29 protein-coding genes and 2 pseudogenes are annotated in these 51,272 nt (G+C 72.3%); 18 read left to right on the top strand and 13 right to left on the bottom strand.

All coding sequences use genetic code 11. From position 1 onward, the window contains the following. Positions 1 to 141: 141 nt before the first annotated feature. A complete protein-coding gene (locus tag DY218_RS18025; protein WP_128557084.1) occupies positions 142 to 1,737 on the bottom strand; it encodes a serine/threonine-protein kinase in 1,596 nt (531 codons plus the stop codon). Positions 1,738 to 1,917: 180 nt separating this feature from the next. On the opposite strand from DY218_RS18025, the pseudogene DY218_RS35880 reads away from it, so the two are divergent. The 7 genes and pseudogenes from DY218_RS35880 to DY218_RS17985 all read left to right on the top strand — a co-directional run. Continuing rightward, positions 1,918 to 2,739: pseudogene (locus tag DY218_RS35880) on the top strand (FHA domain-containing protein); the annotation flags it as partial. A gap of 2,181 nt (positions 2,740 to 4,920) precedes the next feature. After that, positions 4,921 to 7,842: an FtsK/SpoIIIE domain-containing protein gene (locus DY218_RS34590; RefSeq protein ID WP_407703649.1), complete on the top strand. Its 2,922-nt coding sequence runs from the start codon at positions 4,921 to 4,923 to the stop codon at positions 7,840 to 7,842. A gap of 383 nt (positions 7,843 to 8,225) precedes the next feature. After that, the gene (locus DY218_RS18005; RefSeq protein ID WP_128557083.1) at positions 8,226 to 9,587 is read left to right on the top strand and encodes an ABC transporter substrate-binding protein; all 1,362 of its coding nucleotides are present in this window, start codon (positions 8,226 to 8,228) and stop codon (positions 9,585 to 9,587) included. 70 nt (positions 9,588 to 9,657) lie between these two features. Further along, positions 9,658 to 10,941 (top strand): carbohydrate ABC transporter permease, encoded by a 1,284-nt coding sequence (locus DY218_RS18000; protein WP_128557082.1) that lies wholly within the window; start codon positions 9,658 to 9,660, stop codon positions 10,939 to 10,941. Then, positions 10,938 to 11,858 (top strand): carbohydrate ABC transporter permease, encoded by a 921-nt coding sequence (locus tag DY218_RS17995; protein ID WP_128557081.1) that lies wholly within the window; start codon positions 10,938 to 10,940, stop codon positions 11,856 to 11,858. Before DY218_RS18000 ends, DY218_RS17995 begins: the two co-directional genes overlap by 4 nt. Before the next feature lie 144 nt (positions 11,859 to 12,002). Continuing rightward, entirely contained in the window at positions 12,003 to 14,291 is a 2,289-nt protein-coding gene (locus tag DY218_RS17990; protein ID WP_128557080.1) for a bifunctional glycosyltransferase/CDP-glycerol:glycerophosphate glycerophosphotransferase, read from the top strand. Positions 14,292 to 14,315: 24 nt separating this feature from the next. After that, positions 14,316 to 15,257: a class I SAM-dependent methyltransferase gene (locus DY218_RS17985; protein ID WP_128557079.1), complete on the top strand. Its 942-nt coding sequence runs from the start codon at positions 14,316 to 14,318 to the stop codon at positions 15,255 to 15,257. Between the two features lie 81 nt (positions 15,258 to 15,338). Here DY218_RS17985 and DY218_RS17980 read toward each other — a convergent pair whose 3' ends face one another. From DY218_RS17980 to DY218_RS17960, 5 genes are all read right to left on the bottom strand, one after another. Continuing rightward, positions 15,339 to 16,526 carry a glycosyltransferase gene (locus DY218_RS17980; protein WP_233521672.1) on the bottom strand — a complete coding sequence of 396 codons (1,188 nt, stop codon included), beginning with the start codon at positions 16,524 to 16,526 and terminating at the stop codon, positions 15,339 to 15,341. Continuing rightward, positions 16,523 to 19,399: a bifunctional glycosyltransferase/CDP-glycerol:glycerophosphate glycerophosphotransferase gene (locus DY218_RS17975; protein WP_128557078.1), complete on the bottom strand. Its 2,877-nt coding sequence runs from the start codon at positions 19,397 to 19,399 to the stop codon at positions 16,523 to 16,525. The genes DY218_RS17980 and DY218_RS17975 overlap by 4 nt, the downstream gene beginning before the upstream one ends. Continuing rightward, entirely contained in the window at positions 19,396 to 23,367 is a 3,972-nt protein-coding gene (locus tag DY218_RS17970) for a bifunctional glycosyltransferase/CDP-glycerol:glycerophosphate glycerophosphotransferase (protein WP_128557077.1), read from the bottom strand. The genes DY218_RS17975 and DY218_RS17970 overlap by 4 nt, the downstream gene beginning before the upstream one ends. Positions 23,368 to 23,619: 252 nt before the next feature. After that, on the bottom strand, positions 23,620 to 24,456 hold the full coding sequence (locus DY218_RS17965; RefSeq protein ID WP_128557076.1) for a TylF/MycF/NovP-related O-methyltransferase: 837 nt from the start codon (positions 24,454 to 24,456) through the stop codon (positions 23,620 to 23,622). Between the two features lie 55 nt (positions 24,457 to 24,511). Further along, positions 24,512 to 25,348, bottom strand: coding sequence for a methyltransferase domain-containing protein (locus tag DY218_RS17960; RefSeq protein WP_128557075.1), 837 nt, complete (start codon positions 25,346 to 25,348; stop codon positions 24,512 to 24,514). 233 nt (positions 25,349 to 25,581) lie between these two features. On the opposite strand from DY218_RS17960, the pseudogene DY218_RS35225 reads away from it, so the two are divergent. From DY218_RS35225 to galE, 6 genes and pseudogenes are all read left to right on the top strand, one after another. Next, a pseudogene (locus DY218_RS35225) lies at positions 25,582 to 26,575 on the top strand (glycosyltransferase family 2 protein); the annotation flags it as partial. 1 nt (position 26,576) lies between these two features. After that, on the top strand, positions 26,577 to 29,189 hold a 2,613-nt coding region (locus DY218_RS17955; RefSeq protein WP_233521671.1), incomplete at its 5' end, for a CDP-glycerol glycerophosphotransferase family protein. Continuing rightward, positions 29,186 to 30,805 carry a hypothetical protein gene (locus DY218_RS17950; RefSeq protein ID WP_128557074.1) on the top strand — a complete coding sequence of 540 codons (1,620 nt, stop codon included), beginning with the start codon at positions 29,186 to 29,188 and terminating at the stop codon, positions 30,803 to 30,805. The genes DY218_RS17955 and DY218_RS17950, both read left to right, overlap by 4 nt. Beyond that, the gene (locus tag DY218_RS17945) at positions 30,802 to 32,154 is read left to right on the top strand and encodes a glycosyltransferase 87 family protein (RefSeq protein WP_407703648.1); all 1,353 of its coding nucleotides are present in this window, start codon (positions 30,802 to 30,804) and stop codon (positions 32,152 to 32,154) included. The genes DY218_RS17950 and DY218_RS17945 overlap by 4 nt, the downstream gene beginning before the upstream one ends. A 104-nt stretch (positions 32,155 to 32,258) precedes the next feature. Next, on the top strand, positions 32,259 to 33,941 hold the full coding sequence (locus tag DY218_RS17940) for a glycosyltransferase family 2 protein (RefSeq protein ID WP_233521674.1): 1,683 nt from the start codon (positions 32,259 to 32,261) through the stop codon (positions 33,939 to 33,941). Positions 33,942 to 34,141: 200 nt separating this feature from the next. Continuing rightward, positions 34,142 to 35,122, top strand: coding sequence for a UDP-glucose 4-epimerase GalE (galE, locus tag DY218_RS17935; RefSeq protein WP_128557072.1), 981 nt, complete (start codon positions 34,142 to 34,144; stop codon positions 35,120 to 35,122). 60 nt (positions 35,123 to 35,182) lie between these two features. Here the strand turns inward: galE and DY218_RS17930 are convergent, their stop codons facing one another. After that, complete coding sequence (locus tag DY218_RS17930) at positions 35,183 to 35,833, bottom strand: TetR/AcrR family transcriptional regulator (protein WP_128557071.1); 651 nt, start codon at positions 35,831 to 35,833, stop codon at positions 35,183 to 35,185. A 157-nt stretch (positions 35,834 to 35,990) separates the two neighbouring features. Between DY218_RS17930 and DY218_RS17925 the strand changes: the two genes are divergently transcribed. Both DY218_RS17925 and DY218_RS17920 read left to right on the top strand, forming a co-directional pair. Continuing rightward, complete coding sequence (locus DY218_RS17925; RefSeq protein ID WP_128557070.1) at positions 35,991 to 36,920, top strand: ABC transporter permease; 930 nt, start codon at positions 35,991 to 35,993, stop codon at positions 36,918 to 36,920. After that, a complete protein-coding gene (locus DY218_RS17920; RefSeq protein ID WP_233521670.1) occupies positions 36,913 to 37,725 on the top strand; it encodes an ABC transporter ATP-binding protein in 813 nt (270 codons plus the stop codon). The genes DY218_RS17925 and DY218_RS17920 overlap by 8 nt, the downstream gene beginning before the upstream one ends. Positions 37,726 to 37,788: 63 nt before the next feature. On the opposite strand, the gene DY218_RS17915 is transcribed toward DY218_RS17920, so the two are convergent. The 3 genes from DY218_RS17915 to DY218_RS17905 form a co-directional block, all read right to left on the bottom strand. Next, positions 37,789 to 38,922 carry a glycosyltransferase gene (locus DY218_RS17915; RefSeq protein ID WP_128557069.1) on the bottom strand — a complete coding sequence of 378 codons (1,134 nt, stop codon included), beginning with the start codon at positions 38,920 to 38,922 and terminating at the stop codon, positions 37,789 to 37,791. Further along, on the bottom strand, positions 38,919 to 41,807 hold the full coding sequence (locus tag DY218_RS17910; RefSeq protein ID WP_128557068.1) for a bifunctional glycosyltransferase/CDP-glycerol:glycerophosphate glycerophosphotransferase: 2,889 nt from the start codon (positions 41,805 to 41,807) through the stop codon (positions 38,919 to 38,921). Before DY218_RS17910 ends, DY218_RS17915 begins: the two co-directional genes overlap by 4 nt. Positions 41,808 to 41,966: 159 nt before the next feature. After that, a complete protein-coding gene (locus DY218_RS17905; RefSeq protein ID WP_128557067.1) occupies positions 41,967 to 46,910 on the bottom strand; it encodes an NAD-glutamate dehydrogenase in 4,944 nt (1,647 codons plus the stop codon). A 495-nt stretch (positions 46,911 to 47,405) separates the two neighbouring features. On the opposite strand from DY218_RS17905, the gene DY218_RS17900 reads away from it, so the two are divergent. Continuing rightward, the gene (locus DY218_RS17900; RefSeq protein ID WP_128557066.1) at positions 47,406 to 47,972 is read left to right on the top strand and encodes a DJ-1/PfpI family protein; all 567 of its coding nucleotides are present in this window, start codon (positions 47,406 to 47,408) and stop codon (positions 47,970 to 47,972) included. A 53-nt stretch (positions 47,973 to 48,025) separates the two neighbouring features. Here the strand turns inward: DY218_RS17900 and DY218_RS17895 are convergent, their stop codons facing one another. Beyond that, positions 48,026 to 48,688 (bottom strand): HAD family hydrolase, encoded by a 663-nt coding sequence (locus DY218_RS17895; protein ID WP_128557065.1) that lies wholly within the window; start codon positions 48,686 to 48,688, stop codon positions 48,026 to 48,028. A 66-nt stretch (positions 48,689 to 48,754) separates the two neighbouring features. Then, positions 48,755 to 49,261, bottom strand: a complete 507-nt coding sequence (locus DY218_RS17890) for a DUF6912 family protein (RefSeq protein ID WP_128557064.1) — start codon at positions 49,259 to 49,261, stop codon at positions 48,755 to 48,757. A 311-nt stretch (positions 49,262 to 49,572) separates the two neighbouring features. Between DY218_RS17890 and DY218_RS17885 the strand changes: the two genes are divergently transcribed. Beyond that, the gene (locus DY218_RS17885) at positions 49,573 to 50,055 is read left to right on the top strand and encodes an Rv3235 family protein (protein ID WP_233521669.1); all 483 of its coding nucleotides are present in this window, start codon (positions 49,573 to 49,575) and stop codon (positions 50,053 to 50,055) included. 58 nt (positions 50,056 to 50,113) lie between these two features. Beyond that, positions 50,114 to 50,776, top strand: coding sequence for a hypothetical protein (locus tag DY218_RS17880; RefSeq protein ID WP_128557063.1), 663 nt, complete (start codon positions 50,114 to 50,116; stop codon positions 50,774 to 50,776). 25 nt (positions 50,777 to 50,801) lie between these two features. Here the strand turns inward: DY218_RS17880 and DY218_RS17875 are convergent, their stop codons facing one another. After that, positions 50,802 to 51,203: a VOC family protein gene (locus tag DY218_RS17875; protein ID WP_128557062.1), complete on the bottom strand. Its 402-nt coding sequence runs from the start codon at positions 51,201 to 51,203 to the stop codon at positions 50,802 to 50,804. Positions 51,204 to 51,272: the final 69 nt, after the last annotated feature.

Raw genomic sequence — 51,272 nt, 5'->3', positions numbered from 1 at the left:
GGTACGCCGTCGGTGCGCGCCAGTACGCGTGAAGGCCGGTCCCGTACCCGGGATGCGGGTACGGGACCGGCCTTCACATCACTGCGCCGCTACGCGCGCGTGGACTGCCGGTCAGATTGCCTACGCGCGCGTGGACTCCGGTCAGGCGTTGCTGTCGCCGCCGAGATCGCCGATCCAGTCGGTCACCGTGGACATCCAGTCCGTCAGCTGGTCCCAGTAGCCCTTGCTGGTGTCCAGCCAGTCCTGCAGCGGGCTCAGCTCCCAGATCAGCCAGCCCGCGACGAACAGGATGATCACCGTGAACAGACAGCCCTTGAGGCAGCCGAGTCCCGGGATGCGCATCGGGTTGGCGCTGCGGCGGCGCGGCTCACGCGGCGGTCGCGGCTGCTGCGGCGGCGGGGCGTAGCGCTGCGGCTGGGGCTGCTGCGGTGGCGGGGGTGCGTACCGCTGCGGGTGCTGTTGCGGCGCGTACTGCTGGTGCGGGGGCGGCTGTGGGGGCTGCTGCGGCTGGTTGCGCGCGACCTGGCGCTGTGGGCGGCGCCGGCGCAGCGGGTCCTGGTCGGGGTCCAGGTACTGGACCTGCGTCTGCTCGTTGCGGTCGCGGGCCGCGCGCATCTGGTTCTGCCAGGGGTGCGGTCCGTCGGGCTGCTGCGGGGCCTCGTCGGGCCGCTGCGGCACCGGGGGCATCACGGAGGTCGGGTCGCCCGCGCCGGCGGGGCCGGTGTGCGGCATGACGTTCGTCGCCGCGTTCGGGTCGGGGGCGGCCGCGTTGCTCGGCAGGACCTGGGTGGGGTCGGCGTCCGGCGTGGCCGGTACGGGTGCGGGGGCCGGGTCCGGCGCGAGCAGGGCGCCCACGCCCGCTGCCGCGGCGATCTGTGCCGGGGTCGCGTGCACGCCGACGCCCTCGGCGACGGCGCGCAGGCCGCGGGCCAGGTTCTCGGCGCTGGGGCGTTCGTCGGGGTTCTTGCGCAGGCAGCGCTCTATGACCGTCCACAGCGGTTCCGGGATGTTCCCGGGCCGCTGGGGCTCCTCGCTCAGGTGCCGGTGCAGCACCTCGAGGGCGGTGCCGCCGGCGAACGGCGGGCGGCCGGTGACCAGCTCGTAGAGCAGGATGCCCGCGCCGTAGATGTCGACCGCGGACGTCTGCGGGCGGCCCTCGGCGGACTCCGGTGCGACGTACGCGGGCGTACCGACGAATTCATGGGTGCGGGTCAGGCCCGGGGAGTCCGCGAGGCGTGCGATGCCGAAGTCGGTGAGCATCGGGTGCATGCCGTCGGCGGTCTCGCGCACCAGGACGTTGGCCGGCTTCAGGTCGCGGTGCACGACGCCGTCCGCGTGGCTCGCGGCCAGGGCGTCGGCGATCTGCGCGGTGAGCAGGGCCGCGGCGACCGGGGTCATCGGGCCGTTCTCCCTGATGTACCGGTGCAGGTCCGGGCCTTCGATGAGGTCCATGACGAGGGCGAGCAGATCGCCCTCGACCACCAGGTCGCGGGTGCGGACGATGTTCGGGTGGGTGAGCCGGAGCAGCACGGAGCGCTCGCGCAGGAAGCGCATCACGACGTCCGCGTCGTTGGCCAGCTCCTCCTTGAGGACCTTGATCGCGACGGTCTCGCCGGGCTGGCCCGGAACGGCGGCCTCGGAGCCCGCGGTCTCCCGCTGACGGGCCCGCCAGACGGTGCCCGTGGCGCCGCGTCCGAGCGGCTCCTCGAGGAGATACTTGCTGCCTACCGGCCGCACGTCATGCGCTCCCTGTCGATCTGGTGATGCGTCGATCCGCTGATTCGGTGTCCCCGGCCGGGCCGCCTGTGGGCGGCCGTCGGATCCAGGTGTTTCCGACCCACTGTAGTGCGGGTGCCCGGGGCCTCGTCCCGGGCGATCCGGCACCGCCCCGCGGCGCGGTCCGCATCGGTGTTCGGTATGCGTGTTCGGTATCCGTGTCCGGTGGAAGACGCGCAGTCCCGACGGTTGGTTGCGTACGTGGGAATCGGCGTTCCGTATCTCCCGCGATCTCCGCGCGGCGGTCCGAACAGGCGCTGTACTGGCGGTTTTTGGAGCACTTTTGCGGGCAGAGCCGACCAATCAAGATCACTTGGCGTCGGGTGGCGGGCGTGTTGTCAGTGGCAGGTGCGAGGATGCTTCACAGCACGGAGCCATGCCGTGTGCGGTGGGGGGCATCACATGGACGTCCTCGGCCGGGCACCCGCGCAGAAGGGACCGCTGACGGCGATGCAGATCCGGCTGACCGTCCTCGGGCCGCACAGCGGCCGGACCCCGCAGTCCACGCGCGGACGTGACGTGCTCGTCACCGCGCCCGCGGGCAGCGCGCTGTCCGCGGTGGCCTCGGCCCTCGCCGCCTCCGCCGGAGCGCCGGACGGCCCGGTGGTGCTCTTCTCGGGTACGGACCGGCTCGACCCGGCGACGTGCCTGCTGGGCGAGCCGCCGCTGGTGGACGGCGCGGTCCTGGCCCTGCAGTCCCCCGTGGAGCCGGCCCCTTCGGCGACGGGTGACTCCGCCCGCCTGCACGTGATCGCCGGCCCGGACGCGGGCGGGGTGCATCTGCTGCACGGCGGCCGGATCACCATCGGCCGCTCGGCCGACGCGGACGTGCCGCTCGACGACCCGGACGTGTCCCGGCTGCACTGCGAGGTGACGGTCACGGCGGATGGCCACGTCTCGGTCGCCGACCTGAATTCGACCAACGGCACGACGGTGGACGGCGCCCCGGTCACCGACCGTCCGGTCCGTTTCGCCGCCGGCGCCCTGTTGCGGGTCGGCGAGTCGACCCTGCGCCTCGGCACGGCCGCGGACGAGTCGGCGCCGCTGCCCACGGCCGCGGACGGCGAAGGACATGTGCGCGTGGGGGGCGACGCGGCGCTGGCGCCTGCGTCCGGTCGCCCTCTGGGCGGCGGTGCGGCGGCGCCTTCGAGGCGTCGGGTCTCGGCCGGGATGCGGTCCGGCCGGGTGGCCGAAGGTGACGGTGATGCGGCCTCGGGCCGCACGCGCGCGGAGGCCGGCGACGGACTGTCGTCCGGGAGCCGACGAGAGGGCGATGGCCGGAGCTCCGCCCGATACGGCAGCGGCGGCGAGGTACCGGGACAAGGCACGGCCGGGCCGGCGGACGCCGGCGACGGGCCGCCGGCAGGACACGCACGCCACCCGGCGCCGGAATCCGGCGGGCCCGGCACCGGTCACGATCCGGCTGCCCGGCACACGGGCGCACCCGGCGGTCCGCCCGGCGAGCCGCATCTCACCACATACGACCCGGCCCGGGAGACCAGCAGGGAGACCAGCTGGACGACGCCCCCGCCCACCACCGGCGACACGGCCCCGACAGGACCGTCGCACCGAACCGGAGACACCGACCCCCCAGCGACGGGAGACGGCGGAGCCGACAGCGGCACCACGTACAACACCGGACACCACCCGACTGCCCGGCACACCGGCGATGGGGCACCTGGGGGACACGCACGACGGACCGGCGGCGCGGACGGTCGGGCATCTACGGACGGGCGCGGTGCTGCTCGGCTAGCGGGCGGTTCTAGTGCGCCGGCCGGGACCCACGACGGGGACCGGGCGGGACGCGCCGGCCCGGCGCAGAGGCGCGGCAGCGGCGGCAGTGGGTACGGCGCCGGGCACGAGGCGGAATGGCCGGGCGACAGGGTGACAGGGCCGGGGAGCCCTGTCGGCGGACGCGCGGCAGGGCGTGAGGGCCGGAGCGGCGACGCAGGATCCGTCGAGGGCGGCGACAGCGCAGACAGGCGCGGCGCTGCTCGGCAGGCGCCGGCCGGGGCGCACGACGGGGACCAGGAGGGGCGCGCGGGCCTGGACGGGTACGAATCGGCGGACGGGCCGGCACGCGCGCGTAGGAGTGGCGGTGTGGGCAGCGCGGCGGGTTCGGCGTACGGGGACGCGAATCCGGTCGCCGGAGGGACTCGCGGTGCGGCAGGGGTCGTGGAGGGTGAGGTCCACGAGGGCGGGCGGACGGACCGCAGGCAGGGCCCCGGGGCGACAGCGACATCCGGTGCCGGTGTCGGCGCAGGCGAGGATCCGCAAGGACGCGCGCGTCCGGGCGAGGCGGGGGAAGCCGGTTTCCCCGGGAGCGGGGGAACCGGAGCGAGGGCCGGAGGGCCTGGCGCGTTCGGGGCGGAGCAAGGCGTTCCGGGTGAGGGGCGGTCGGGGGTGCCGCGGGCGCGGGCGGCCGGGGAGTTCGGCGGTCGTGCGGTGCCGGGCGGCGATGGCGATTCGGCCGGTCCGGATGCCGGCTCGGCCGGTGGGCGTGCCGGGTGGCGAGGTCGTGAGGCCGGGGGCAACGGCGTCGGTGTCGACGGCCGCGGCGCCGGTGACGGGTTGCGCAATTCCGGTGCGTCCGGCGGCCGGGAGGAGGCAACGGCCGGGGCGCACGCGCGCGTGGGGAGCGCGGCGGACGGCCCGTTGACGGACCCCTCGACGACTCCGCGTACCGGATCGGAGCGCGAGTGGACCGGAAGCGGCGGCAGTGGCGAAGAGCCCCGCTCTCCGGAGACGGGCGCGACGGGACCCGGAGCGGGCAGTGAGGTGCGAGAGCGGGCCGGGGCTCCGCGCGGAGCCACGAGGGCCTCGGGGTCGGCCGGCTACTCGGTCGGCGCGGACCGCGGGGCAGGCGGCGACAGGGAGTACGGCGGAGAGTACGACCGCAGCGGTCAAGAGCATCGCCGGACGGACGGCCCCGGCGCGCGGACGGGCGACGACCGTCCGCACACCACCGGCCGTCGGGGCTCCGATGCCCCGGCCCCTCGTACTCCGGGCCACCCGCACCAGGCGCCATCCACGGATGCGTCCGCAGCGGCGACGCCGACCACGGCCCAAGGCACGCCTCACACGCCCGCGTCAGCACCGGCACGGGCTGCGGGCGGCAGTCCTGGATACGCGGACGACGGTCCCGTGGACGAGGACGGCCCCGTAGACAGCGACAGGGCCATCCGCCGGACCGCCGACAGCGGCTTCACCGGCGGTCGCACCACCGGGGGCGACCCGGCCACCGACGGGCACCCGGCGGGCAGTTGGCCCACCGAAGGACAAGCCTCGGCGAACACCGCACCCACCGAGAACCGCCCCTCCGGCAGCCGCACCCCGTACGCACCGGGCCCGCAAGCAGCGGCCCCCCAAGCACCCACCCCGGACGCACCGTCGGCGGCCCCCTCATACCCGCCGCACGGCTACCCGCCGCACGGCTACCCCACCGCCCAGTCCCCCGCGGAGTCCGCACCGGGCCGACAAAGGCAGGCCGAGGCGACCGGTGGCCGAGGACCGCTGCCGGCTCCGGACGGAGCGACCGTGAGCGGGCTCGGCGGTGGCACAGGGTTCGGCGCCCCCGGCGACGACACCGCGAGCGGTGCGGACCAGGACGCGGCAGGGGCCCCGGACCGCGCCTCGCGCAGATCGGGCACCCCCACCCGCGGCACCACCGTGCCCCGCCAGCTGCGCAGGCGCGGGCTCACCGCATGGGCCCGGCGCCTGACAGGCAGCCGCGAGGTCCCGGTGGCGCCGGCCGCGGAACGGCCCGTGGAGCACCCCGCTCCCGAGCGCGCACCGTCTCCCGCCCCGGAGACCTGGCCCGATCCGGCCCGCCTCCTGCTGACCGCGCTCGGCCCCGGACCCCGGCTGTGGGAGCGCGGCCCCGACCACCCCGAGGCCCTGGCCGTACGCCTCGGCACCAGCGACCGGAGCGCGCCCGGCCGCACCGGACTGCTGCCCGGCGTCCCCGTGACGGTGAGCCTGCGCGAGGCGGGCGCGCTCGGCCTGGCCGGACCACGGGGACGCCTCGACGGCCTGGCACGCTCGATCGTGGCCCAGCTCGCCGCGCTGCACGCGCCCGGGGACCTCGAGATCGTGCTGATCAGCACGGACCGCGCGCGCGGCGTCGAGGACCGCACGGCCCGGTGGGGCTGGCTCGGCTGGCTCCCGCATCTGCGCCCGGCGCACGGCCAGGACTGCCGCCTGCTCCTCGCGTACGACCGCGAGCAGGCCGCCGCCCGCGCCGGCGAACTGCTGCGCCGCCTCGACGACCGGCTGCAGGACGCGGCACGCCGTACGCCGACCGCAGGGCGCATCCCGCGACCGTCGGACGGCCGTGATCCCGCGGGCTTCCGGCAGGACGACGGGCCCGGGTCGGCAGACCGGAGCAGGACAGCGGCTCCTCAGGGCGGTCCGGCAGGGCACACCCCGACCAGCTCCCATCGCACTCCCCGGCACCACACGGCCACCGAGGGAGCCGAGCCGTACGCCGAACAGTCCGCACGCGGCCCGCGGGAGGGCGGGCCCGAACTCCCGGGCACCACCGGCCCGTTCACGGTCCTCCTGGTGGACGGCGATCCGGGGTCCGCCGCGCTGCGCGAGGCGACGACGCGGCTCGCCGCCGAGGGTCCGGCCGCCGGCATCCATGTCGTATGCCTCGCCGAGACTCCGCCGGCGTCCGCGGCCTCCCCCGTGACCACCACCTACGAAGCGGCGGCCGCCGCCTCGCCCGCCTTCCGCGCCTGCGGAGCCGTAGGGCTCCTGAGCGGTGACGTGGCGACGGCACTGCGACTGTTGCGCGCCACCGGCGAGGGAATCGCGGGGCACGGCACGCTCGCCTCCGTGGACGCCGTGTCGGCCGCCTGGGCGGAGCGGTTCGCCCGCGCCCTCGCCCCATTGCGCCCCGCCGACACCGGCGAGCGGCACGCGCGCGCCTCCGTGCCGCTGCCGCAATCCGCCCGGCTCCTCGACGAGTTGGGCCTGGCACGCGCCACACCGGCCTCCCTGATGGCGCGCTGGGCGGCCGCCGCGGACGATCCGGAGGCGCCCGCGGGGCGGGCCTGGGCCGTGCTCGGCGCGGGCCCGCGCGGCCCGCTCTGCGCCGATCTGGCCGGGCAGGGCCCGCACATGTACGTAGCGGGCCCGGCGGGCAGCGGCCGCACCGAACTCCTGCGCACCGTGGCGGCGTCGCTCGCCTCCGCGGAGCGTCCCGACCGGCTCGGCGTCATCCTGGTCGACGGCGCCGGCGCGGACCGCGGGGACGGACTGCGGGCCTGCCTGGACCTGCCGCAGGTCACCACCCACCTGGCGGCCAACGACCCGGTGAGGATGCGGGAGTTCGCCCAGGCGCTGGTCGCCGAGCTGAAGCGGCGCTCGGAGTTCGTCGGGCGGCTCGGCTTCAGCGGCTGGCACGCCGCGCGGCAGGCGACCGACCGGATGGTGGCGCAGCGGATCCGCTCGGGCGCGGCGGACCTGGACGCGCCGGCGAGCTCCACGCTGCGGCTGCGCGCCGCGGACGGTTCGCCGCGCGACACGGCCGGTTCTCCGCTGCCCCGCCTTGTCGTCCTGGTCGACGACATCGACGCCCTCGTCGCACCGGCGCTCGGCGCGCCGGGCCGGCCCGCGGCGGGTTCCGTCGTACGGGCGCTGGACGCGGTGGCGCGCGACGGCGAGCGGCTCGGGGTGCACCTGGTCGCGGCGTCCGGGCGGCCGGAGCGCACCGCGGACACGGAGTTCGCGCACGCGGCGCTGCGGATCGAGCTGGAAGCGCCGGGTTCGGGGCCGGAGGATCCGGCCCCGGGGCGGGGGACGCTGCGCACGGCGGACGGCCGGGTGACCGCGTTCCAGACCGGGCGGGTCAGTGGGCGTATTCCTCGTACGTCGACGTTGCGGCCGACGGCGGCGCCGCTGGAGTGGGAGCGGATGGGGGACCCGCCGGCTCGGCGGCCGGTGCGGGAGTTGGGGAACGGACCGACGGATCTGGCGTTGCTCGCCAGTGCGGTGGAGCGGGCGAGCCGCTCGGTGAATTCGGAGGGGCTGGCGCCGCTTCTCCCTCGGGCCGGGGGGTGAGGGGTCGCAGGACCGGTCCTGCGGTGCGTTTGTCCTCATGCGCCGGACGGGCTTTCACAGGCCCGGCCCTGGGGGGCCTTGTCCTCAAACGCCGGACGGGCTGGAGATGCTGGACCGGGCTCCAGGTGCCCAAGGGGCTTGGGATGCCGGTCGGTTTCACAGGACCCGGTCCTGGCGGACCTTGTCCTCAAACGCCGGACAGGCTTGAGGGATGCCCGATCGGCGCGAGGTGGCGCCCCCGTGGCGCAGGTCAGGTACCCCTGGTACCGCTTCTCTCACGAGGGGATCACGATCGCCGGGTTGGGGTCGTAGACGCTATTGCCGCGGGTCGGCCGCCGGGCGTACACCTATCGGCACGAGACGGCTCGGAGAACGGGGCAGTGATGCGCACAACTCTTCGTACACGCAAGGCGGTTCTGGCGGTGATCGCCGTGAGCGCCCTCACGCTCGCCGGGTGCGGCGGCAGCGACGACGGCGACAAGGCCGACGGTGGTTCGGACGGCGGGAAGAAGTCCGCACCATCGGTCGAGCTGCCGAAGCTCGACGGGGAGAAGCTGGAGGTCGCCGCCGTCTGGACGGGCCCCGAGCAGAAGAACTTCGAGAAGGTGCTCGACGAGTTCAGCAAGCGGACCGGCGCCGAGGTCACCTTCGTACCGGCGCAGGACCCGATCGTGAACTTCCTCGGCTCGAAGATCGCCGGCGGCGACCCGCCGGACGTCGCCATGCTCCCGCAGCCCGGCGCCATCAAGCAGGCCGTCGACAAGAAGTGGGCGAAGCCGGCGGGCGCCGCGGCGAAGGCCCAGTTGGAGAAGAACTACACCAAGGGCTGGCAGGACATCGGCGCGGTCGGCGGCGAGCAGTACGGCGTCTACTTCAAGGCCGCCAACAAGTCCCTGATCTGGTACAACGCCACGGTCTTCGAGAATGCCGGCGCCGAGGAGGCGAAGACCTGGAAGGACCTGGTCACCACCGCCCAGACGGTCTACGACTCCGGTGTCACCCCCTTCTCCGTGGCGGGCGCGGACGGCTGGACGCTCACCGACTGGTTCGAGAACATCTACCTCTCGCAGGCAGGACCGGAGAAGTACGACCAGCTGGCCAAGCACGAGATCAAGTGGACCGACCCCTCGGTGAAGCAGGCCCTGACCACGCTCGCCGAGATCTGGGGCAAGAAGGACTTCCTGGCGGGCGGTCAGTCCGGCGCGCTGCAGGTGGACTTCCCCAAGTCGGTGGAGCAGACCTTCACCGGCGGTGACCAGCCGAAGTCGGGCATGGTCTTCGAGGGCGACTTCGCGGCGGCCAACGCGCAGGAGGCGAAGGCCGAGATCGGCAAGGACGCCAAGGTCTTCCCGTTCCCCGCGGTCGGTGCCGACGCCCCCGTGGTGACCGGCGGCGACGCCGCGGTGGCGCTGAAGGACAGCAAGGCCTCGCAGGCGCTGCTGACCTTCCTGGCCTCCACGGACGCGGCCGAGATCTGGGCGGCGCAGGGCGGCTTCGTCTCGCCGAACAAGGAGATGGACCAGTCCGCATACCCGAACGACGTGCTGCGCGACATCGGCAAGGCCCTCGTCGACGCGGGCGACGACTTCCGCTTCGACATGTCGGACCAGGCCCCGCAGGTGTTCGGCGGCACGCCGGGCAAGGGCGAGTGGAAGGCCCTGCAGGACTTCCTGAAGAACCCGAAGGACGTGGCGGGCGCGCAGAAGCAGCTCGAGAGCGCCGCCGCCAAGGCCTACAAGAACTGATCGCGCGATGACCTCGCAGAGCACGGGGGGCGTCCGCACGACGCCCCCCGCCCCCCAGAAGATCAAGAGCGTGACAGGTACCCGTAAAACGGTGGCGGTCGTCTTCCTGCTGCCCGCGCTGGTCCTGCTCGGCGCGCTCGTCGTCTACCCGATCGGGTACTCCGTCGTCCGCAGCCTCTTCGACCAGTCCGGCGACAGCTTCGTCGGCCTGGACAACTACACGGAGCTGTTCACCGACGACGGCATCCTCACCGCCATCAAGAACAACGCGATCTGGGTGATCCTCGCCCCCACGGTCGCCACCGCACTCGGCCTGATCTTCGCCGTACTGACGGAACGCATCCGCTGGGGCACGGCGTTCAAGCTGATCGTCTTCATGCCGATGGCGATCTCCATGCTCGCGGCGGGCATCATCTTCCGCCTGGTGTACGAGCAGGACCCGAACCGCGGTGTGGCGAACGCGGTCTGGGTGGGCGTGCACGACACGTTCAACGAGTCGTCCGCGTTCCCCAAGGCCCACCCGGGCCCCAGGTCGCCCCTGAAGCCGGCCGGTGGCGGCGCCTTCATCACCCGTGATCCGGTACGCGCCGGGGACCCGGTGGCACTGCCCCTGGTGGGCGTGGCCCCCGACCAGATGCCCGACGACGCCGCGAAGGCGGCGAAGGCGAAGGCCGACCCGGGCAAGGTCACCGGCACCACCTGGCAGGACTTCACCCGCGGCAAGGGCGTCGGCACCCGCGGCGGCGTGGACGCCTCCGAGTTCGGCTATCCGGGCATGAAGGTGGAGGCGGTCAAGGACGGCAAGGTGGTGGCGTCGACCCGGGCCGGACCCGATGGCGTGTTCACGCTGCCCGCTTCGGCCGACGGGGCCCAACTGCGGCTCCCCGAGGCGAACTTCCGCGAGCCGTACAACGGCGTGCAGTGGCTCGGCCCGAGCCTGATCACCCCCGCGATCATCGGCAGCTACGTGTGGATGTGGGCCGGCTTCGCGATGGTCCTGATCGCCGCGGGCCTGGCGAGCGTGCCGCGCGAGCTGATGGAGGCGGCCCGGGTCGACGGGGCGAGCGAATGGCAGGTGTTCCGCCGGATCACCGTCCCGCTGCTCGCCCCGGTCCTGGCCGTCGTGGCGGTGACACTGATGATCAACGTCCTGAAGATCTTCGACCTGGTGTTCATCATCGCCCCGGGCTCGGTGCAGGACGATGCGAACGTCCTGGCGCTGCAGCTCTATCGCTCCGCCTTCTCCGAGGGCCAGCCCGGGATCGCGACGGCCATCGCCGTGCTGCTGTTCCTGCTGGTCATCCCGGTGATGCTGTTCAATATGCGCCGGCTGCGCAGGGAGGTACGCCGATGACCGCGCAGACGCAAGAGGAGACACCGGCGGCCGAGCCCGCCGGGCCCGCCGAAGTGGCCGTCGCCAGGCCGTCGTTCGCCGCCAGGGCCGCGGCCTTCGCGGCCGGGGGTGCGATGCGGGTCTTCCTGGTCGTGGTCGCGCTGTTCTGGCTGATGCCGACGGTGGGGCTGCTGCTCTCCTCGCTGCGGGATCCCGCCGACATCGCGGCGACCGGCTGGTGGAAGGTGCTCACCGAGCCCTCGCAGATCACCTTCGAGAGCTACTCCAAGCTGCTCGAGACCGAGGCGATCACCGACTCCCTCCTGAACACGGTGATGATCACGCTCCCGGCCACGGTGCTCGTGGTGGTGATCGGCTCGCTCGCGGGTTACGCCTTCGCCTGGATGGAGTTCCCCGGCCGCGACTGGTGGTTCCTCGCGGTGGTCGGGCTGCTCGTGGTGCCCGTACAGGTGGCACTGCTTCCGATCGCCGAACTCTTCGGTGACATCGGCCTGTTCGGATCGATCAGCGGAGTGGTGCTGTTCCATGTGGCGTTCGGCCTGCCGTTCGCGATCTTCCTGCTGCGGAACTTCTTCGCGGAGATCCCGCGCGAACTCCTGGAGGCGGCCCGTCTGGACGGCGCGGGCGAGCTGCGGCTCTTCGCGCGCGTCGTGATGCCGCTCGGCGGTCCCGCGATCGCGGCGCTCGGCATCTTCCAGTTTCTGTGGGTGTGGAACGACATGCTGATCGCGCTGGTCTTCGCGAAGCCGGAGAACCAGCCGATCACGGTGGCGCTGCAGACCCAGGTCCGGCAGTTCGGCAACAACGTCGATGTGCTCGGTCCCGGCGCCTTCATCTCGATGGTCATCCCGCTGGTGGTGTTCTTCGCCTTCCAGCGGCAGTTCGTGTCCGGAGTCATGGCGGGCGCGGTGAAATAGGGCAAAGTCAAGTACCTTCACACATACCTCACTTGAGGGGCGGGAGATCCTCCCGCCCCTCACCCCTTTGCCGCAGGCGCGTAACTCATCCGGACCTCGAGGCGTTTTCGGGCAGGTATGCCCGTGCCGACCCATGGATGCGCCTTGCCCCGGTTCAGTGTGATCGTCCCCGCGTACAAGGTGCAGGCGTTCCTGCCCGAGGCCCTCGACTCCGTGCTCAGACAGTCGTACACGGATCTGGAGCTGATCGCGGTGGACGACTGCTCGCCGGACGCCTGCGGTGATCTGATCGACGCCTGTGCCGCCACGGACGCGCGGGTGGTCCCGGTGCACCTGGGCGAGAACGTCGGCCTCGGCCGCGCCCGCAACGCCGGCATCGACCGCGCCACCGGTGACTACCTGGTCTTCCTGGACGGCGACGACACCCTCGCCCCCGGCGCCCTCCAGGCCGTCGCGGACCGCCTCAAGGAGACCGGCACCCCGGACGTCCTGATCTACGACTACGCCCGGGCGTACTGGACGGGCGAGCGGGTCCGCAACAGGCTGGCACACCACCTCACCGAGGACGGCCCCGCCACCTTCAGCCTCGCCGACCGGCCCGGCCTGCTCAACGTCCTGATGGTCGCCTGGAACAAGACCCTGCGCCGCGACTTCGTGGAACGCCACGGCTTCCGCTTCCCGCCCGGCTACTACGAGGACACGCCCTGGACGTATCCGGCGCTGCTCGCCGCCGATTCGATCGCGACGCTCGACCGGGTCTGTGTGCACTACCGCCAGCGCCGCCAGGGCAACATCCTGGGCACCACGAGCCGCCGGCACTTCGACATCTTCGACCAGTACGAGCGAGTCTTCACCTACCTCGAGGGGCGACAGGACCTCGAGCGCTGGCGGCCGGTGCTCTTCCGGCGGATGCTCGACCACTACTGCGCCGTCTTCACCACCCGCGGCCGGCTGCCCCGCGACAGCCGCTCCCGGTTCCTGCGCCGCGCCCGCGCCCACCACCGCCGCTACCGGGTGCCGGACTCGTCCCGGGTGCCGGCCCGGACCCGGCTGCGCCACGTGCTCGTACGCTTCGGCTGTCATCGCACCTACCGGACCCTGTCCTTCGCCCAGCGCATCCGCAACCGACTCGTCCGGCGCTCCGGCCCGCTGCTGCGCAAGCTGCACGGTGCGGCTCTGCAACTCCACTACCGCACCCAGCTGTTGCTCCCGGTACGCGCCGACCGCGCGGTGTTCTCCGCGTACTGGGGGCGCGGCCACGGCTGCAATCCGGGCGCGATCGAGGAGAAGGCCCGCGAGCTCGTCCCCGGACTGCGCACCGCCTGGATCGCGGACCCCGAGCACCACCACACGGTGCCGACCGCCACCCGCCGGATCACCCCCGGCACGGCCGCCTACTGGACGGCGCTCGCCCGCTCCAAGTACCTGGTGAACAACGTCAACTTCGACCGACGCCTCAAGAAGCGCCGCGGCCAGATCCTGGTCCAGACCCAGCACGGCACCCCGCTCAAGAAGATGGGCCTGGACCTGCAGGAACGCCCGGCCGCCGCCCGGTCCACGGACTTCGCGAGCCTGCTCGCCAGCGCCGACGACTGGGACTACGTCCTGTCCGCGAACCGCCACTCCACCCTCGTCTGGGAGCGGGTCTTCCCGGCCGGCTACACGACCCTCGAGTACGGATACCCGCGCAACGACCGCCTCCTGCAGGCCAGTCCGGTCGACGTGGCCCGGCTGCGCGAGAGCCTCGGCATCCGCCCCGACTCGATCGTGCTCCTGTACGCCCCGACGCACCGCGACTACCGCACGAGCCCGCCGGCCCCGCTCGATCCGGAGCGGCTCCTGCGCACCCTCGGCCCGCGCTTCACGGTGCTCACGCGGGCCCATCACGCGTACCGCGGACCGCTCTGCGAGGAGACCTCGGCGCGGCTGATCGACGTGTCCGGCCACCCCCGCGTGGAATCGCTCTGTCTCGCAAGTGACGCCTTGGTGACGGATTACTCGTCCCTCATGTTCGACTACGCGAACCTGGACCGACCGGTGGTTGTATACGCGGACGACTGGGATGTCTACGAGGCCGCCCGGGGCACCTATTTCGATCTGCGCGAGTTCCCGCCCGGTGCGGTGGCCCGCAGCGAGGACGAGCTCATCGACATTTTCGCGACCGGCCACTGGAGGGGTTCGCGTGCGGCAGAGCTGCGATCCGCGTTCCGTGCACGGTTCTGCGGGCTTGACGACGGGCGGGCCGCCGAGCGCGTCGTACGGCATGTGTTTCTCGGTCAGGCGGGCGGCCTTCCGTCCGTCGTACCGCTCGAGGACCGCCGTCCCGTGCCCACGGCAGGGGCCAGTGAGCGTCTCCCCGAGCAGACACCGGTGCAGCTGCCCGCTCCTGAGAAGACGGTGCAGTTGCTGCCCACCGAACACTGGACGCACTGACGCACCTGAACCCAGGAGCACCCCATGACCACCCCATCGGCGACCACCCCGCCGGCCACGCAGACGCTTGCCCGCCCCACCCGGCTCTCCGATGTGAAGGGCTGGTTCTTCCCCGCCGATCAGCTGCTCTTCGACTGGTTCCTGGGCAGACAGCGGGAGCGCGGCGAGCGCGGCGACCTGCTCGAACTGGGCGCCTATCTCGGCAAGAGCGCCATCTTCATGGGCTCCTACCTCGGCGAGGGCGAGACCTTCACCGTCTGCGACCTCTTCGACTCCCCCGCCCCCGACGCCTCCAACTCGGCCGAGATGGGCCGCTCGTACGCGACCCTGACCCGCCGCGCCTTCGAGGCCAACTACCTGTCCTTCCACGACGAGCTGCCGGCCGTTGTGCAGGGCCCGTCGTCCGTGGTCACCGCGCACGTCGAGACGGGCAGCTGCCGCTTCGTGCACATCGACGCCTCACATCTGTACGAGCATGTACACGGCGACATCGCGGCCGCCGCCGAACTCCTCGGCCCCGACGGCATCGTGGTCCTCGACGACTTCCGCGCGGAACACTGCCCCGGGGTGGCCGCGGCCACCTGGGGAGCGGTCGCCACCACCGGGCTCAAGCCGCTGTGCATCACGGCCACCAAGTTCTACGGGACGTGGGGGGCGTACGACGAGGTGCACGAGGAGCTGGTCGCGATGCTGCGCACCCGCTCCGACCTGTGGCACGGCGTCGAGGAGGTGGCGGGCCACCGGATGATCCGGATCTCGGGCAAGAAGGCGAAGGCGCCCGCGCACCCGGTGTCGAAGTACCCGGCGCCGGAGCCGGAGGAGAAGCCGGCGGACACCGCGGCGGAGAAGTCCGTACCGGAGCCCGCAGCGCCGGAGCCGGCTCCCGAGCCCGGGTCGCCCGCCCCGGGCGGGCTGACCAGGCTGAAGCGCGCGCTGCGCCGCCGCGTCCGGCGGGTCCGCCGCTGACGACCGCTGACGGCCGCGGGGCGGTCCACCGCACACCGGTGAACCGCCCCGCACCTCAACTCCGCCTGTACCCGGCGCAGTTCAGCTCTCCAGGAAGTCGAAGAGGTCCTCCCAGCGCCGCAGGATCTCCTCCTCGGAGAACCGCTGGACGTTCTCCCGCGCCCGCTCCCCCATCGTGTCCCGCAGCTGCGCGCTGCCCGTGAGCCGCAGCAGCTGCCGGGCCAGCGCCCCCGAGTCGCCGGCCGGCGCGAGCAGCCCGTCCACCTCGTCCTGCACGATCTCCCGTACGCCGGGCGCGCAGTCGAAGGCGGCGCACGGCACTCCGCTGGCCATCGCCTCCATCAGGGCCAGCGGGAAACCCTCGCCACGCGAGGACTGCACGAACACCGAGGCCTCGGCGAGCGCGCCCGGCACGTCGTCCGTACGCCCCATCCAGCGGACCGATCCGTCCAGGCCGAGCCGGGTGCACTGGGCCTTGAGGGCCTCCTCCTCGACGCCCGCGCCGTAGATCCGCAGGGTCCAGTCCGGCCGCTCCGGCGCCACCTCGGCCCAGGTGTCGAGGAGCAGGTCGATGCCCTTCTGGTCGTGCAGCCGGCCGATCGAGGCGACCGTCCTGCTGTCCCGCGGCGAGGGCTCATCGGGGAGCCGGGAGAGGGCGTTGGGCATGAAGCCCACATTGTGCATCCCGTCCGCGATCCAGCGGTCCGCATCCTCCTGAGTGAGCGTCAACCACCGGTCCACGGACGGGTAGTTGTGCTTGATCCAGCGATAGCGGTGGCAGGCCTTGCTGTACTCGTACGACTCGTGGCTCATGCCGATCACGGTGAGGCCCGCCGTGTCCGCCTCGCGCAGCCACTCCATCGGCCAGACCTGTGTGACGATCAGGATCCCGCCGGGGCGCGCGGTGGCGAACAGCTCGGAGAGCCGGTCCACGACCCGCTTCTTCTCCGCGATCCGGTCCGCCTCGCGGCGCCGCCGCCGTACATCGAGCCGCCGGAGCCCGCGGACGGGGCGCGGGGTCGGCGGATGCTCGGGGTAGAGGTTCGTCACCGGATACCCGAGGTCCTCGGGCAGGGACAGTTTGAGGTCGGCGCGATGCACCCCGACGGCGTGCACGCGGTGGCCGTAGCGCTGGAAGAGGCGCGCCATCTGGTGCATCCAGGCGGTGACACCGCCGAGTTCGTCGGTCGTGTTGGCGACCAGGAAGATGTCGCGCCCCGCGCGTGAGGTCTCCCGGCGGGAGGTCTCCGGGGCCGTGCCGGCAGTCACTTGCAGGTCCTCCTGACGAAGAGGGCGTCCACCACGGCGCGGGCCGCGTCGCCGTTGTCGTACGCCCCGAAGTGTGCGGCGAAGGCACGGCGGCGCTCGGCGTGCTCGGTGTCGATGCGCTTCAGGTCGGCGAGGACCCGCAGAAGTTCGCCCTCGGTCTCGATCACCGGGCCCGGGGCCTGTTCGCGCAGATCGAAATAGCTGCCGCGGTCGGCCGCATAGGCGTCGAGGTCGGGGGCGAAGAGCACGACGGGCCGGTCGAGCAGGGCGTAGTCGAACATGATCGACGAGTAGTCCGTGATCAACGCGTCGGCGAGGCAGAGCAGTTCGCTGACGTCGTGATGATCGGACACGTCGATGAGGGTGCCGGGTGCGCAGACGGGGAGCTCGGCGCGCTCCATGTAGTGGGCACGCACGAGGAGGGTGTAGCGGTCCCCGAAGGTCTCGGTGAACTTCCGCACGTCCAGCGGCAGTTGTGCCTTGCGGCCGTTCTTCGGCACGCCGCGGAAGGTGGGTGCGTACAGGACGATCGTCTTGTGGTCCGGGATGCCGAGCTCGGCGGCGAGGGCGGGGCGCGGGAAGCGGCCCTCGGACTGCTCCCGGACGCGGGCCGCGACCAGGCGGTCGTTGCGCGGATAGCCGAGCGGGAGCAGTCGGGACTCGGGGAGCCGGTAGGCGTTGCCGAGCGTGCGGATGTCGTGCTCCGAGCGGACCAGGAACCGGTCGAAGCGGTCCACGGCGCGCTGCAGGCGGTCGCGGTGCGGCACGTTCTGCATCCGCACCCGGCTCTCGTCGAAGCCCATCCGCTTGTACGCGGTGCCGTGCCAGGTCTGCAGATACGTGGTGCCGGCGGGCTTGTCGAGGCCGTGCGGGAAGCCCTGGTTGTCGATCCAGAACTCGGCCCTGGCGAGCGCCCAGAGGTACCGCCACGACCAGCGGCGCACCAGCTTCGCGTCCGCCGGGAATCCCGCCGGGGACTTGGCGTACGCCCAGGTGCAGCGCAGCTTGAGGCCCTGCCGGCGCAGTTCCTCGTGGATCGCTCGCGGGCTGTCGCCGTAGCACTTGCCCATGTGGCTCTCGAAGACCGCCGAGTCGCGCCGGGTGGGCAGCCTGAGCAGCAGCTTGTTGTACACCCGGGTCTTGACGGCACCGGAGTTCAGGCGGTCGCGCCTGGACCGCAGCGCCTTGACCAGGCGCCGGATCGTCCGGGCGGGCCTGAAGTGAGTGGCGTAGTGCAGGATCCGGCGGCTGGTACGGGCCGGGGAGCGCTCCGCCCTGAGCTCCAGGGCGAGGTGATGGCGGGCCGTGGTGTACGGCTGCCAGGTGTCGGCAACGAGGCGGCCGAGCCGCGGGCGTGCGGGGAACACCGCCCGGGGGCCGGTCAGTTCGGGCTCGGCGAGGACGTCCGCGAGCAGCTTCTCGCCGTTGGCCTCGACGACGATCCTGGCGTCCCAGGTCCGCTCCCGCATCCCGCGCACCGGCAGGCGCGCAGGGTCGACGCGGACGCTCCAGTCGAAGCCGTCGCGCCGGCGCACGGTCTCGTCGACGGGCATCCGGAAGGTGCGCGGGCGGCCACGCAGCTTGAACTCCAGCCAGGTGACGGCGTCCTGAGTGGGCGGGAGCACATCGAGCGGGAGCAGTACGGTCCCGGCGAGGGCGAGTCCGCCGCCGTCGGGATCGCAGCGGGTGAGCCGGTTCATCACCTGGACGGTGCTCAACGTCCGGTACTGATGGCCGAGTTCGGTGACGTCCGTGGTCGTGCGCGCCTGTGGATCGTCGATGCCCTCGGCGCTCCAGTGGATTCGGTCGTCGCGCTCGACGAGCGTGGAGACCACGGTGCCCGGCCTGGCGAGTGCGTATGCGGCGGCGTGCACCCCGTCCGCGTCGCCCGCGGCGAGCAGCCGGACGCAGATCCGCTCGACGGGGGGCAGCTGCGCCCACCGCTCCGCGCGGGCGGCGCCGTCCAGGTGCTCGGCGGCCTGCCGGGCGAGCCGCTGCCGCTCGGCGCGTGGCAGGCGGAGGAACGCGGCGGCCAGCGGCAGCAGCACATCGTCGGCGAGCGCCCGCTCGCGCTCCGCGCTCAGGGAGTCCAGTCCGCGGTCGGCCAGTTCCCTGCCGATGCGGGCGCCGGCGTCGACGAGGCCCGCGAAGTCCCGGCCGTGGTCGGGGACGGCGCGCCGCGTGACGATCAGATTGGGCACCAGGGTGAGGCGCTCGGCGGTGAGGGCCGCGACCGCGCCGAAGACGAGGTCGGCCCGTTCGGCATCGGCCTGGTGGCGCAGGCCGTGCGCGTCGAGGAACGTGCGGCGTACGCAGTAGCCGGAGGCCAGGCTGTCCCGGGTGACGAGCTCGGGAGCGGCGCCGATGTCGGTCAACGTGCGGGTGCGGGCGTGCAGTTCGTCCTGCCAGTCGGGCGCGGACTCCTTGCGGCCGGAGCCGGTGAGGCGGGTCCAGCGTCCGGCGACCAGATCGGCGTCGCTGCTGCGGGCCGCGGCGAGGAGATTCCGGCAGGCGTGCGCCTGCAGCAGTTCACCGGCGTCCAGGAAGAGCAGGTGACCGCCGCGTGCGGCGTCGAGGCCCGCGTTGCGCAGGGCGGCGACTCCGTCGGTGTCGGAGTGCACCAGGCGTACGCGGTCCGGGTGTTCGGCCGCGAGGGCGGCGGCCGCCTCCCGGCCCTGCGCGGCGGCCGCCTGTTCCCCCTCGCCACCCGCCTGGTCCCCCGTCACCAGGACGGCCTCCACGGACCGCAGGCTCTGGCCGAGTACGGACCTGACGGTGGCGGTGACGGCTTTGGCGCCGGCCGTCGGTCCGCAGATCACGAGACAGCTGACGAGCGGCTCCTCGCGAGGCTGCGCGGCGTCGCGGTCGGTCATGCCCGGCCACCTCCCAGGATGTAGTCGGCGACCCGTGCGGCGGCGTGCCCGTCGTCCAGATCGCAGTACGCGTCGCGGAACCTGTCGTACGCGTCGGCGTGGCCGGCCGTGGCCGCCACCGGATCGGCGAGCGCTTCGAGCAGTTCCTCCTGGCCGGCGATCAGCGGGCCCGGGGCCTTGGACTCGAAGTCGAAGTAGAAGCCGCGCAGGGTGTCGCGGTAGTGGTCGAGGTCGTAGGTGTGGAACAGCATGGGGCGGCCGGTCTGCGCGAAGTCGAACATCAGCGACGAGTAGTCGGTGACCAGCACATCGCTGATCAGGAGCAGTTCGGCCACGTCCGGATAGCGCGAGACGTCGCGCACGAACGCGCTGCCGGGCAGGGTGCCGCCGACCAGGTAGTGACGGCGTACGAGCAGGACGTGGTCGTCGCCCAGGGTCCGCTCGGCGGTGGCGAGGTCCAGCTGGAGGTCGAATCCGTAGCGGCCGCCGTCCTTGGGCTGGTTCTCCCGCCAGGTGGGGGCGTAGAGGATCACCTGCTTGCCCTCGGGGATGCCGAGGCGCTCGCGGACGGCGGCGGAGATCTTCTGGCGTTCGGGGGCGTGCAGCATGTCGTTGCGCGGATAGCCGCACTCCATGACCTCGCCCTCGTAGCCGAAGGCGCGGCGCAGCACCGAGGTGGACGAGCGGTTGGGCGAGACGAGCACGCTCCACTGGGCGGCCCTGGCGGGCAGGCCCGCGATGTAGCCGGGGTCGGCGGCGACGCCGCTGACGTCGCGGCCGATGCGCTTGAGCGGGGTGCCGTGCCAGGTCTGTACGACGGTCTGGCCCTCGGCGCGCTCGAACCAGGTGGGCAGGTGCGAGTTGGTGACCACGGTCCGGCAGGTGGCCAGCGCCTCGTACCATTCGGCGCTCCACAGGACCACGGGGCGGGCGCTGAGCGGGACGACGGCCTGCTGGTCGCGCACCACCCACAGATGCTCCGACTGGGCTCCTCTGCGCACCAGTTCCTCATGCACGGCGCGCGGGGAGTCGGAGTACTGGCGGCCGTCGAAGCTGCTGTAGAGCACCGCCTCGCGGCGTGGTCCGTTGCGCAGTGACTGGTAGCGGCGGCGCAGCTCGCGCTGGTGGCTCGCCCCGCGGTCGGCGGCGGACAGGACGCTGCCGGACTCGATGAGCAAGCGGTCGTGGGAGCGGCGCTGCAGGGCGAACTCCCGGTCGTTCAGGGTGCGTTGCACCGGAAGGGACTGGTAGAGCGCGGGGCTGACGTGCATCGGCAGGGTCCGGGCGGTGGCGTCGGTGCCGCCCGTGCCTTCGGTGCCGCCCGTGCCGCCGGTGCCGTCACCGCCGTCCGTGTCGGCGGCGTCCGCGTCCCGCTCGCGGAAGAACAGGTACCAGCGGCCCTCGGCGAGCGGGAGTGCCCCGGCGATCCCCTCGACCGCCGCGGGCCGCACGGAGGCACTGAACCGGCCCTCGGCGAAGGACACCGGCAGGGTGATCTCCTCGTCGTGGCGGGAATGCCGCAGCAGGAGCGAGACCGCTGCGGTACGAGGGGACGGGTAGCTGCCGGTGACGGTGAGCAGTCCGTCGTCCGACCAGGTCACGCCCGTGACGATGGGGCGTACGGTCTGGTCGCGCAGCTCGAGGTTCCCCGAGGCGTTGGACGTCAGGTACAGCTCACGGCCGGGACGCAGCGGGTAGCGGCCGGACAGGACGGTGTCGCGCGCGCCGAGCGCCGAGCGGCCGGTGCCGTCGGCGCGCTGCAGGTAGGCGCCCCAGGGCACGGACTCGCGGGGGGCGGGGCGGACTGTGCGATCGGGCCCGGCCGTGGGGGTGGTCCGGCCCGTCGGAGTGGTCCGGCCCGTCTGCTGGGTCGGGTCGGCGGAGGGCTGTTCGGCGAGGGGCGGTTCGACGGGGGGCTGTTCCGCGGGGGCGTCCGGCGGCGGTGCGGCTTCGGGGGCATCGGAGAGTTCGGGCGCGACGGGCTGGTCCGGTGCCTCGGTGCCGTCCGGCGCGTCGGCACCGGTCGGGGCCGTGGGTCCGTCGGTCGCTGCGAGTCCTTCGGTCCCTGCGAGTTCGTCCAGAGCCGCGAGGTCGTCGGGCGCGCCGGGCCCGTCTTCGGGCTCGGCTCCGGCTTCGAGCTCGGCCCCGGCGTCGGGCTCGGTGGAGGCCTCGGACTCGGTGGGGATCTCGGGCTCGGCGGGCGCCTCGGCGAGCGCGGCGAGGGGCACAAGCGCCGTGAACGTACGCCCGTCGGTCTCCAGCGGTACCTCGACGCCGTACTTGGTGTGCCAGTTCTCGACCCGCAGCAGCAGGTCGTCGGCCGGTTCGGCGAGGCTGCCCACGATGCGTACCGCGTCGCCCTCCGGCCGGTGCTCGGTCAGCTGGGCCGCGATGCGCTCCACCTTGAGCTGCAGCCGGCCACGGCTCAGCGACGGCACCACGCGCACATGGTCGGCCGGGTAGTGCACGGCGAGCGGCGCGGCGCCGGCCGGCATCCGCAGCGGTCCGCGCTGCATGCCGCCGCCCCCGTAGACGGCCGTCTCCGCCTGCCAGGTGGCGCTGCGCCGCCCGGTGACCAGGCGGCGCGGGTCGATGACCGTCTCGAAGCCCGCCCATTCGTACCGGTGCAGGCCCTGCTTGGAGGCATAGGTGGCCTCGCGCAGATACCGGGTGCGGACGCGCAGCGGCACGACTCGGCGCCGACCGAGCCGCAGCCAGATGAACTTCAGACGTCCGGTGAGGCGCCCTGCCGGAAGGTTCCGGCGATAGGCGAAGCCCTTCAGGCGCAGCTTGCCGTCCTGCCACTCGGCCTCGGTGATCCGGGTGGTCAGCGGCATCTCGGCGCGGTGGAGTGCGACGGTCCGCTCAGGCAACGGGCCGCGCAGTACCGGGAATTCGGCCCGACGCCGACGGAGTCCGCGGATCCGGAAGGCGCCTGGGTTGGCCTTCTCGTAGGCGAGCAGTTCGAGCAGTTCGGCCATCCGGCGCTCGCGCACCAGCTGCCACTTGACCCGCAGATTGAGCGGGAGGCCGGCGAAGACCGCGCGGTCGATGCCTCCCGCGTAGGCGTTCGCGTGCTGCAGGAAAGCATCGCGGTAGTCGGCGTCACCCTCGGGCAGCACATCGAGGAAGTACCAGAGGTCCGCGCGCAGCACCGAGGACTCGTAACGCCGAGTCGCCTCGGCCCAGTTCGCGTGCTCCTCGGTGTCACCCGCCTCCTTGGCGCGCTCGGCACGCTCGGCGAGGAAGGCGCGGACCTTGCCGCAGGCGATGGTCCGCTCCTCGATGGCGCGGGGTGTGGTCCGCCGGTTGGTGATCGAGCCGTCGCGGTCCCGCCACAGATAGACGGTGTCCTTGAGTACGTCGACACTGCTCGCCAGGAAGTGCGCCGGCACCACTACGGGCACGTCCTCGAAGAGCACCCCCGTGGGGAACGCGAAACCGTGCCGGTCCCAGAAGTCCTTGCGGAAGACCTTGTTGCAGGCGATGCGGTCGGCGATCAGGGACCAGTCGCGGGTCACGTGCGTGCCCGAACGGGTGCTGTGCATGGCCTTCTTGAACATCCAGGACTGCTCGGTCCTGCCGTTCGGCCGCAGCCGGTGGACGTTGCCGCTGACCATGTCGGAGCCGGACTCCGCGAGGCTGTCCAGCATCTTCTCGTACGCGTCCGCCGGCACCAGATCGTCACTGTCGACGAAGGCAAGGTGGGTGCCGCGGGCCAGGCCCACGCCCGCGTTGCGTGCCGCTCCGAGGCCCGCGTTCTCCTGGCGGACGTACCGGAAGCGGTCGTCCTCGTCGGCGTACCGCCGTGCGATGGCGGGGCTTCCGTCCGTGGATCCGTCGTCGACCATCACGACCTCGAGGTCGTCACGGCCGGCGAGGGTCTGGTCCGCGAGGGAGCGCAGGCAGGCGTCGAGGTAGTCCTCGACGTTGTGGACGGGGACGACGACGGTGAGGCGGGGTGCCATGCGGTGCACTCGATCCTTCCGGACGGCAGGACATACACTTCGGGCCCCTCGGGGGCCCTTCGGGTTAACAAACAGTGGGGCCGCCGGGTCACCTTCGGGCAGCCATTCGGGTGACCGCGCGGCCGAGGTCGCTCCCTGGACTGCGGCGAATGCCGCCGAGGCCTGCCCGCAGATGACCGAGACCCGCGCCCCGCGGCGTCATCGGCCGTGGGACACGGGGCTCTTCGGGCGCGTGCGGACCCGTCGCCGGCGTCAGGGCTTGACCGCGATACGGCCCTCGTCCATGCGGAGCAGGAGCAGCCGCTCGCCGGTCTTCTCCAGGAACTCGTCGACGGCCTGGCGGGAGCCCTGCCAGTAGCCGTAGTCGTCGATCAACAGGACACCGCCGGGGACCAACCGCTCGTAGAGGTGGTCGAGTTCGTGCTTGGTGGAGGCGTACCAGTCGGTGTCGAGCCGCAGGATGGAGATCCGCTCGGGAGCCGCGTGCGGGACGGTGTCCTCGACCTTGCCCTGGACGTAGTGCAGTCGCTCCTCGGGGTAAGGGACCTTCGCGAAACCGGACTTGACGTCGTCGAGGGAGGCGACCGCCCAGATCGGCCGGTCCTTGGCCTGGGCGTCGAGCAGCTCCTGCGCGGACTTGCCGTCGCGGCGCAGGTCCTCCTCGGTGGGCGGGGTCATGCCCTCGTAGGTGTCGAAGAGGTACAGATCGCGCTCGGTGTCGCCCACCGAGAGCAGCGTCTTCGCGCAGGCCTGCATCGAACCACCGCGCCAGACACCGCACTCCACGATGTCGCCCGGGATGCCGTGCCTGACGATGTGACGAGTGGCGAGGATGAAGGCGTTGAGCCGCTCCGGAGAGGTCATCGTGTACGGCTTGACCGCGCGAATGACGTCCTTCGCCTCGTCGTCGTAGTCGTCCGGGAAGGTCAACGTCCCTGATTTGGCCTTCGCCTTGGGCTTCGGCTGCGGGGCCGGCTCGGCCGGGGGCGCGGGCGCCTTGGCGATCCGCTGGACGGGGACCGGGACCCGCGTCAGCTGGTATCCGGTGAGATGCCTGAGTGCGCCGTTCACTGCGCTTCGCCATGCCATGGGGCGGGACAATACGCGCGCGTTGCCACCGGTGTCACTTTTCGTCATCGCGTGATCACTGTGCGTTCGCGGCTGCGGAGTCTTTCGGCTCGGCGCGGGAAGAGTCCTGCTGCTCCGCGTGGGAGGAGTCCTGCTGCTCCGCGCGTGCGGGGTCGTTGGACTCGGGCTGCGCGGGGTCCTTGTGCTCGGTCCGCGTGGGTGCGTGCTGCTCGGCGGGGCGCCCGCAGCGCGTGCGCGCCGCCATTGGCTCCGGCAGGGGTACGGCCTCGAGGCCGCCGACCCGGTTGGCCCACCAGCGAGTTGTGGCCCGCACGAAGGCCATGGTCAGCCGCGGATAACCGGGAGGCTTGCGGAAGACGCCCACCGAATCGCCCCAGTAGGCGTGTTTGGCGTCCACGCGCGCGTAGTCGTGCCTGATGCCCTTCAGGGGCGGGAAGTCGGTGTAGGCCTCGCGCAGTTCGAGCTTGGTGTACGCGGCGAGGGCACGGAAGCCGTCCGGGTAGTAGCGCCAGCAGTCCTGGGCGTCGTGCACGTGCCCGCGCGAGGGCGCGGTGACGAAGGCGGTGCCGCCGGGCTTCAGGACCCGGGCGATCTCCAGCATGGAGGCCCAGAAGAACGGGATGTGCTCGAAGGCCTGCCCGGAGAGCAGGAAGTCGGCGCTGTTGGACTTCACGGGGATCCGGTACGGCCGGGTCATCACCCGGTCGACATTGGGGCCCTCCCAGACGTCGACACCGCAGTAGTCGATGTCGCGGCCCTTGAGCAGCTCCTGGTGGGTGAGTTTCTGGCCGTCCGAGATGCGCGACCCGAGGTCGACCACGCGGTGCCGGGTGCCGGCCGGCATGTACTGCTCGATGCAGAGTTCCATCTGCTCGTACGCGGACCTGTGCACAGCGGTTCACTCCTCGACGCGGACTTGCGGCTGACTCGTCGAGACAACAACGGACCGACGGCCACCCGGGTCACGAACCGGCCACAGGGACTGGCATGTTGCACGCGCGCGTGACCCGGGCCGAGCACCGGGCACCTCCGGCCGAGCGACCGGCGGTCATCCTTTCGGGCGAAGCAGGGCGAAGGAATTGACCGGGCCGGGCAAAGCGTACAAATACTCCGCCACTCTCGGCGGTGTCCCGTGCGCCCGCTCCCGAGGAGAGGCCCGTGTCCGTGCAGCCACGTCTCAGCGTCGTCGTGACCGTCCACAACGTCGAGGATCACCTGGAGGACTGCCTCCGGTCGATCGCTGCCCAGACCGTCCCGTGGGACGGCACTCTCGAGGCCGTCCTGGTCGACGACGGCTCCACGGACGGCAGCGCCACCATCGCCCGCTCGTTCGCCGACCGCGACCCCCGCTTCCGGTACGTGCACCGAGAGGAAGCCGGACTCGGCGCGGCCCGCAACACCGGCGTGCAGCACCTCTCGCCCGGCGTCGAGTTCCTGACCTTCTCCGACGGCGACGGTTTCGTGCCGCACGGCACGTACCACCGGATGATCACCAGCCTGGAGAGCACCGGCTCCGACTTCGCGACCGGCAACGTCTGGCAACTCGGGGCGCACGGCCGACAGCAGGCCTCCGAGTACCAGTGGCTGACCGGGACCCGGGAGCGCACCCACATCACCCGCGACCCCGACCTGTACGCCGACCGGGCCGCCTGCAACAAGGTCTTCAGGCGCGCGTTCTGGCAGCGTCACGGTCTGGCCTTCCCTGAGGACTGCCCGGGTGAGGACGCCCCGGTGACGGTTCCTGCGCACTTTTTGGCGGCTGGGGTGGATGTGCTGCATGACTATGTGTATTACCGGCGGGCGAGTGAGCACTCACTCACCCACCAACACTTCGACGTACGCGACGTACGCGACGTACGCGACGTACGCGACCGAATCGCAGCCTGCGACGAGGTCAGCCGCTTCCTGGGGAAGCGTTTCCCCGAGCACCGCAGGAACTACGACAACTCATGTCTGCGCGACAACCTGGTGCCCGTCCTCGACGGACTTGCGATGGGCGGACCCGAGTACCGGGCCGCCTTCCTCGTCGGCGCGGCTGCCTTCCTCGCGCGCGCCGACCCCGGCGTACTCGACACTCTCCCCGTCGATCTGCGGGTCAAGTGGCATCTGGTGCGCGAGCNGGCGTACTCGACACTCTCCCCGTCGATCTGCGGGTCAAGTGGCATCTGGTGCGCGAGCGCCGGCTCGCCGACCTGCTCGGTCTGCTCGCCTTCGAGCAGCGCAACGGCACCGCGTTCGGTGTGCGCGGTGCACCGCTGCGCGCCGCGGTGCACCCCGACGGGGCGGGCGAGCGGCTGCGCGTCCCGGCCGGGACGGCACGGCTGCGGCGCGGTGAACTGCCCGTCGTGGCCCGCCTGGAGCGCGCCGAGTGGCAGGACGACGGGATGCTGCGGATCGACGGATACGCGTACGTGCGGAACCTCCCCGCCGCTTCTCCCGGCCGTGAGATGCGGACCGGGATCCTGAAGTCCTTGGACCGCAAGGGAGTTGTGCGGCGCGTGCCGACGAGGAACGTGCCGTCGCCGGCCGCGACCGAGGACTCCGGTCAGGAGCTGCACTCCTATGACCACTCCGGCTTCTCGATGACGGTCGATCCGGACAGGCTCCGGGTGCGCGGTCGGCGGGAGCCCGGCAGCTGGCAGCTCGATGTGCTGCTCGCGGGCCACGGCACGGTGCGCAGGGCGGCCGTACGGGCCCCCGAACAGCCCGCCGAACAGGCCCTCGTCCGGGAGCTCGACGACGGGTTCCGGCTCGTCCTGACGTACCGCCGGGGACGGCTCGTGCTGGAGGTCGTCGCGTACCACGCGCGCGTGGAGTCCCATCGCGCGGAGGGGGACGAGGTGGTGCTGCACGGTCGCCTGCACGGGCCTCGGCCCACCTCGCTACGGCTGACCCGGGCGCACTCTGACGCCCGTTTCGACTGCCCCGTCGAGGGCACGGGCGACGATTTCGCCGTCCGCCTTCCGGCGGCCGCCATCGCGGCGGTGCCGCCGGCCGAGCGCCATGAACCCAGGGAGGTCGAGGCGCCGCACGGCGACCGCTGGCAGGCGGAGCTCGTACTGCCCGACGGCTCGACGACCTCGATGGCCGCGGTGCTCGCGCTGCCGCCCGGACGCTATCCGGTGGGCACCGGACGCGAACTCTGCGCCACCGCCGACGAATCCGGCAGGCTCATGGTCGAGCTGACCCGGCAGCCCGTGGCGGACTCCGTGCGCTGGACCGACGGCGGCTCGCTGGTCGTCGAGGGCACGGTGGCGGACGGCGACCGGGGCGAGGCGGAGCTCGTGCTGCGGCACGGCTCGCGCCACGAGGAGGTCATCGTCGGTGTCGAGCGGACGGGCGGCCGCTTCACCGCCCATGTGGACCCGGCGGCCGCGGACGGCGGTCTGCCGCTGCGCAGCGGCCGCTGGCACGTACTCCTCAGGCAGACCGGTACGGACGGCACCGGGACCGGCGCGGACACCGAAGCAGCGCCCGTGCGCACGCCGGCCTCGCTGGCCGGCCGGCTGCCGCTCACGCGCGCGTGCCAGGGCCGCGACCACACGGCCGACCGCCGCTTCGGCGACCGTCTGATCATCGACGCGGCGCCCCTCCTCGCGCGCGACGAGCGCGGTGCGTACCGCCAGGGTCAACTGCGGACCGTGCACTATCCGAAGCAGCGCGAACTGCCCCTCAAGGAGGCGGTTCTGTACTTCGACGGGGACTCCCCGCGCGCGGTCCAGGAGGAGCTGCTTCGCCGTGGCGCCCCGGTGGCGCACCTGTGGGTGACGCAGGACGGACGCACCGCGGTGCCGGCCGGTGCCGACGGCGTGGAACTGCACAGCGCCGCCTGGTACGAGGCGCTCGCGCGCTGCCGACGGATCGTCACCGCAGGCCATCTCCCGGACTTCTTCGAGCGCCGCAGCGGCCAGACCGTCGTGCAGACCTGGCACGGCAATCCCCTCAAGCGCATCGGCACGGACCTCGTCGGCAGCCCCTACGCGGACCACTCCCGGCTCGACGTGCTGGCCCGGGCCAGCGCCCAGTGGAGCGTCCTGGTGGCGCCGAGCCGGCGCGCCACGGCCCGCCTCAGCCGCGCGCTCGCCTATCGCGGCGAGCTCCTGCAGGCCGGATCCCCGGCCGACGACCTGCTGTTCGCGGACGACCGCGGCAAGATCGCCGACCGGGTGCGGGCCCGCCTCGGCCTGCCGCCCGGCAAGCGCGTGGTCCTGTACGCCCCGACGTACCGCGACCACCTCGGCCTGGCGCCCGACGGCTACCGGCACGAGCAGGCGCTGGACCTCAGGGCGGCGGAAGCGGCGCTCGGTGACGATCATGTGCTCCTGGTGCGCCGCCATCCGCGGGCCGCCGGGCCCCTGCCGGACGCCCGTGCGCCGTTCGTGGTGGACGTCAGCGCGCATCCGCAGGTGACCGAACTGCTGCTGGTCGCCGACGTCCTGGTCACCGACTACACCTCCCTGATGTTCGACTTCGCGCTCACCGGGCGCCCGATGCTGTTCCACGTGTACGACCTCGAGCAGTACCGGGACACCGTGCGCGGCTTCTGCGTCGACTTCGAGGCGATCGCACCTGGGCCGCTGTTGCGGACCACCGAGGACGTGGTCGGGGCACTGCGGGACCTGGACACGGTCACCGAGCGGCACGCGCGCGCGTATGCCGCGTTCCGGGAGGCCTACTGCGATCTCGACGACGGGCGCGCGGCGGCACGCGTCGCGGACAGGCTGCTTCGATGACCGACGCGCGCGCGGCCGGTGTCACGACGGCGGCCGCGCGGCGCGTCGCGCACGGTTCCACGGCCGTGTACGGCGGTCTCAGATCGCTGCGGCCGAGCCCGTACCTGGTGTTCGGTGCCCTGTTCTGGCTGGTGGCCGGGGCCGCGGCCTGGCGGGTGCCGGTGTGCTGCGAGTTCGGGCAGCACGCTGCGGTGGTGGAACGGCTGGCCGCCGACCTGTGGTCGCCGTCCCATCCGACGGTGGACGCGCCGGGCGCCGGCAGTCCGTACTACTCGCCGTATGCGGTCCTGCAGGCCGTCGTCGCCCGGCTGTCCGGGCTCGACGGATGGCAGGTGGTCAAGCTGTCCGGCCCGCTCAATCTGCTGGTGCTCCTGACGGGCCTGGGCCGCTTCGTGAAGGTGCTGACTCCGCGGCCCTGGGCGCCGGTGCTCGCCCTGGCCTTCCTGGTGCTCCTGTCGGGCCCAGGCCCCGGCACCGGCGCCGGGGCGCCGTCGTGGAGCGGGTTCCTCGGGCTGCTGCCGCTCACCGAGCACCTGGCGTTCCCGGGCACGTTCGCGGTCGGACTCACCTTCTGGCTCTGGGCGTTGACGGGACGGCCGGCCGGATCCGGTGGGCGGCCGGCCTCGTATGCGGCACTCGGTGCGCTCGGGGCTCTCGTCGTCCTGGTGCATCCGGTCAGCGGAGTCGGGGCGACGGTGGGTGTCGTGGCCCTGGTCGCCGGACGGCAGCGCAGCCGGCACGCGCGCGTGGTGGCTCGTTGGGGGGCGGCCGCGACGACCGCCGTGCTGCTCGCCGCCCTGTGGCCGTACTTCTCGGTGTTCGCCCTCATCGGGAACGGGACCCTCGACGGGGTCCACGAGCAGCTCTACACGGGGCTCGTCGCGCGATACTGGCCCGCCGCGGTCGTCGGGCTGCCCGCGCTGTGGCTGCGGTGGCGGCGCGACCGTCGCGATCCGCTGGTCCTGATGTTCGCCCTGTGCTGTCTGATCGTCCTCTGCGGATGGCTGTCCGGGCACTTCACGTACGGCAGGGTCCTGGCGACGGCCGTGGTGGCGCCGCAGCTCGCGCTCGCCGTGGAGCTGGCCGGGCCGCGGCCGTGGGCGTGGGGCCGCCGGGTGCTGGCCTGCGGCGCGGCAGCGGCGGCGGGAGCGTGCCTGCTGCTTGTGCACGCAGGTGCGGTGGTGCCGCGGGCCGTCGATCCGGTGGGCTTCGAGCAGCCGCCGCGTTGGCCCTCGTACGCCTGGGCCGCCGAGCGGATCGGGCCGGGCGAGGTGGTCCTGACGGACAGTCACCGGGCCACGCGTGCGCTGCCGGGCTTCGGCCCGAATCTCGTCGCACCCACCCGGCCGGACGCCTCGCTTCCGGAGCCCGAACGGCAGCGCCGGCTCGACGCCGTGCGCCGGTATCTGGACCCGGGCAGCACGCGCGCGGAGCGGGCCGGTATCGCACGCCGCTACGACGTGCGCTGGGTGCTGCTCGCGCCGGATCAGCGGGCCCCTCAGGAGGCCGTGGTGGCCGCCTGGGGTCCGCGTACCGGCGAGGTGCTGATGCGGGTGCGGGGCGCGGGCAGCGCCGCGCCGGACCCGGCGAACGGCCCCTCAGGGACCGGGCGTTGAGCGGCACCACGACGGGTGCCGAGGCCGCCGCGCCCGCCACCGTCACGGCCACGCGCCTCCGCCGTGGCACGCTCCCTCTGCTCGCCGCCGTCTGGGTGGCCACGCGCGTGGTGATGCTGATCCTGCTGGCCCGTGACGGCAGCGATCCGCTCGGCGTGGGCGGCGTCGCCCGCGAGGTGTACGAGCTCTACTTCGGCTGGTACGGCGTGCTGCTGGACGGCGCCTTCCCGCCGGCCGACCCGTTGTGGCAGTACCCACCGGCAGCCGGCCCGGTGATCCTGGCGCCGGGGCTGGTGCCCGGCGCGAGCTACTTCCAGGCGTTCGTCGCCCTGGCGCTGGTGGCTGACGCAGCGGTGGCCCTGCTCCTGGTCCGGGCCGGACGGCGGTCGGGGTGCTCGCTGCAGGGCGCCCTCCTGTGGGTCTGCGGCCTTCCCCTGCTCCTGCATCTCCCGCTCGCCCGTTACGACGTCCAGGTCACGGCGTTCGCGGTGGCGTCGCTGCTCGCGTTGCCCGGTGTGACCCGGCGGATCGGCCACAGGCGAGCACGCTCCACACGGTCGTGCTCCCCGCGCGCGTGGAGCGCGATCGCCGGAGCCTGCGCCGCCATCGGTGCCCTGATCAAGGTGTGGCCCGCACTCGTCCTGCTCGGCACTCCGCCCGGGCGCACCACCCGCACCGCATGGGTCTCGGCCGCGGCGACGGCCGCAGGGCTCCTGCTGCTGCTCGCCGCGCTGTTCGCGCATCCCTTCGGCTTCCTGAGCGGGCAGAGCGGCCGCGGTGTGCAGATCGAGTCGCTCGGCGGGACCGCGCTCACCCTCGCCCGGCTCGCGGGCGGGCCCGGTGAGATGCGTTACCGGTACGGCGCCGTCGAGTTCGTGGGGCCGTACGTGCCGCTGGTGGCCACCGGTTGTCTGGTGCTGACCGTGCTCGCACTCGCCGCGCTGGTCGGATGGCGGATCAGGGCGGCTCGATACGGGCAGTGGACCACGGCGACCGCCTATGACGCCGCTCTCTGCGCCGTGCTGCTGTTCACCGTGACGAGCCGGGTGATCTCTCCGCAGTACCTGATCTGGCTGCTCGGGCTCGCCGCGGTCTGTCTCACCTCGCGCGCCACGAGCCAGCGGCGCGTCGCCGTGCTCGTGGCCGCGGCGGCCGCCGTCAGCGCCCTCGCCTATCCGGTGCTCTACGCGGAGGTGATGGCCGGCACCTGGACCGGCTTCCTGGTGATGCTCGTGCGCAACGGCCTGCTCGTGGCCGCCGCGGTGCTGTCCTGGAACGGCCTGTGGTCCGCCACGACGCGCCCCGGCGAGACCGACCAAATCGTCACAAAAGCTACGATTCACGAGTGAACAGCGCGCCTGCCCACCGGTCACCGTCCGACGACGATCCCACCGCTGCCGCGGAACCCGCCCCCGCCGAACCCGTCGCCCCGGCCGACGGCGTCAGTGTCGTCGTGATCGGCTACAACGACGCCTCGCACGTCACCGACGCCGTACGGTCGGCCCTCGCCCAGGGACCTCACGTCCGCGAGGTGATCGCCGTGGACGACCACTCGACGGACGCCAGCCCGCGGCTACTCGCCGCGCTCGCCGCCGAGGACCCCCGGGTCCGCCCGGTGCTGCGCCGGTCCAACAGCGGCGGCTGCGGCACTCCCCGCAACGACGGCATCGACGCGGCCACCTCGGCCCACCTGATGTTCCTCGACAGCGACGACGTACTGCCGCCGGGCTCCGTGGACGCCCTCCTGACGGCAGCCCGGGAACACGGCACCCCGGTCACCACCGGCCGCTGTGTGCGCCGCGAACTCCCCTCCGGTCAGGAGACCGACTGGCAGCCGGGCCTGTACTCCGACGCCGCGATCATCGAGCAGCCAGGCGACCGCCCCTCCCTCGTCCAGGACACCCTGTGCGTCAACAAGCTCTACCGGACCGACTTCCTGCGCCGGCACCGGATCCGCTTCCCCGAAGGCCGGTTCGTCTACGAGGACTTCGTCTTCACCGCGCGCGTGCTCGCCGCGGCTCCACGCATCGCCCTGATCACCAACCCGGTCTACGTCTGGCACGTACGCCGTGACGCCGCCCGCCTGTCGTTGTCCCTGGACCGGGCCGGCATCGGGAACTGGACGGCGCGGATCGATGCGCACCGCCAGGCCGTCGAGATCCTCGCGGCGGCCGGCGAGCAGCGCCTCACGCACGCGGCCCGGGCCAAGTTCCTGGACCACAGCCTGTGCATGTACGCGCGCGAGCTGGGCGAGCGGAGCGCCGAGTACCGGAACGCCTGGTGGCAGACCACGCGCGCGTACCTGTCGACGTTCGACGCCGCCGACTTCGAGCGCGCGCCTGCGCCGGGCCGGGTCATCGCACGCGTGGTGCTCGCCGCGCCCGCGCCCGTCGACCTGCCGCGCATCAAGGAGGTGACGGCCCGACCGGCCCGGCTGCTGCCGCCCTACGCCGTCGACGACGCGGGCGCCCCCGTCTGGTCCCGAACGCTTCCGCAGGTGCCGCTCGACCACCTCCTCGTACGCCCGATGCGGCTGCTGCCGCTCGCCGTGGACGCGGAACTGCGGCCACGCGCGCGTGCCTCGGCCCTGACCCTGCGCCTGCACGACCTGTACGGACGGGTGGGCGCGGCGGGACCCGTGAGCGTCGACATCGAGCTCCGGGCCCGCGACAGCCGCCGTACGGGACTGCGGCTGACCGCGTCATGGGCACCGGACGGCGTGGCGCCGGCGCACTCGCCGTCCGCGCGCGAAGCGGCCCCGGCCGAGCGCTCCTGGACGGCGCGCGCCGAGCTCGATCTGGCCAGGCTCGCCACCGGCCTGTGGGACCTGCGGCTCCGCGTCCGCTTCGCCGACGGCACCCATCGCGACACCACGGCCCATCCGGTCCAGGGCGCCGGCCGGTTGCATCCGCGGTTCGTCCTGCACGCGCGCCGCGGCCTGCTGCTCCTGCGGCCGTACCGCACCCGGTCGGGGAGTCTCGCCGTCCGGGTGGCCCCCGGCCCGTCCGCCGCGAACCTGGCGGTCCGGACTCGGCTGCGGCGCCTGCTCGACACCGGCCGCGCCCGGCGCGAGCCACCCGCGCCCGACCATCCCGTACGCGCCCCCGCGGAACCGGCTCGCGGCGCCGCACGTTGACCGACCGGAACCTGCGAACGATCTACGCCGCACCACCGCACTGCCGCGCCGCAGGACCTCGGGGTACGGCAGGCGGCACGGCACCACGGAGAATGCAGGGACGGACCACGCGGACCGGCGCCCGACCGCACCGGGACACGGCCCGCGAGCAGCACTACGCAAGACAGGCAAGACGGGCAAGGGCAAAGGACAGAGTGGACATGACCTGGCTGATCACCGGCGGCGCCGGCTACATCGGGGCACACGTCGTCCGCGCCATGACGGCGGCGGGCGAGCAGGCGGTCGTGTACGACGACCTGTCGTCCGGCATCGCGGACCGGGTGCCCGAGGGCATCCCCCTGGTCCGCGGCTCGATCCTCGACCGCGACCTGCTCGGCCGCACCCTGGCCGAGTACGACATCACCGGCGTCGTCCACCTCGCGGCGAAGAAGCAGGTCGGCGAGTCCGTGGAGCGCCCCCTGGACTACTACCGGGTCAATGTGGAGGGCCTCCGCGTCCTGCTCGACGCCGTGGTGGACGCGGGCATCGGCGCCTTCGTCTTCAGCTCGTCGGCCGCCGTCTACGGGATGCCGGACGTCGATCTCGTCACGGAGGAGACGCCCTGCCTGCCGATGAGCCCGTACGGCGAGACGAAGCTGGCCGGCGAGTGGCTGGTGCGCGCGACGGGCCGGGCACACGGCCTGGCGAACGCCTCCCTGCGCTATTTCAACGTGGCGGGCGCAGCCGCCCCGGAGCTCGCCGACACGGGCGTGTTCAACATCGTCCCGATGGTCTTCGACAAGCTCAGCGCGGGCGAGGCGCCGCGCATCTTCGGCGACGACTACCCGACACCGGACGGCACCTGCGTCCGCGACTACATCCACGTGGCCGACCTGGCCGACGCGCATGTGGCCGCCGCCCGCCGGCTCGCCGCCGATCCAGGCACGGAGCTGACGGTCAACATCGGCCGCGGTGAAGGCGTTTCGGTCCGCGAGATGGTCGATCTGATCACCGAGGTGACCGGCCGCGAGATCGCCCCCGAGGTCACACCGCGCCGGGCGGGCGACCCCGCGCGCGTGGTGGCCGCCGCGGATCGCATCTCGGGTGAGCTGGACTGGAAGGCGAAGCACGACGTACGGGACATGGTGACGTCCGCCTGGGCGGGCTGGACGTACCACCGTCCGGAGGCTGCGGGCAGCTGACGGCCGCGCAGGCGCGTCGGGGCCGCTCCTCCTGACGCGCTCTCCCCGCGCCCTGCCGCCTCACAGCTCCCGCAGCGCCGCGGCCGTGGTCGTGGCAAGGAGGTCCAGATAGCCGTCGGGCAGCGGTGAGCGGACCACCACGGAGCGCCAGTACAGCGGACCGGAGATCAGGTCGAGGGCCAAGTCCTCGTCCGTGCCGTCCAGTTCGGAGAGCTCCCCGCGCGCGGACGCAGCGCGCACGATGCCGCTCGCGACCGAGTGCTGCCCCTCGCGCAGCGCCTTCTGCAGCGCCGCCGCCATCTCCGGGTTACGGGCGGCCTCCGCCTGCAGATCCGGGACGATCTGCCCCGCCACGGGGTGCCGCAGCGCCCGCGCGGTCACCTCGTACAGCAGCCGCAGGTCCTCCTCGAGCGAGCCGGTGTCCGGCGCCGGCAGTCCCTGCGCGGCGACCGCGGACACCAGGTCGAGCACCAGCTGCAGCTTGGAGCGCCACCGGCGGTAGACCGCCGTCTTGCCGACGCCGGCCCGCCGGGCGACGCCCTCGATGGACATCCGCGCATAACCGACGGCCGCGAGCTCCGCGAAGACCGCCGACCTGATCGCCTCGGTGACGTCCTCCCTGAGCACGGCCGCGCCGGCCGGCGCCCGCCGCGTCTGCGGTGCACCCGCCGTGTTCTCGCCCGGGCCGTCCGCGCTGCTCTTGGCTGTCATGGGCGCCAAGCATAGAGCGACGTGACCACGACCACGTCACGACGAAACGGTTGCGTCTCGACGTGGCCGCACCCTACGCTCGTGCGCAACGACGAAACGGCCCCGTCCCGACGTAACTCCATGCCGGGGACACCACCTCGCGCCGCCCGGAGGTCCCGTGAGCCAAGCACTCGACGCCCCGCCCCAGCAGGGCGCACCCGTCATCGAGGCGATCGACCCCGCGGAGCTCGCCGCGCGCCACGGCCTCACCGTCAGCGGTGCCCGCCCCACCCTGCGCGGCTACGTCCGACAGCTGTGGCACCGGCGGCACTTCATCACCTCCTTCGCCACCGCCAAGCTCACCGCGCAGTACAGCCGGGCCCATCTCGGCCAGCTCTGGCAGGTCCTGACACCGCTGCTCAACGCGGCGGTCCACTACCTGGTCTTCGGCGTCCTCGTCGGCACCCGCCGAGGCATCGAGGACTTCGTCCCGTTCCTGGTCACGGGCGTGTTCGTGTTCACCTTCACGCAGAGCTCGGCGCTCGCCGGGACCCGCGCCATCGCCGGGAACCTGGGCCTCGTACGGGCGTTGCACTTCCCGCGCGCCGCGCTCCCGCTGGCGTTCTGTCTGCAGCAACTGCAGCAACTGCTCTTCTCGATGGCCGCACTCGCCGTGATCCTGCTCTGCTTCGGCGTACCGGTCACGGCCTGCTGGCTCCTGGTCCCCGGTGTGCTCGCGCTGCAGTTCCTGTTCAACGCCGGTCTGGCGCTCGCCCTCGCCCGACTCGGCAGCGGGACGCCCGATGTGGCACAGCTGATGCCGTTCGTCCTGCGCACCTGGATGTACGGCTCAGGCGTGATGTTCAGCCTGCAGTCGAAGCTTCAGGGGCGCCACGTCCCCGGATTCGTGCGCACGGCACTGGAGTTCAACCCGGCGGCGGTCTTCATCGACCTCATGCGGTACGCCCTGATCGACAGCTTCCGCGCGGCGCAGCCGCCGGGCCAGGCAGCCGCATGGTGGGTGGCCGCGGCCTGCTGGGCAGTCGTCGCCGCGGTCTGCGGATTCATCTGGTTCTGGAAGGCGGAGGAGACCTACGGCCGTGGCTGACACCCTGACTGCATCCCCGAGTTCACCTGGGACTGCATCCCCTCCCACCGTCATCGCCGACGGCGTCCACATCGTCTACCGGGTCCCCGGCGCCTCCGCCGGCCGCGGCAGCGCCACCGCCGCCCTCAGCCGCATCCTGCGGCGCGGCGAGCGGTCGCGCGGCGTCCGCGAGGTGCACGCCGTCCGAGGCGTCTCGTTCACCGCGTACCAGGGCGAGGCCATCGGCCTGATCGGCACCAACGGCTCCGGAAAGTCGACCCTGTTGCGTGCCGTCGCGGGCCTGCTGCCCACCGAACGCGGACGGATCCTCACCCGGGGCCGGCCGTCCCTGATGGGCGTCAACGCCGCCCTGATGGACGATCTGACGGGCGAACGGAACGTGGTGCTCGGCGCCCTGGCGATGGGCCTGACCCGAGAGCAGATCAAGGAGCGCTACGCCGACATCGTCGACTTCTCCGGGATCAACGAGAAGGGCGACTTCATCTCGCTCCCGATGCGCACCTATTCGTCGGGCATGCGTGCCCGGCTGCGCTTCTCCATCGGCGCCGCCCGCGACCATGACGTCCTGCTGATCGACGAGGCACTGGCCACCGGCGACCGCGCCTTCCAGCGGCGCTCCGAGGCCCGGATCCACGAGCTGCGCCGCAAGGCGGGCACGGTCTTCCTGGTCAGCCACAGCAACAAGTCCATCCGGGACACCTGCGACCGGGTGCTCTGGCTCGAGCACGGCGAGCTGCGCCTGGACGGGCCGACGGACGAAGTCCTCGCGGAGTACGAGAAGTTCACCGGCGGCAAGAGGCGCTGACAGGGCCGGGCACCCGCATCGCCCGGGTCGCCGCCCTCCCAGCCCTCACTGCCCTCTCCGCCCTCACCGCTCCAGAAACGTGAACAGCGCCTCCCACCGCCGCACGATCCCGTCCGCCGAGTACCGCTGGATGTTCGCTCGGGCAGCCTGCCCCAGGCGGTCCCTGAGCGCCCGGTCCGACATCAGCACATCCAACTGCCGGGCAAGCAGGGCGATGTTGCCGAGCGGAGCGAGCAGCCCGTCCTGCCCGTCGCGGACGATCTCCCGCACCCCCGGCGCACAGTCGAAGGCCACCGGTGCCACCCCGGTCGCCATCGCCTCCATCAGAGCCAGCGGAAAGCCCTCGTACCGCGACGACTGCACAAAGACGGAGCTCGTCCTCAGCGCCGCCACCGGATCGTCGGTCCGCCCTTGCCAGCGGACCGAACCGTCCAGGCCGAGCGCCCAGCACTGCCGCCGCAGCGCGGCCTCTTCGTCCCGGTCTCCGTCCCCATAGATGTGCAACTGCCAGTCCGGATGCAGCGGCGCGACCTCGGCCCAGGCCTCCAGGAGCATGTCGATGCCCTTCTGGTCGTCGAGCCGGCCGATGCTGGTGACGATCCGGCCGGTGCGGGGCGAGGGCTCGGCGGGCAGTACGGGAAGCGGGTTGGGCAGGTGGCCGACGTTGTTCATGCCGCCCAGGGAGATCCACAGGTCGGCGTCCTCCCGGGTGAGCGCCAGCATCCGGTCGACCTCCGCGTAGTAGGTCCGGCACCGCCGCAGCCTCGAACTCGCCCGCGATGCGGCGAACGACTCGTGGCTCATGCCGATCACCGTGTGCCCCGCAGTGTCGGCGATGACCACCCATTCCATGGCCCACACCTGGGTGACGATCACCACGGCGCCGGGCCGGGCCGCCCGGAACAGCGCCGTGAGCTTCGCGGCCTGCGCCGGCATCGTGGCCGCGCGCCCCTGCCGCGGCGGGCCGGATTCGTACAACGTCGTGGTGGGGTACGGCAGTTCGCCGCCCAGGTGCTGCCGATGTTCCTCGGCGGCGGCCCTGATGCCGACGACGTGCACGCGGTGGCCGCGATCGGTGAAGAGCCGTGCCATCCGGTGCGTCCAGGTCGTCACACCGCCCAGTTCGTCGACGCTGTTGGCGATCAGGAACACCTCGCGCGCGGGGTGCGCGGGACCCGGCCCGGATGCGGTCGTCATCCGCGCCTCCCCCGCGCGAAGAAGGTCGAGACGACGCGACGCGCGGCGTCCCCCTGGTCGTACTCGCCGTAGCGGGCCACGAAGTCCGCGCGGGACGCGGCGTATTCGGCATCGTCCGCCTCGAGCCGGGCCACGGCTGCGAAGAGTTCCTCCTGGGTGCCGGTCACCGGCCCCGGAGCCTCCTCGCGCAGGTCGAAGTAGGTGCCGCGCGCGTGCACCGCGTACTCCTCGTGGTCGTACGCGTAGAAGATCATCGGCCGGTCGAGCAGGGCGTAGTCGAACATCACCGACGAGTAGTCCGTGATCAGGCCGTCCGCGAGGGTCAGCAGCGGGGTGATGTCGTGCCGCCCGGTGACGTCGAGCACCGTGCCGCGCACGGACGGCGGCAGCACCACCTGGTTCAGATAGTGCGCACGGATCAGCAGCACAAAGCGGTCCCCGAAGCGCAGCGCGAACTGTTCAACGTCAAAGGGAATTTCGAAGGTCCGCACCTGCCCGCCCTCGGTGGCGCGAAAAGTGGGGGCATAGAGGAGCACGGTCCGCCCCTCGGGGATCCCGAGCTCCGCGGCCAGGGGGCCACGCGCGCGTGGACCCGTGCCGGCCTCCGCCGCGCGGGCGGCCACGAGTGCGTCGTTGCGCGGACAGCCCGTGCGCAGCGGCACATCGGGACGCAGCCGGTAGGCGCGCACAAGGGTGCGCACATCGTGCTCGGAGCGGACCAGGAAGGCGTCGAAGCGGTCCAGGGCCCGCTGATAGGCCTCCCGGTCCGGCCGCCACATCGCCTTGTGACCCGGTTCGTCGAAGCCCATCCGCTTGAGCGCCGAGCCGTGCCAGGTCTGGATGTACGTGGTCTCCGGACGCTTGTCGAGCCGCAGCGGGAAGCCCTGGTTGTCGATCCAGAACTCGGCCTGTGCCAGATACCGCAGATACGGCCAGCTCCAACGCCGCACCAGGACCGCGTCCTTGGGGAACCCGGCCGGATCCCCGGCGTACGACCACACGGCGCGGAAGCGCACTCCCTGCCGCCGCATCTCCTCGTAGATCGCCCGCGGGCTGTCGCTGTACTGCCGCCCGAGGTGGCTCTCGAAGACCACCAGGCCCCTGCGTACGGGCAGCCGGACGAGGAGCCGGCGGTAGGCGCGGATCTTGGTGTCCCCGGAGCGCAGGCGGCGCCGGACGGAGCGCACCTTCCGCTTGGCGGTGTCGGCCGGCCCGGTGGCGATGGCCCGGCGGATCACCTGCTCGCTGCGCCGCGCCGCCGGCCCGCGCGAGACGAGGCGGAACGAGAGATGGCCGCGCCGTGAGATCCGCGGTTCGAGCCGGTCCGCGGCGAGCCTGGTGAGCCGCGGACGGACCCGCAACTCGCCTGCACCCACAAGGTCCTGGGCCTGCGCACTGAGCCGCGTCCGCAGCCGCTCACCTGCCCCGCCGGCGTCCCCGCCGACCTCCAGGACCAGCCGTACGTCCCACACCGCGTCGAGCACGCCGAGCGGCCGCAGCCGGCGCGCGAGGTCCACCTCGGCGGTCCACTCGAGCGTCTCCCCGGCGTGCCGCAGCGAGACGAGCGGGAAGCGGAACGTCTGCGGACTGCGCCGGCGGGCGCTGAACTCGAGCCGCCCGCGCAGCGGACGGTCCGCCCGGATCCGCCCCAGCGGGTTCACGATCCGCCCCGCGAGCCGTACCGGACCGCGCCCGCCCGCACCGAGATCGCTGTACTCGGTGAGCTCGTTGCGCAGGAAGAGCTGCCCGAGCGGGGTGGTGTGGTACCCGAGAGCGGTCACATCGAGGACGTCCCGGCCCAGCGGGTCGTCCAGGTGCTCGGCGCACCAGTAGACCCGGTCGTCGCGCTCGGCCAGCGGCGACGACAGCTTGTCGGGGTTGGTGAGGGTGTCGGCCGCCGGGATCAGCCGGTCCCAGTCGTCCACGAGCAGCAGATAGGCGCAGACGGCCTGGACGGGCCGCACCTCCCGGTAGACCTCGGGCGCGAATCCGGCGATGTAGGGCCGGGCGAGCTCGGCGAAGGCCCGCCGGTACGCCTCGTCCGTCGCGGGCAGATCGCGCAGATGCAGCACCAGGTCGTGCTTGAGGAACTTCACGTCCTTGTGGAACTCGAGGTCGGTGAGCCCGTGTTCGGCCAGGAGCGCGTCGACCCTGCGGTGGATCTCCAGGCGGTGCGCGAAGTTGGCGATCTCGTGGCGGCGGTTGCTGATGGACCTGGCACCCGCGCCGTCCACCACGTGCCAGTCGTAGACGCGGTTCGGAATGAGAGTGATGCGCCGGGCGGCGACGTAGGCGCGAGCGGAGAACAGCAGGTCCTCGTAGTGGATGCCGACGGGGAAGCGCAGGTCCGCACGGTCGAGGAAGTCCCGGCGGTAGCACTTGTTCGTGGCCAGGGTGTCGAAGACGAGCAGACCGGGGAGTTCGGCGATCGACTCCAGGGTGCGGGTCCGGTCGTACAGCCAGGGGTGCCACTTGACCTGCTTTCCGCTGCGGGAGTCGACGTGGACCCGCACGCAGAGCCCGGAGACCAGGTCGGCACCGGTGCTCTCGGCGGCCTCCAGCATGTTGCGGCAGGCGTTGCGCTCGAGTACGTCGTCGCTGTCCAGGAACATGACGTACGCCCCGCGCGCGTGGTCGACGCCGAGGTTCCGCGGGGCGCCGCAGCCTCCGCTGTTCTCCGGCAGCCGGAAGGCGCGCACCCGGCCCGGGTGCGCGGCGGCGAACTCCCGCGCGATGCGGTACGAGCCGTCCGTGCTGCAGTCGTCGACGATCAGGACCTCGACGGACCGCAGCGTCTGGCCGAGCGCGGACCACACGGCCGCGGGCAGCCGCTCCTCGTCGTCGTGGACGATCACCACGACCGACACGTCCGCGGTCACATCCATGCGTCCCTCCAGACAGCCGGCCCGGCACACCCACAGCCGATTGTCGTCCATAACGGGACAAACCATCGATCCTGTGGCGGCCGACTGAGGCACGGGAACGACGGGGCGAACGACGGAAGGGGCCCCGAAGGACCCCTTCCGCCCGTGCGACTCCCGACGTCAGCTGTGCGTACGCAGCAGCGTCCGCATCGTCCGCATCGCCACCGACAGGTTCGCCAGGTCGAAGTCTTCCGAGCCCCGGATCTCGTCCAGGGTGGTCTTCGCCCGGCCCAGGATCGCCGCGTTCTGCTGCTCCCAGGCCTTGTAGCGCTGCTCCGGCGTCGCCGAGTCGCCGCCCACCGCGAGGACGTCGGCCGTGAGCGCGGCATGCGCCGCATACAGGTCCTCACGGATGGCCGCGCGGGCCATCGACTGCCAGCGGTCGGTACGCGGCAGGGCGCTGATGCGATCCATCAGCTGGGTGATCCCGAGCCGGTCCGCGAGGTCGTAGTACACCTCGGCGACCGCCATCGGCTCCTTGCCCATGTTGTCCGCGATCAGCACGTTGTCCAGGGTCGGGAAGGCCGAGGAGAAGCCGGCGACCCGCTGGGCCAGCTCCTCGGTGACACCCGCCCCCATCAGCTCGTCCCGGATCTGCTGGTACCACTCGAGGTCCTCACCGCGAAGCAGCGACGGCAGCTCGGCCCAGACCTGCCGCACTCCACCGCTGAAGAAGCCGATGGTCTCGGCCAGTTCGAGCGGCTGCGGACGGTTGTTGAGCAGCCAGCGGGTGCCGCGCTCGACGAGCCGCCGCGAGTGCAGCCGGATGCGGGTCTGCACTTCGGCCGGCACCACGTTGTCCAGCTCTTCGACGGCGTCCCAGACCGAGCCGAGCCCGAAGATCTCGCGCGCGGCCGTGTGCGCCCGTACGACCTCTTCGAGCGAGGCGCCGGTCTCCTCGCGCATCCGGTGCAGGAAGCTGGTGCCGCCCGCGTTCACCGTGTCGTTGACCAGGACCGTGGTGACGATCTCGCGGCGCAGCGCGTGCGCGTCGATCTGCTCGGCGTACCGCTCGTTCAGCTGCTTCGGGAAGTACGCGTGCAGCAGCCGCTGCAGATAGGGGTCGTCCGGCAGGTCCGTGGCGAGCAGCTGGTCCGCCACCGTGATCTTGGTGTACGCGAGCAGGACGGCCGTCTCGGGCTGGGTCAGACCGTGCCCATGGGTGAGCCGCTCCCGGATCTGCCGGTCGGTCGGCAGGAACTCGAGCGCCCGGTCGAGGTGGCCGTCGCGCACCAGGGAGCGCATGAAGCGCTGCTGGGCGTGCACCATGCTTGAGGACTGTGCGAGGGCGTTGGCCAGGGCCGTGTTCTGCGCGTAGTTGTTGCGCAGGACCAGGCGGCCGACGTCTTCGGTCATCTCGGCGAGCAGCTTGTTGCGCTGCTTGACCGTCAGATCGCCGTCCCCCACCACCGCGTTGAGCAAGATCTTGATGTTCACCTCGTGGTCGGAGGTGTCCACGCCGGCGCTGTTGTCGATCGCGTCGGTGTTGATCCGGCCGCCGTGCTGGGCGAACTCGATGCGGCCGAGCTGGGTCAGGCCCAGATTGCCGCCCTCGCCGACGACCTTGGCGCGCAGATCGGCGCCGTCCACCCGGATCGCGTCGTTGGCCTTGTCCCCGACGTCCGCGTTCGACTCGGTGCTCGCCTTGACGTACGTACCGATGCCGCCGTTCCACAGCAGGTCGACCGGCGACTTGAGGATGGCCTGCATCAGCTCGGCGGGCGTCATCTTCGACACCGAGGCGTCGATGTCGAGGGCCTCGCGCATCTGCGCGTTCACCGGGATCGACTTGGCGCTGCGCGGGTGGATGCCGCCGCCCGCGGACAGCAGGTCCTTGTCGTAGTCCGACCAGGACGAGCGGGGCAGCTCGAAGAGCCGGCGCCGCTCGGCGTAGGAGACGGCCGCGTCCGGGTTCGGGTCGATGAAGATGTGCCGGTGGTCGAAGGCGGCGACCAGGCGGATGTGCTCGCTGAGCAGCATGCCGTTGCCGAAGACGTCGCCGGACATGTCGCCGACGCCGACCGCGGTGAAGTCCTCGGTCTGGGTGTCGTGCCCCAGCTCCCTGAAGTGCCGCTTGACCGACTCCCAGGCACCGCGGGCGGTGATGCCCATGCCCTTGTGGTCGTAGCCGGCCGAGCCGCCGGAGGCGAAGGCGTCGCCGAGCCAGAAGTTGTAGCTCTCGGCGACCTCGTTGGCGATGTCGGAGAACGTCGCGGTGCCCTTGTCCGCGGCGACCACCAGATAGGTGTCGTCCTCGTCGTGGCGCACCACCTCGGCGGGCGGTACGACCTCGCCGCCGACCATGTTGTCGGTGATGTCGAGCAGCGCCGAGATGAACGTCTTGTAGCTGGCGACGCCCTCGGCGAGCCACGCGTCCCGGTCCTTGGCCGGGTCCGGCAGCTGCTTGGCGACGAATCCGCCCTTCGCGCCGACCGGCACGATCACGGTGTTCTTCACCATCTGCGCCTTGACCAGGCCGAGGATCTCGGTACGGAAGTCCTCCCGCCGGTCCGACCAGCGCAGACCACCGCGCGCGACCTTCCCGAACCGCAGGTGCACGCCCTCGACCCGCGGCGAGTACACCCAGATCTCGTACGCCGGCCGGGGCGCGGGCAGATCCGGGATGGCCTGCGGGTCGAACTTCATGGAGACGTACGCATGCGGGACGCCGCCCGAGGCCTCCTGGAAGAAGTTCGTCCGCAGGGTGGCCTTGATGACCGTGAGGAACGACCTCAGGATCCGGTCCTCGTCGAGCGAGGCGACCTGGTCGAGGGCGCCGTCCACCTCTTCGAGCAGGCCGTCGATCAGCTCGGTGCCGGCCCGCTGCCGGTCCGGCGACATCCGCGCCTCGAAGAGCGAGACGAGCAGCCGTGTGGTGTGGACGTTGTTGTGGAGGGTGTCCTCCATATAGTCCTGGCTGAACTTGGAGCCGGCCTGCCGCAGGTACTTCGCGTACGCCCGCAGCACCATCGCCTGGCGCCAGCTCAGACCGGCGGCGAGGACGAGGGAGTTGAAGCCGTCGTTCTCCGCCCGGCCGGTCCAGACCGCGGCGAAGGCCTCCTGGAAACGCTCGCGGGCGTCGTCGGCCAGATAGTCGCCGTTGCCGTTGGACTTGGGCATCCGCAGGCCGAAGTCGTAGATCCAGGCGGTGCTGCGGTCGCTGCGGCGCAGCTCGTAGGGCCGCTCGTCGACGACCTCGCAGCCGAGCTTCTGCAGGACCGGAAGCACGGCGGAGAGCGAGACCTGGCCGCCGTCACGGTAGATCTTGAAGCGGCGCTCACCGGGGCCCGCGCCTACCGGCTCGTACAGGCTGAGGGCGAACTCGCGCCCCTCGTGCGCCAGTTGCTCCAGGTGCGTGAGGTCGGCGACGGCGGCACGCGGATTGTGATCGGCCTTGTAGCCCTCGGGGAAGCCGCCGCCGTACTTGCGAAGCAGTGCGGCGGCGCGCTCCTCGCCCAGCTCGGCGTTGAGAGCCTCGGCGAAGCCGTCGGCCCAGGACCGGGCCGCGTCGACGAGCCGGGCCTCGATCCGCTCGGTGTCGGCGTCGGTCAGCGCGGGCAGCTCGGTGCCCTGCTTCACCCGGACCACGAAGTGCAGCCGGGACAGGATGGACTCCGTGTTCCACGCCGTGAAGTCGACGCTGGCGCCCTGGAGTTCCTCCTTCAGGATGTCGATGATGCGCAGCCGTACGCCCGTCGTGTAGCGGTCGCGGGGCAGATAGACGAGCGCCGAGTAGTAGCGGCCGTACTCGTCCTTGCGCAGGTAGAGCCTGAGGCGCCGGCGCTCCTGCAGATACAGGACGCTGGTGACGATGGAGCGCAGCTCGTCCGGCGGCGTCTGGAACAGCTCGTCGCGCGGGTACGTCTCGAGGATCTGCAGCAGGTCGCGGCCGTCGTGGCTGTTGGGCGAGAAGCCCGCGCCCTTGAGCACCTCGGCGACCTTGCGGCGGATCACCGGCACCCGGCGCACCGACTCGGTGTACGCGGCCGAGGAGAACAGGCCGAGGAAGCGGCGCTCCCCGATCACATTGCCCTTGTCGTCGAACTTCTTGACGCCGACGTAGTCGAGGTAGCTCGGACGGTGCACGGTGGCGCGGCTGTTGGCCTTGGTCAGCACCAGGAGCTTGTGCTCACGGGCCTTGGCGCGGGCGTCGGCCGGCAGCCGGTTGAAGGACGGGCTGACCGGATGCCCGTGCACGTCCTCGCCGGTGTGGTGCGGGTCGGCGCGCAGGATGCCGAGGCCGGTGCCGGGCAGGGCGCCGAGCGAATCGTCCTCGTTGAGGTGGTACTCGCGGTAGCCGAGGAAGGTGAAGTGGTCGGCGGCGAGCCAGCGGAGCAGCTCGCGGGCCTCCTCGACCTCCTGGTTCTGCAGGTCGTCCGCGGTGGGCTCGCTCGGCAGCTCGTCGGCGATGCGCAGCGCGGCCTCGCGCATCTTCTCCCAGTCCTCGACGGCCTCCCGGACGTCGGACAGGATGCGCACCAGGTCCAGGGTGATCTGCTTGAGATCGGAGCGGTCCGTCTCGCGGTCGATCTCGACGTGGATCCAGGACTCGACGAGAGTGTCGTGCGAACCGTCCTTCGAGCCTTCGGGCAGCACCTCGATCAGCTTGCCCGTCACATCGCGGCGCACCGTGACCTGCGGGTGGATCACCACGTGGATGCCGCGGTTCTGCCGGGAGAGTTCATTGGTGACCGAGTCCACCAGGAACGGCATGTCGTCGGTGACGACCTCGACCACGGAGTGGCTGCAGGTCCAGCCGTTCTCCTCGACGGTCGGGGTGTGCACCTTGACGTTCGCCGTGCCCTGCGGGCGCTCCTCGGCCAGTCTGTAGTGGGAGAGCGCGGCACCGAAGATGTCGACCGGATCGCGGTCGGCCAGGTCCTCGGGTGCGGTGTGCAGGTAGTAGCGCTGGAGGTACGTCAGGAGCGTGTCCTCGGCCGGCGCCGCGGACCCACCCTCGCTCGTGGCCCCGGTCGGTAGGTGTCCGCCCACCGGGCTGTTCTCAGCAACCCGTGCCGCCCTTGCGAGCAGCTCGGCCTTGGCTTCGTCCAGCTTGGTCTGCATTGTCCTTAGGCTCCTGTCGCGCGCCGTTGCGAGACGTAGAAAGAGATGTCGTTCCGCCGATCCTTGCCGTACGCCACGACGCGGGGTGTCCGGTCCGTGACGACGTTATGCCCCGTCGAGTGACGGGCGGGGGGTTATCGGCCATTGTTGTCGGCCTGATCCGGCCCGGAAGATCGGCGAATGCGGCCCGGTCCCGGATGTCGTCCGAGTGCACCGGGCGCGGCCCGGGGGCGGCGCTGCCCCCGGTAGTGCCTGACGCGGCACTGGCTATCGCGCTGATCACGGGACCCAGGCTATCCCTCTTCGCCGGTGGTCCGTCATGAGCCAGTTGTGGACAAATCAGGGGGTCGAACTTTGACACCTTGTCCCATGACAACAGGGGCCCGACCACCCGAGGACTTGGCAAAACGGGCGGATCGCGGCACGTTGGACAAACAGGCCCCGTGCCCGTACCCGGACAAGGGGCGGAGATCCGGCACCGGGGAGCGTGCAGCCATGGCACCGAAGATCCTGATCGTGACCGGGGACGCGGCGGAGTCGCTGGAGGTCCTCTACCCGTACCAGCGGCTGCGCGAGGAGGGGTACGACGTCCATATCGCCGCGCCGGCCCGCAAGGTCCTGCGCTTCGTGGTGCACGACTTCGAACCGGGCTTCGACACCTACACCGAGAAGCCCGGCTACACCTGGCCCGCCCACCTGGCCTTCTCCGAGGTCGACGCGGGGAGTTACGCCGCCCTGGTGATCCCCGGCGGCCGGGCGCCCGAGTATCTGCGCAACGACCCCGAGCTGCGCAAGCTCGTGAAGTCGTTCTTCGACGGCGACAAGCCGGTGGCGCAGATCTGCCACGGCCCGCTGCTCACCGCCGCGATCGGCAGCCTGAGCGGGCGCCGCGTCACCGCGTATCCGGCCCTCGAACTGGACATGCAGTCGGCCGGCGCGAGCTTCGAGGACGCCGAGACGGTGGTCGACGGCACGCTGGTGTCCGCCCGGGCCTGGCCGGACCACTCGCGCTGGATGCGCGAGTTCCTCACCGTGCTGCGCGACACGGCTCCGGTTTCCTGACGGGGCCGTCGGGGCCGGGGCGCGAGCCGTCGAGTCCGGGCCACGAGGGGGCGTCACGCCGCGAGGCGGCCTGCTTCCGTGACCGCCTCGGCCAGCGTGTCCACCACCGGCACACCCGCCTCGGCCAGGCTGGCCCGGCTGTGCGAACCGCCCGTGTACAGCACCGCGCGGGCGCCCACATGCGCGGCGGCCAGGGCGTCGTCCACCGCGTCCCCGATGACCACGGTCCGCTCGGGGTCGACGCCGGTGAGCGCTGCGACATGGCGCTCCATGTGCTGTGCCTTGGTGCCACCGGACGGCCCGGTCCGCCCGTCCACCCGTACGAAGTGGCTCTCGATGCCGAAGTCCCGCACCAGCGGCACCAGTTCGTCATGGCCGAAGAGGCTGAGTATGGACTGGCTGTGACCGGCCGACTGCCAGTCGCGCAGCAGCAGGTCCACTCCCTCGGCGAGGCCGCAGGCGGCCCTGCGCGCCGTGTAGTGCCGGTGGAACGCCTTGTCCATCACCTCCCACTCGGCCTCGGTGGGCAGCCGGCCGGTCAGGCGCTCGTAGAAACGCGGGACCGGTACGCAGTACAGCTCCCGGTACTGCTCGAGGGTTATCGGGGCCAGGCCCGTCTCCGCGAAGGCGGCATTGGTCGCGCCGATGACCGCGTCGATGTCGTGGAACAGTGTGCCGTTCCAGTCCCAGACGATGTGTGAACCCTGCTTCCCCATGCCCTCCAAGCTACCGGGCACCTCTGACAACGCTCCAGGGCGGACGGGGACGGCCGTGGGCCCGGCTCAGTCGATGAGATTCGCGATCTCCTGCGTCGCGTACCAGAGCAGCTCGTGGTCCTCGGCCCCGTCGACCGTGAACTGCGCGTCGTCGTCGCCGAGGTCCGCCGCACCGAGCGCCTCCGCGGCGGCCGTCACATCCGCCGCGGCCTCGTCCGAGTCCACGTGCACGGCTGCGGCCTTGGCCAACGGCACCGCACCCGCGATGCGCACCTCGCCGAGCGCCCCCGCGTCGAGACCGCGGTCGGGATCGACGGAGGCCGCGGAGTCCGGTACGTCGGCGGCGAGCACCACCCGGCGGCGGGCGGTCGACGGGTCACCGGCCACGAGCCGCAGGGAGGCCCCGGCCGCGCGGTTGAGCGCGGCGTACTCCAGCTCCTCGATGTCGTCGGAGAGGTACCACTCGCGCAGCGCCGGCGTCACGGCGTACGCGGTGAGCGGGCCCGGGCCCAGTTCGCCCGCCCTGTGCGCCTCGGCGAGGGAGGTGAGGGTCAGGGGGACGTACACGCGCATGGCCGCCGCTTTCGTGGGTCGGTGGTGGGGTGTGCCCGGGGCCCGTCCGGTCGGGTCGCAGGGGCCTCAAGGATACGTCTGCTGTCCCCCATCGAGGCGGGGGTGTCGGCCCTCGCGGCGCTGTCCGGTCTCCGCGTACGACGCCCACAGCCCAGGCGCCCCTTGGCCCGTCACCCTGATAGGTGATCTCTGCCGGGCCCTGGTCGGCGGCCCGTCGCACGTTGCACCGAAGGCCGTGATCCCCGTAGAAGAACGCCACAAGCTACTGCCCGGTAAGCACTCCGGGCCCGAGCAGAAACGGGGCGACGACCATGACCAGGACGCGTATCGGCACGGGACCCACCAGGCGCCGCGACCAGCGCGGGCCGTCCGGACCCGCAGGCACGGCGCCGGGCCGCCCGCCAGTCGTACCGGGACCGCGCAGGAGTCCGGGCGGCCCGGCACGGACACCGGTCCGCATCACCCCGCACGAGCTCTTCGCCGAACGCCTTCTCGCCGTACTCAGCGGCCGGCGCCCGGTCCACTGGATGCTGAACCACAGCATCGGCGAGGGCTACCAGCAGCTGGTCGAGCTGGCGCCGGTCGCCCCGTTCCGGACCGCCGGCGCCCGGCCCGTCGTGCGCACCTGCCGCGCCCACCCGCTGGTCCCCGGCATCGTCGAGGCCAGCGCCTGCATCGCCACCGGGGACCGGGTGCGCGCCATGGCCTTCCGCCTGGAACAGGGCCCCGACCTCCGCTGGCGCTGCGCCGCGGTCGAGCTCGACGGCCGGCACGACGGGCGCCCAGGGGCGTGACGCACCGCTCGCCCACCCGCCGCGACGGCGCCGCGCACGCCCGCCCTACGATCCCGGGATGGCCGCATCGATGGATCCGAACACCGCCCCCGACACCGCCGCCGCTCGCCACGCTCGCGCCCGCCGGCGCCGGGCCACCGGACAGATCCTCCTCGACCGGCTCGGCCTGCTCGAGCGGTGGCGGCCGTACGGTGCACCGGTGCTCGTGGGCTCCGTGGCACTGGACCTGGTGGTGGAGCGGGACATCGACATGGAGATCTACTCCACGGCACCGTCCGTCGCGGACGGCTTCGCCGCACTCGCACCCTGCGCCCAACTGTCCGGCGTACGCGGACTGCGGTTCGCCAACGCCCTCGACCGGCCGGACCGAGGTCTCTACTGGCGTCTCGACTACGAGGCCACGCCCGACGACCCCGAGCTCACTCCCGGTGAGACGTGGACGGTCGACATGTGGTGGCTGCCCGACGACCACCCCGGGCCCCGCGCGGCGCACCTCGTCGCCCCCGTACGCGCGGCCCTGGACGCCTCGACGCGCGACGCCGTCCTCGCGGTCAAGGAGGGCGCGCAGGCACGGGGCGAGGCCACCCAGGGCGTGTGGGTCTATCGCTCGGTCCTGGAACACGGGGTCCGTACGTACGACGAGTACCGCGCCTGGAGCGGGAGCACCCCGACGGACGGCCTGACCTCATGGACTCCGAGTCCGGCGCAGGCTGCTCCCTGAGGTCCGGCGGCTGCCTGCTCGGGCGTCACCGCGCTTCCCCGTCCCGCGGCTCGATCAGGTCCCACCTGTTCCCGTACAGGTCGCGGAAGACGGCCACCGTGCCGTACGCCTCCTCGCGCGGCGCCTCCTCGAAGACGACACCGGCGGCCTGCAGCCGCGCGTGGTCCCGCTCGAAGTCGTCCGTGGATAGGAACCAGCCGACCCTCCCGCCGGTCTGGTCACCGACCCTGTCGCGCTGCCGGCCGTTCGCCGCCCGCGCGAGCAGCACGGCCGTCTCCCGGGCGCCGGGCGGCGCGACGACCACCCACCGCTTCGCGTCGTCGATGCGGGTGTCCTCCAGGAGGACGAAGCCGAGCACGTCCCGGTAGAACGCGATCGCCTCGTCGTAGTCGCGCACCACCAGCGTCACCATGCCGAGATGAACCATCCGACCACCCTGCCCGCACTCGGCCCCGGAACGACAGCGGGCCGGGTCCGGCAGCACGCCGGACCCGGC

Source organism: Streptomyces triticagri (assembly GCF_003429565.1).
GTDB classification, from domain to species: Bacteria; Actinomycetota; Actinomycetes; order Streptomycetales; family Streptomycetaceae; genus Streptomyces; species Streptomyces triticagri.
This window is presented reverse-complemented; position numbering and strand designations above follow the sequence as displayed.

What these genes read in the sequence shown, in the direction of transcription:
- DY218_RS18005 (WP_128557083.1), top strand. Translation starts at nt 8,226, where the DNA reads ATGCGCACAACTCTTCGTACACGCAAGGCGGTTCTGGCGGTGATCGCC.
- DY218_RS17995 (WP_128557081.1), top strand. Translation starts at nt 10,938, where the DNA reads ATGACCGCGCAGACGCAAGAGGAGACACCGGCGGCCGAGCCCGCCGGG.
- DY218_RS17985 (WP_128557079.1), top strand. Translation starts at nt 14,316, where the DNA reads ATGACCACCCCATCGGCGACCACCCCGCCGGCCACGCAGACGCTTGCC.
- DY218_RS17975 (WP_128557078.1), bottom strand. Translation starts at nt 19,399, where the DNA reads ATGACCGACCGCGACGCCGCGCAGCCTCGCGAGGAGCCGCTCGTCAGC.
- DY218_RS17970 (WP_128557077.1), bottom strand. Translation starts at nt 23,367, where the DNA reads ATGGCACCCCGCCTCACCGTCGTCGTCCCCGTCCACAACGTCGAGGAC.
- DY218_RS17965 (WP_128557076.1), bottom strand. Translation starts at nt 24,456, where the DNA reads ATGGCATGGCGAAGCGCAGTGAACGGCGCACTCAGGCATCTCACCGGA.
- DY218_RS17950 (WP_128557074.1), top strand. Translation starts at nt 29,186, where the DNA reads ATGACCGACGCGCGCGCGGCCGGTGTCACGACGGCGGCCGCGCGGCGC.
- galE (WP_128557072.1), top strand. Translation starts at nt 34,142, where the DNA reads ATGACCTGGCTGATCACCGGCGGCGCCGGCTACATCGGGGCACACGTC.
- DY218_RS17930 (WP_128557071.1), bottom strand. Translation starts at nt 35,833, where the DNA reads ATGACAGCCAAGAGCAGCGCGGACGGCCCGGGCGAGAACACGGCGGGT.
- DY218_RS17915 (WP_128557069.1), bottom strand. Translation starts at nt 38,922, where the DNA reads ATGACGACCGCATCCGGGCCGGGTCCCGCGCACCCCGCGCGCGAGGTG.
- DY218_RS17910 (WP_128557068.1), bottom strand. Translation starts at nt 41,807, where the DNA reads ATGGATGTGACCGCGGACGTGTCGGTCGTGGTGATCGTCCACGACGAC.
- DY218_RS17905 (WP_128557067.1), bottom strand. Translation starts at nt 46,910, where the DNA reads ATGCAGACCAAGCTGGACGAAGCCAAGGCCGAGCTGCTCGCAAGGGCG.
- DY218_RS17900 (WP_128557066.1), top strand. Translation starts at nt 47,406, where the DNA reads ATGGCACCGAAGATCCTGATCGTGACCGGGGACGCGGCGGAGTCGCTG.
- DY218_RS17895 (WP_128557065.1), bottom strand. Translation starts at nt 48,688, where the DNA reads ATGGGGAAGCAGGGTTCACACATCGTCTGGGACTGGAACGGCACACTG.
- DY218_RS17890 (WP_128557064.1), bottom strand. Translation starts at nt 49,261, where the DNA reads ATGCGCGTGTACGTCCCCCTGACCCTCACCTCCCTCGCCGAGGCGCAC.
- DY218_RS17885 (WP_233521669.1), top strand. Translation starts at nt 49,573, where the DNA reads ATGACCAGGACGCGTATCGGCACGGGACCCACCAGGCGCCGCGACCAG.
- DY218_RS17880 (WP_128557063.1), top strand. Translation starts at nt 50,114, where the DNA reads ATGGCCGCATCGATGGATCCGAACACCGCCCCCGACACCGCCGCCGCT.
- DY218_RS17875 (WP_128557062.1), bottom strand. Translation starts at nt 51,203, where the DNA reads ATGGTTCATCTCGGCATGGTGACGCTGGTGGTGCGCGACTACGACGAG.